The sequence below is a fragment of the Kibdelosporangium banguiense genome, assembly GCF_017876405.1.
GTDB classification, from domain to species: Bacteria; Actinomycetota; Actinomycetes; order Mycobacteriales; family Pseudonocardiaceae; genus Kibdelosporangium; species Kibdelosporangium banguiense.
In genome coordinates this window covers 8551407-8608075 of record NZ_JAGINW010000001.1, presented here as the reverse complement: position 1 = coordinate 8608075, position 56669 = coordinate 8551407, and the positions used below count along the sequence as shown (strand labels likewise).

Genomic DNA, 56669 nt, shown 5'->3' with positions numbered 1-56669 from the left:
CGGGGAGTCTTTACGAGGCTTGCGGGCAACGAAAAACGCCTCCTGAGCATCAAGCAGCAGCACAGTGATCTTGATACCGGCAACCACCGACAATCCAGCATTCAACACAAGTTGAATTTACCGCACGATCACTCCTGATCGGAAATCCGCGGGGAGACCGGACGCTCGAAAAAAGTCTCCAGCACCACCGTGGCCTGCGTGCCGCTGACCCCGTCGATCGCATAGATCCGCCGCAGGACGTCCTGTAGCTGTTCGGTAGTCGCGGTCCTGACCTTCACCAGCACCGATGCACTGCCGGCGATGACATGCGCCTCCAGGATCTCGGGGAGTGCGGCGAAGTTCTCCGCCGAATCACCCATCCAGGAGGTCGAACTGACCATCACGTAGGCCAGGACCACGTTGCCCACCGCTGCCGGATCCACCTCGACGGTCGTCCGCCGGATCACGCCGCGTTCCCGCAACTTCCGCACGCGTTCATGGGCCGCTCCGGCGGAGAGACCCACAGCCTGACCCAGCGCGGCGTAGGACTGGGTGGCGTCCTGCTGCAGCTGCGCCAGCAGGGCACGATCGACGTGATCCACAACTCTCCCTTCAGATCGAGGTTGCATTGACAGTATGCCATCCTGCACCCTGCCCTGTAGACCGAAGGTGATTCGGCAATAGGAAGGAATCTCATGACCAACGAACGGCCGCTGTACGAGATGCTCGACGACCGATTCCGTACCGGCCGGTGCATGAACGGTGACGACGGCCTCGAGGTCCTCCACACCGGCTGCCGCTGGGTCGAAGGACCGATCTACCTGCCCGCCTGGCGGCAGGTGATCTGGAGCGACATCCCCAACGACCGGATGCTGCGCTGGGACGAGGAAACCGGCACAGTCAGCCTCTTTCGCCGCTCCGCCGGGCACACCAACGGCAACACCCTCGACCGTGAGGGCCGGCTGATCACCTGCGAGCAGGGCAACCGCCGAGTGACCCGGACCGAGCACAACGGCACAATCACCGTGCTGGCCGATCGCTGGCAGGGCAAGCGCCTCAACAGCCCGAACGACGCGGCCGTGAAGTCCGACGGCTCCATCTGGTTCTCCGACCCGGACTTCGGCATCACCAGCGACTACGAAGGCTACCGCGCGCAGAGCGAGATCGGCTCCAACAACGTCTACCGCATCGCCCCGGACACCGGCGAAGTGCGGCTGGTCGCCGACTGCTTCGGCGCCCCGAACGGCCTGGTCTTCTCGGCCGACGAGCGGCAACTCTTCGTCTCCGACACCCGGGCAGGCTTCATCCGGGTCTTCGACGTACGCGACGACGGCACACTGTCAGACGGCGAGATCTTCGCCGAAGCCAGGCACCGTGAGACAGCCCGCTTCGACAACCTCCGCTTCGACGACGCGGGCCGGCTTTGGGCGGCCGCGATGGACGACGGAGTGCACTGCTACGACCCCGACGGCACTCTGATCGGGCGGCTCAACATCCCCGAGACGGTCGCCAACATTGCCTGGGGCGGCGCCAAGCGCAACCGTCTCTTCATCACCGCGCAGACCAGCCTCTACTCAGTGGTCATGGGCGTCACGGGCACGCACCCGACCGGACCGGGGCACAGGCCATGGCTACGAACTCCGTGACGACAACCTTCATTTCTCGACGAGCCTGGCGAGCTGCTCCTGGTTGAGCTCACAGGTACGCACCCGGCCGGACTTCGTGGTGCGGATCAGGCCATTCGACTCAAGCACCCGCACGTGCTTCATGAATGACGGCAACGTCATGGGGGCCTCGCTGGCGAGATCGCCCACGCTCGCCGGTCCACGACCAAGCCGCCGAATCACCGCACGCCTCGTCGGGTCAGCAAGCGCGACGAACACCCCATCCAGCACAGCCGAATACTGAGCCATGCGGCTAAGTATTACCCGAAACAATACTTAGCGCAAGAGCTAAGTATTGAGGTCAGGGGGACACGACGGTGGGGTAGTGGTGGCCGATCATCGCGACAAAGACCGACATCGATGGTTCCCCTGTCAAGCCAAGGTAGTGACGGGGTCTGACGGTCGGGACGGGACAGCGGGGTGGGGCTTCATGATCATCGGAGGCTTGACAGGGCGGCCGGGTGGTGAGCGATCAGAAGGAATTTCCGCATGCGTTGAATTGATGCATAATGACCGTTATGCATCAAACGGGGTGAAACCTCGTCTGGGGAAGGTCCGGGGACATCGAGGTCTAACGTCACGGTGACGATTCATTCTGCAGTGTTTCCGAGACCGGCGCCCCAGGGCGGGCTGGCCCCGCGGTCGCTCATCGCTAAGGCTGGCTCGACGCGTGCTGAGCGACGAAACGGCGCGCACGCGTATGCGTGCACCGACAACCAGCCTGCAGCGCCTGAGTCCTCTCAGGGATGATCTCCCAGGTCGGCAATAATTCGATAATCTACATTATGTCAAGTAATGGACATCTGGGCCTTCCCCTGGCGTAGGGACAACCCCCCGAGTGCGCCGGGTGTTCGCCGGATGGTTCCCGCCAGGCGGTTCGGAAAGGCTGATGAGGCAACAGCATCAGCAAATGGACCCTGGTGGGAGCAACCATGACTGTCTTGTCGAGACCGTTCAGTGCCATGCATGGCTGGCATCGCCCACTGCTGGCGAACGTGACGCTCATGTTCGCTCTGGTGTTGGCATGCGTCGTTGGTGTGGTTGTCGACGATCGCCTGTTACTGGGCGAATCGATCTGGCTGAAGCCCATGAAATTCGGCTTCGGCATGGGCGTGTACGGCCTCACGCTCGCATGGCTGCTCAGCAAGCTGCACAAGGGTAGACGCCTAGGCTGGTGGCTGGGCACTGTGTTCGCGGTTGCCGGGCTGCTGGACGTTGGCGTTGTCGTCTACGCCGCCGCGCACGGTACCGTCAGCCACTTCAACGGCAACACCGATGCCGTCGCCCAGACCGTGCGGACGGTGTTCAGCTTCGGCGTCCTGCCGCTGCTGCTGACCACCCTGGTCATCGCGATCCTGGTGCTGATCCAGCGCACCGGCGACCCAGCCATGGCCCGTGCCCTGCGCGCCGGGCTCGGGCTGGCCATCGCCAGCATGGTCGTGGCCCTGTGGCTCAGCGGCTCCTCAGGTGCCACACCTCGTACGGTGACCGACGCCAACGGCAACACGGTGTCCATGAAAGGCGGCCACGGCATCGGCGACCCCGACGGCACCGGGATGCCCATCACCAACTGGAGCACGACCGGCGGCGACCTGCGGCCACCGCATTTCGTTGGTATGCATGGCATCCAGGTCCTGCTGCTGGTGACCGCGATCTTGGGATTGCTCGCGACCCGCTACGGCTGGCTGCGCGACGAACGGGTCCGAGCCCGGCTGGTCGGCATCGCCGCCCTGGGCTACACCGGTGTGTTCGCCGTGCTCACCTGGCAGGCAAAGCGCGGCCAGTCGGTGGTTCACCCCGATTGGCAGACCCTGACCGCGTTCACTGCAGTGGCGGTGTTCACCCTGGCAACGACCGCCGCAGTGATCATCACCGCGCGGCGGCGACCTGCGCTACCCACCGAGGAAACGCAGCACGATGACCTGCCGAGCCTGATGGCCACGACGATGAGAAGAGTCGGGTAAGTGTGGCGGCCTTGGTTTCTCAGTCGCTGTCAACAGGAAGGTTTTCCGGCAAAGTGCTCATCAACTGCACACTTTGTTTGTCAGACTCCCCCTATGCGTGCTGATCGGCTTGTTGCCGCGTTGCTTCTGATGCAGTCCCGGGGCCGGGTCACCGCTGCCGAACTGGCCGACGAGCTGGAGATCTCGGTGGCCACGGCCCGGCGGGATCTTGAGGCGTTGTCGGCCGCCGGGATTCCGGTTTATCCGCAGCCTGGCCGTGGCGGCGGGTGGGAGTTGCTGGGTGGTGCGCGTACTGACCTCAGTGGACTGACCGCTACCGAGGCGCAGGCGCTCTTCCTGCTGGTCGGTCCGGCTGCTTCCGTTGCGCCAGAAGCGAAAGCGGCGCTTCGCAAGCTTGTGCGGGCGCTTCCCGGCACCTTCCGGGCTGACGCCGAAGCCGCGGCGAGTGCTGTGGTGATCGACTCCAGCAGGTGGGGTGAGCCTGACCGGGGGCGCAACAGTCTCGTCGATACGCTCCAGACTGCGGTTGTCCGCCGGTTGAAGGTGCGGTTCACCTACACCAATCGGGCACGTCAGCAGGCCGAGCGGCTGGTCGCTCCCCTGGGCCTGGTGGACAAGGACGATATTTGGTACCTGATCGCCGGTACCGAGAACGGTCAGCGGACATTCCGGGTTGATCGCATGGTGGATCCGCAGGTGACCGATCTGCCCGCGGAGCGGCCGGACGACTTCGATTTGTCGGCGGCGTGGAGTCAGGTGGTCGACGAGGTTGAGCAGCGTCGTGGTCTTGTTTCGGCGATCGTGCTGGCGCAGGAGCGGCATGTGCGGATCTTGCAGGGTCAGTTCGGACGGCATTGTGAGGTGCTCGGTGATGCGGATGACGGCCGGGTCCGGGTCAGGCTGGCCGCTCCCGCGCCGATCATGATCGCTCAGGTGCTGGCCGGGTGGGGTGCGCTGGTGGATGTCGAGGAGTCTGATCCGGTGCGGGCGGAGCTGGCCCGGCTCGGGTCGGAACTTGTTGCGCGCTATGGGACTTGACCCGTCAGGACGGTTACGCGGACATGCTCGATGAACGGTCCGTCGTGTTCGAGCGCGCGTTGGATCTGCCCGGCCAGGACCGGTCGTTGTTCCGGGGTGGGCAGTTTGCTGGGAGGCAGGGCCGAGTACATGCCGCCGACGATCTCGTCGATGGTCAGTTCGTCTTCGTATTCGACGGTGTCGGTGTCCACGGTGAATCCGTTGGCGCGCAGGCTCTCGGCGTAGCGTTGCTGGGCTTCGGCGTCGGAGCCGCAAGTGAGTGTCGTTTTGTGGCCGAGCCAGTGTTCGACGCTGGCGCGTAGCGATTTCGACCATGGGTTGTCGTGCAGCCAGAGTGGGGTTCCGTTGGTCACGACCGCTACCCCACCGCCGGGTCGTATCAGGGGGAACAGTGCGTGCAAGAGTGTGTCGTGGTCCATCCAGTGCAGGGCTTGCCCGATGGTGACCGCGCCGATGGACCTCTCCCCCAGCACTGCGGTGAGTTTTGGGATATCGGTATCCGCTCCGAGCATCCAGGTGATGTTCGTGCCGCCTTCCTGGCGGGCGCGGGCGAGCATGTCGGGTTCGGGGTCCATGCCGATGACGGCGCGGACTGTCTCGGCGAGTGGCCGGGTGAGCAGGCCGGTGCCGCAGCCCAGGTCGAGTGCGATGTCGTTGTGGGTCAACGAGAATTTGCCGGTGATCGTGGTGATGGCCTCGGCTGGATAGCCGCGGCGGTATTTCTGGTAGAAGTCGACGACGTCGCCGTTGAATCCAAGGCTCATGGTTTCAGCCTGCCCGGGGTACTCCCCCGGCGGCAGGCTGTTGCGCTCTGGGCGATTCCGCTTATGGCGTGATCCAGGCGCTGACGCCGAGTTTGCCGGTGTTGCCCAGGTCAAGGCCGCCGTCGGGCTGGAGGGTCTGCCAGGGTTGTCCGTCCGCGGGGGCGATGTTGAGGTACGTGCCTTTGGTCGCGTTGACGGTTGAGTCGGTGACTGTGTTGCGCCAGAGCAGGCTGGCGGTTGCCTTCTGGCCGGGTTCGAGGGTGACGGGGCGTGGTGGTGTGTCGAAGCCGCTGGTGATGCCGGCGGCGCCGGGGACGATCTCGATCTGCAGGAGGCCGCGGTCGGAGTCGAGGACCTGGAGTGCGGGGTATCCGTTGAGCGGGTGCGGTCTGGTGTCCTTGTTGGTCATGGTGACGGTCATCGCGCGCAGGCCGGATGCGGCTTCGACTTCTCCGGCGGTGATCATCAGGCCGGACTGTTGCTGTGGGGTGGTTGTGGGGGTAGGTGGCCGGATCGGGTCCGGTGCCGGGGCGGGCGCCGGCGTGCAGGCGGTCAGCAGGAGCACGGTGAGGATGATCAGTGGTCGCACATGATCATCCTTTCAGGTGATACGTTCCGTTTACATGTGAACACCCTTCGTAGGTTCTAATCACATGCGTGCCACCTCATACTCGCGTTCGGCGCGGCGGTCGCCCTGTTCCCTGCCCCTGGCTGCCGGCCTCTGTGGAGGTGTGTCCATGAAGCTGCGGATCGGTGTGCTCGCGGCGGCTTTGGTGTTGCCGTTCGCGGTCGCGAGTACCACGTCGGTTGCCCAGGCTCGGCCTGATTCGACGCCGTACTACTGGCAGGTGCCGGGTGGTGACGAGCATGTGCTGTCGGAGGCCGGTTTCGATGTCGAGCACGGTGCTGGTGGCCCGGTTCAGGTGGTGGGTGATCAGGGTGTGGCCAACCGGTTGATGGGTCTGGGTTATCGGCCGGTGAAGTACGACACCGTCTACAAGCAAGTGGTGGCGTCGCGGGCCGAGGTTGCTGCGGATACGTATTACGGCGGCTATCACACGGTGACGGCTCATGAGAACCATCTGACTTCTGTCGCGGCGGCGTATCCGGCGTTGACGCAGGTGTTCGATATCGGTGACAGCTGGCGTAAGACTCGTGGCCAGGGTGGGCACGATATCTGGGCGATCTGTATCACCAAGAAGAAGGCCGGGGACTGTGCGCTGAACCCCAACTCCGCCAAGCCCCGGTTCGCATTGATCGCGCAGATCCATGCGCGTGAGCTGGCCACGGGCGAGCTGGCGTGGAAGTGGATCGACCATGTCACGAAGGGCTATGGCACGGACGCCGAGGTCACGTCCATTCTGGACACCACGGAGTTGTGGGTGGTGCCGATCGTCAACCCGGACGGTGTGGACATCGCGGCCTCTGGCGGCAACCAGCCGTTGATGCAGCGCAAGAACGCCAACAACACGGGTGCGAGTTGTTCGACGCCGAGTTATGGGATCGACTTGAACCGGAACTCGAGCTTCAAGTGGGGTGGGGCGGGCACGAGCCGGTGTGGTGAGACGTATCAGGGCACGGGTGCGGCGTCGGAGCCGGAGACCAAGGCGCTGGAGACGTGGTTCAAGCAGTTGTTCCCGGATCAGCGGGGTCCTGGTGACAACGATGTGGCGCCGGTGACGACCAAGGGCGTGATGATCACGGCGCACAGCTACGGCAACTTGATCATGCCGCCGTGGGGCTGGACGTGGAACGCGAACCCGAACGCGGCGGGGCTGGCCGCGCTGGGCAACAAGATGAAGGCGTTCAACGGTTACACCGTGGTGGCCGAGGGTGACACGACGGGGACGACCGACGATTTCACGTATGGCAACCTGGGTATCGCGAGTTACACGTTCGAGCTGGGTTCGGGCAGTGGCTCGTGTGGCGGGTTCTTCCCGCAGTACTCGTGTATGGACAGTTTGTTCTGGCCTAAGAACAAGGGTGCGTTGTTGACGGCGGCGAAAGCGGCGAAGGCGCCGTACGCGAGTTGACCTCAGGCATGGTTGAGGTTGCAGGCTGGGCGCATGACAAGTCATGCGATTCGGCAGTACGAGTTCGGTTCGGCTGAGGTTCTGAAGTTCGAGGAGACACCTGCCCCGGTCCCTGGGCCGGGGCAGGTCCGGATCGCTGTGGCCGCGTCCGGTGTGCATTTGCTGGACACGAAGATCCGGGCGGGCGAGGCGGGCGGGCCGTTCCCGGTGCCTGCTCTGCCGATGACGCCCGGGCGTGAGGTCGCGGGTGTGGTGGACGTGCTGGGTGCGGATGTGGATCAGGCGTGGCTCGGCAGGCGGGTGGTGGCGCATCTGGGCGCGGCCAGTGGCGGGTATGCCGAGCGGGCGGTGGCGAATGTCTCGTCGTTGCACGAGATTCCTGAGGGTGCTGGGTTCGAGGCCGCGGTGGCGATGATCGGGACCGGGCGGACGACGTTGGCGGTGCTTGAGGTCGCCGCGTTGCGGGCGGATGACGTGGTGCTGGTTTCGGCGGCGGCCGGTGGTATGGGTGCGTTGCTGGTGCAGGCCGCGCGCAATGTGGGCGCGTTTGTGGTGGCGTTGGCGGGTGGTCCGGAGAAGGTCGAGGCCGTGCGTGGGCTGGGTGCGGACGTGGTGGTGGATTATCGGGTGGATGGCTGGTCTGAGCAGGTGCGGCAGGGGTTGGGTGATCGTGAGCTGACGGTGTACTTCGACAGTGTCGGGGGCAAGCCGGGGCGTGAGGCGTTCGATCTGCTGGGCGTCGGTGGCCGGGTGGTGATGTTCGGGTATTCGTCGGGTGAGTCGTTGGCGCTGTCGGCCGAGGACCTGTGGGCGCGGAGCCTGACCGCGACGGTGGCGATCGGCCCGCGCGTGCTCAGGCAGCCGGGCGGGTTGCGGCGGCTGGAGACCGAGTCACTGGCGGCGTTGGCAAAGGGCCAGCTAGTGCCGTTGACGCAGGCTTTCCCGCTGGCGGAGGCAGCGCGGGCGCATAACGCGTTGGAGACACGTGGGACAGTCGGCAAGGTGGTCCTGGTGTCCTGATGCAATGATGTCGCGCATGTCATCCGCTGAGTTTCAGCCGTTGTCGATCGAGGTCGAGCAGGGCCCTGCTGGTCCGGTGCTGTCGGCCAAGGGTGAGATCGACACCGTCACGGCCCCCGACTTGCAGCTCACCGTCGAGCGGACAATGCCCGCGGCCGGCGCAGTGCTGGCCGTGGATCTGTCCGGGGTGACATTCCTGAGTTCCGCGGGCCTGTCAGTACTGGTCCAGGCCCATCAGAAGGCCGAGCAGGTGGGCTGTGAGGTGCGGATCGTGACCAACTCGAGCACAGCCCGCGTATTCCAGCTGACCGGCCTGGACTCGACTTTGAAGCTGTTCGGCTCGCTGGCTGAGGCGCACGCCTGACACCGCGGTTCAGCGCGAGGTCTCCGGAGCATGCGGGCCCGCAGCAATGATCTTGCTACGGGCCCGCATGTTTACTGGCTCAGTACCAGCGGTACAGGAACCACTTCAGCCTGCCGTCGCTGCCCCTCTTGTACTCGCACTTGTAGGTGCCGCCGAGAGCGTTGCCCTCAGCGGCGCACGCCCCGAGGGTCCAGTAGGCGCGGTAGAAGTGCCAGCTGGCCAGGATCTGGGCGGTCGTCTCGCTGGCGGAGACCTTCGATGAAGGTGCTGCCTCGGCCGCGTGGGCCGTCATCCCCATGCCCCCAACGGCGAGCGCGCCCCCCAGGACGGCTGTAACCAGTGCGCGTCGCATGCGCATAATGTGTTCCCTTCCTTGACTCGGTTTGGCATCGACCGGAATCCGGAACCAGTAAGGAAGGTAGAAGCGGGCCGGAGCGGTGTCGTCCTGCACGGGTTTGATTGCCGCCGAAACCCTCACGGTATGTCCGTGGTTCGCTGCAACTTTCACGGTACGGCTATCTGGTGGCGACGGTGCTGCCGTTGAGTTGGACGAGCCATGTGCCGCAGACGCATCGGCGGTAGTCGACGATTCCTTCTGAGGTGCGGTGGGCCGAGGTGGGCAGGTCGTCGGTGGGCCAGCCGCAGCTGGGGCATGTTGTCGTCACGCCGCCAGCCTGCTGTAATGCTCTAATGCATTTCAACCCTTACGGCGGGCCGGCGGCTGAGCTGGCCGCGGCCTTGGTCAATGTGGACGGTGCGGTGGCGCGGGGTGGGGCGGCCGCGCCGGTGGTCGGTGAGATTTTTCAGGCGCACAACCGGACGACGCGCTCGGTCACCGAGCCGGAGGCGGTGCGGATTCTCGAGTGGGCCGCCGATCGCCTGTCCCCTGTGTTCGGGGAGGCTGATGTGGATCGGCTGGTGGGGCTTGTCAATGGGCTGCTGCGGGATTCGGCGAGTCGTCCGTACATCTCGCAGCATGATGGCCGGGCGCCGCATATCCACTACGCCCGCGAGGATGATGACCCGGTCATGCGGACGATGGCTTTCACCGCTGCGGGTGTGGCGCACGTGTTGTGTCTGGATCCTGCGCGGCTGGGGCGTTGTGACAACGACGGGTGCGAGACGGTCTATGTGGACACGTCTCGCAATGGCCGTCGTCGGTTCTGTTCAACGCGGTGCGCGACCCGGGTGCATGTGGCTGATCACCGGAGCCGGGCACCGAAGTCAGGGGTTATTGGGGTCGTCTGACAGTTCGGGTGAGTCGGCGAGGGGGACGCCGGGGCCGGGAGGCGCGGACGGGTCGTCGCCGAGGGACAGGGGCTGGCGGGCGCCGGGGCTGACTGGGCCTGGGCGTACCGACAGCGGGCTGGGGACTTCTTTGCGGGCCACGGCTTCCGCGGCGCGGACGGCTTCGGCGACGTGGGGGTCCGGTGCTGTGTCGAACCAGGCTTTGATCTCGTCGTCGTCTTCTTCCGGCTTGGACGCGGGGACGTCCTCTTTGGGCGGTTCGTAGCGGAACACGCCGTCGTCGCCGGGTGCGCCGAGCATCTTGGCGAAGCCTTCGAGGGCTTTGCCGTAGTCGCTGGGCACGAGCCAGACTTTGTTCGCGTCGCCCTGGGCCATCTGCGGCAGGGTCTGCAGGTACTGGTAGGCCAGCACTTCCGGCGTGGGTTTGCCCGCCTTGATCGCGGTGAAGACCTTCTCGATGGCTTTGGCCTGGCCCTGGGCCTGCAGGTAGCGGGCGGCCCGCTCGCCCTGGGCGCGCAGGATGCGGGACTGGCGCTCGGCCTCGGCGGCGAGGATCGCGGCCTGTTTGGCGCCTTCGGCCGAGAGGATCTGGGACTGTTTCTGGCCTTCGGCGGTCTTGATGGCGGCTTCCCGCTGGCCTTCGGCGGTCAGGATCATCGCGCGCTTCTCGCGGTCGGCGCGCATCTGCTTTTCCATCGAGTCCTGGATGGACGGCGGTGGGTCGATCGCCTTGAGTTCCACGCGGGCCACGCGGATGCCCCACCGGCCGGTGGCCTCGTCCAGGACGCCGCGCAGCTGCCCGTTGATCTCGTCGCGGGAGGTGAGTGTCTCCTCGAGGCTCATTCCGCCGACGAGGTTGCGCAGGGTCGTGGTGGCCAGCTGTTCGACGCCGACGATGTAGTTGGAGATCTCGTACACCGCGGCGCGGGAGTCGGTGACCTGGAAGTAGACGACGGTGTCGATGGACACGGTCAGGTTGTCCTGGGTGATCACCGGCTGGGGTGGGAAGGACACGACTTGCTCGCGCAGGTCGATGCGGGCGCGTACCCGGTCGACGAACGGGGCGAGGAAGTTCAGGCCGGGCTCGGCGACCTTCGTGAACCTGCCGAGCCGTTCGATCACCGCCGCCTGTGCCTGGGGAATGACCAGGATGGACTTGACCACAATGGTCAGCACCAGGATGACGATGACCGCGACGACGATGATCGCGACGGGTTCCAAGTCAGTTACCTCCACCTTCAGCGCGGGGTACAGCTCATCAGTTGTACTCGCTGCCGTGCGGCCGTGCCCGCTTCGCGGGTGTGTGTCTCGGTCACGGTTCGGGAGCGACGATCGCGGTGGCCCCGGAGATCTCCATGACGATCACGGGGGTGCCCGTTTCGGCGAGGCGGTCGTCGGGGCTGTGGGCGCGGGCGGACCAGATCTCCCCGCCGATCTTGACCCGCCCTTGGTGTTCGTCGACCGGTGCCACGACTGTCGCCTTGGCGCCGATGAGGGCCTGGGTGTTGGTCTTGTGGCCGGTTGTGGCCAGCAGGCGTCGTTTGAGCAACGGGCGCAGGCCGCCGACCAGGGCGATGGACGCCACGGCGAACACGATGGTGCTGACCACCAGGTCATCGGTCACGCCCGCGGCCGCGGCGCCGCCGAACGCGCCCAGGCCGATCATGAGCAGCCAGAGGTCGCCGGACAGCACTTCGGCGGAGATCAGGATCAGTCCCGCGATCAACCACAGCAACCAGGCCGCCATGGCGCTCATCCTCGCAGAGATCAGGGCCGGGCCGCTGCCGAATCACCCGAAGTGACCCACGAAGTCGATCAGGCGTTCGACGGAACCGATCAGTGGGGTCTCCAGATCGCGGAAGCCCTGCACGGCGGCGAGCACCCGGCGCCATCCGTCGGCTGGTTCGCCCCAGCCGAGCTGTGCGCAGATGCCTTCTTTCCAGGATGTGCCGCGGGGCACGGTGGGCCACTGCGCGATGCCCAGCGAGGACGGTTTGACCGCCTGCCAGATGTCGACGTACGGGTGGCCGGTGACCATGACGTTCGGGTCGGTGACGGCCGCGACGATGCGGGACTCCTTGCTGCCGGCGACGAGGTGGTCCACCAGGACGCCGAGCCTGCGCTGCGGGCCGGGCCGGAATTCGGCGACCCGCTGGGCCAGTTCGTCGATGCCGTCCAGGGGTTCGACGACGATGCCTTCCACGCGCAGGTCGTGTCCCCAGACGCGTTCGACCAGCTCGGCGTCGTGGATGCCTTCCACCCAGATCCGGCTGGCCTGCGCGGTGCGGGCCTTGAGGCCTTCGACCTTCACCGATCCGGACGCGGACATCTTCGGTTCGGGCGGTGCGGCCTTCGGGCGTACGAGGGTCACGGGTTTGCCGTCGACCAGGAACCCCGCGGGTATCAGCGGGAACAGCCGGTGCCGGCCGTTGCGGTCCTCCAGTACGACGTTGCCCTGGTCGAACCGCACGACCGCGCCGCAGAACCCGCTGGCCGGGTCCTCGACGACCAGGCCTGGTTCGGCGGCGAGTTCGGGGATCTGGCGTTTCGGCTTGCCGGCAAGGATGTCGCGGCCATAGTTCTGGGAGCGCACGCCCGGCACGCTATCGGCTCCGGTGGTGAGTTCCTGGGATTAACGCGGCCTGCCGGCGTCGGGCCGGGTGTAGTCGCAGACTCCGGTCGGGAAGATCTGCTTGAGACGGTCCACCTCGGCGCTTGTGGGGCGCCACGATCCGTACAGGCCGCGTGCGAGCGCCCATTGCACGGGTTGCAGCGCGCACTTGTAGTGCTGCTCGTCGAACGGTCCGCCCGCGACTGTGCGGGATGTGCCGTGGATCGGGAACTGGGCGGTGCACGGTCCGGTTTTGCCGGACAGGATGCCGTTCCAGGCGTCCGCGCCCTTGTAGATGAGAGATCCGTTGGTGGCGAAGCAGCTGTCGACGGCCTCCTGTGGCTTCGAGCCGGCCACACCGAGCCAGGGGCGGGCGCGCAGGTTGCCCAGCCACTGGTCCATCACGGCCAGCGCCATCGGGGTCTGGTCGAACGCGCGTGCCGGGCGGGCGTCGGTGAACCACACGATCTGGTTGGCGGCGTTGCCCTTGCGGTCGAGGATGCGCTGGCGGGCGGCGAAGGACTGGCGGGCGTTGTGCATGTCCAGCTCGCCGTCGAGGTAGTGGCGCCAGTCGATGGCCGGGATGTCGATCTTGCCGTCGAACACCAGCCCTTCCCGGTACGCCGCCTGCATCGCCTCGACGCTGCCTGCGGTTCTGGGTGCCACGCCGTCGGCGCCGGGCATGGTCGCGTTGCGTGCGCTCCACACATCGATGTCGGCCGGGCACGCGGTGGGAATGAACGGGCAGCCTTCCTGCACGTTCTCGTGCGGAGGTTTCCACGCGCCCACGGTCGCGTTCAGGTCGAGGAACTCGGCGGGCGTGATCTGCTTGTCCACCAACGCTTTGAGCCCGTACTGGACGCCGACGTTGTCCCAGGTGGAACGGGCGAACCCGGTGGCCGGGTCGCGGCCGTAGACGTTGACGGCGTCATTCCAGTGGGTCCACTCGACCTGGGCCTGTTGCTGCGGGGTGATGCCGGGCGCGGTGCCGAACTTCGGGTTGAGCACCAGCGGGGACAGGCCGCGCCAGCCGTTGATGCATTCCGACGATCCGGGCGTCTTCAGCCACGGTGTGAGCGCTTGATACGGGTTGGCCACGGTGTCCGAGGCGGCCAGGCCTTCCAGCAAGGTGCGGTTGGTCCAGGTCGCCCACTTGGAGGCGGGATCGGCGCGGACCTTCAGGTCCATCCAGCGTTCGAGCAGTTCACAGTCGCCGACGTGGATGGCCTGGGTGACCATGTCGGGGTAGGAGTACTGCGGGATGGCGCCGTCGAGCAGCCCCGGATGGTTCTGGGCGTAGACGTATTGCTGGATCCCGCCGCCGGACCCACCGAGCCCGACGGTGTACTGCGGGTTGCCGTACTCGGTGACGAACCGCGACTTGACCATCATGGCGGTCTCGCCACCGAGGACGAGGTTGTAGTGCGTGTTGGTCTTCGTGCCGGTCGACCACGCGATGGCGTAGCCCTGCCCGAGGCCGTAGGTGTAGCGGGACTCGTTGCGGTTGTTGGAGCCCTGGTAGTGGCCGATGGCGACGCCGCCGCCGAAGTAGTAGATGAGTTTGCGGTTCCAGGCGGAAGTGCCCGTGCCGGCGGGGTCGAGCACGGCGATCGTGTAGATGAAGCGGTTGATCGTGCCGCGTTCCCAGCGGATGACGAAGTCCACGCCGGTGGGTGTTCGTGTCATGTCGGCGGGCCGCGGAGCGTTGCGGTCGTAGGGTTTCCAGTCGCCGTTGGTGGCGAGGTAGTAGTGGCCGACCTGGGTGGCCAGCGAGCAGTTGCTGTCCAGGAACGGCGGCGCCAGGTCGAACCCGGCCAGGTGAGCGGGCGTGGAACAGAAGAAGTCGGGTTGCTGCGGGCCGGAGAACATCGGGCCAGTGATCGGGTGGTTGACCAGTTTCAGCTCGGCTCTCCCCCGGGCTGTCCTCGCCTCGACGCGGCTCGTGCCCAGCGGCAGGTCCCTCACGACGCCTTCCAGCGCATGACCGTTCGGTGTGAACGCCGCGCTGACGTCGGTCCCGTTGACGGCGATCTTCGCTGTCGTGTTCCTGGGGGTGACCACACGCAGACGGGCGGCGCCTCCGCTGACGTACTGCGCCGGCCCGGACAGCACCTCCAGCCTGGGCTCGCCGTACCGCTCCTCCACCGCACTGGCAGTGCCGCCGAACAAACCGGCAGCCGCCACCGCGACAATGAAGGTGACTCCGCGACGACCCATCGCGTCCTCCCAGACCTCGCCTGCCCCATTGCAAGACCGACCACAATAGCCGGTTTTTCTTGCCATGTAAGGAAAACAGCGTTTCATCCGGCTATTAGGCGCGGCCTGGACGTCAGAAAGCCGGCCAGGGAATGGGGCGGCCGTCCGGGTTGGGCTCCGGGTACACCGGGTTCTGCAGCAAGGCGTCGGTGCGGTGGCGCAGAGCGCGGACCTCATGGCGGGTGAGGTGCTCGCTGAGCTGCTCCCCCAACGAGTCGTCCAGGGCCGAACGCACCCGGGCAAGCCCGACGATCGCCTCCTCCGGCAAAGGCTCACCGAGGAAGCCCCACAGCACGGTACGGAGCTTGTTCTCGGTGTGCAGGCAGATGCCGTGGTCGACGCCGTAGACGTTGCCGTCGGTGCCGTGCAGGACGTGGCCGCCTTTGCGGTCGGCGTTGTTGATGACTATGTCCAGGGCCGCGAGGAGTTTTACGCTGGGGTGGTCGGCGTGGGTCAGGACTGCCGGGTCGCCGAAGCGGTCGTGGGCGCGCAGGACCATGCGCCAGCCGTCGGGGACTTCGTCGGGCGGCAGGACGTCGACCAGGTCGTCGCCTTCCTTGGTGTCTATCCAGAGCTGGACCATGCCGGGGCCGAAGGGGCCCGGGCGCAGCACCGTGGGCGGGACCAGGCCGAGGCCTGAGGCGTCGGAGACCAGGTAGGCGGCTACTTCGCGGCCGGCGAGGGTTCCGTCGGGGAAGTCCCACAGCGCGCGTTCGCCGTTGATCGGCTTGTACACACAGTGCGCCGAGACGCCGTTGTGGTTGATGGCGCAGTAGAGCGTGGCGTTCGAGGCGTCGACCAGACGGCCTTCCACGTCGATCTTGCCCCGGGTGATCAGCTCGAGGGCTGCCGGGCCGCCGGTGGCCTGCACTCAGCCTTCTTCGCTTCGGCGGTAGCCGTTCTGGCGTGGACAGACGTGGCCGTCGGCGTCGAGCGGCTCGCCGCACAGCGGGCACGGTTTGCGGCCGGCGCGCACCACTCGGTCTGCTCTGTCGGCGAAGGCCTTGGCGTGCGCGGGGGTCAGGAACACGCGCACCGCGTCGGGGCCTTCTTCGGTGTCGTCCAGAACGACCGCTTCGTCCACTTCGGCCTCGCTGACCGCGAGCAGTTCGATCACCACCGCGCGGGAGTCGGCGTCCCAGCCCAGCCCCATCGTGCCGACCTTGAACTCCTCCTCCAGCGGCACCTGCAACGGTTCGGAGTCCAGCAGGTCGTCCGGGGTGTCGCCGGGGACCTCGGCGCCGAAGCGGCGGCCGACTTCGTCAAGCAGTGATCCGATCCGCTCGGCGAGCACCGCGACCTGCTGTTTCTCCAGTGCGACGCTGATCGTGCGGGCATCCTGGGAGGCCTGCAGGAAAAAAGTGCGATCACCTGGTTGCCCGACTGTCCCGGCGATGAACCGGTCGGGCTGACGGAAGACATGTATGACACGAGCCATGGCACCCTCGACCCTAGGGCACGCGCCGGTGCGCCAGCAGCCCGGCCACCGAACTTGACACCAGACTCACAGCCGGTGACCCAGAGGTGAACCGACCAGTACTGTCGCCGCTGTGGTGGAGATCGCTTCTTACGGAACCTGGAAGTCACCAGTGACCGCCGCCGAGACGGCCGCGGCCGGCGGTGGCCCGGAATGGGTGGATCTGTACGGCGACGACCTGTGGTGGGCCGAACGCCGGCCCCACGAGAACGGGCGCGTCGCACTGGTCCGCAAATCCCCCGGCCAGCCCCCTGCCGACGTGCTGGGTCCGCAGTGGAACGCCCGCAACCGCCTGCACGAGTACGGAGGGCGGCCGTGGACGGTCCTGCACGACCGGGTCGTGTTCACCAACTGGGCCGACCAGCGCGTCTACCAGGCGAGCCTCGACGGCGGCGAACCCGAGCCGATCACACCCGAGCACGAGCAACCCCACGGATACCGGTTCGGCGACCTGATCGCGGGCCCTGACGGCCAGGTGTGGTGCGTACGGGAGACCGTGACCGGCGACGCGCCCACCGACATCCGCCGTGAGCTCGTCGCCCTGGCCGACGGCCAGGTCCGGATCCTGGGCGCCAGCCACCACTTCATGTCCGCGCCCAAGATCAGCCCCGACGGGCGGCACGCGGCGTGGATCGGCTGGAACCACCCGGCGATGCCGTGGGACGGCAATGAACTGTGTGTCGCGCCGATCAGCCCCGACGGCACGTTCGGGCCGCACAAGGTCGTGGCCGGCGGTCACAGGGAGGCCGTCTGCCAGGTCGAATGGGAGGACGCGCAGAACCTGCTGGTGCTGTCGGACCCGGAGGGCTGGTGGAACCTCTTCCGGATCGGCATCACCGGGTCGGTCAAGAACCTCGCGCCCTGCCAGGAGGAGATCGGCGGCGCGATGTGGCGGATGGGCTGGCGCTGGTTCACGCCCCTGGGCTCGGGCCGGTACGCGGTGCTGCGGTCCACCGCCCTGGCCATTGTGGACGAACGCAGCGGCACCGTCACCGACGTCGACACCGAGCTCACCGCGTGGAAACCGGACCTGGTCGCGGCCGACGGCGTCGTGTACTCCGCGGCGGGCAGCCCGGTGCTGGAACTGGCTGTGGTCGGCCTGGACCTCTCCCGGGGCGAGGTCACCGCGTACACGCCGCAGAACCCGCCGGTCGACCCCGACTACCTGCCGCAGCCACGCGAAGAATGGTTCGGCGAGATCCCGGCATACGTGTACGCGCCGCACAGCCCGGACTACACCGGCCCCAGCGACGAGAAACCCCCGTACATCGTCCACGTGCACGGCGGCCCGACCGGGAAGTTCACGCCGCTGCTGAACCTGGAGATCGCGTACTTCACCAGCCGCGGCATCGGCGTGGTCGCGGTCAACTACGGCGGCTCCACCGGATACGGCCGCCAGTTCCGGGAGGCGCTCAACGAGCAGTGGGGCGTGGTCGACGTCAACGACTGCGCGACCGTCGCACGCGCGCTGTCCGAGCAGGGCACCGCGGACGGCGACCGGCTGGTGATCAGCGGTGGCAGCGCGGGCGGCTGGACCGCGGCCGCGTCGATGACCAGCACCCGCGTCTACCGGTGCGCCACGATCCAGTACCCGATCCTGGACCTGGCCGGGTGGACGTCCAGCGGCGGCGAGACCCACGACTTCGAGTCGCGTTACGTCGAAGGCCTCGTCGGCACCCTGCCCGAGCACCTGGACCGCTACGCCGAGCGCTCGCCGATCAACCACGTCGACAAGCTCGCCGGGCCGGTGCTGCTGCTGCAGGGCCTGGAAGACCAGATCTGCCCGCCCGAGCAGGCCGACCGGTTCGTGGCCACCCTGCGAGGCAGCGGCATCCCGCACGCATACCTGACCTTCGAGGGCGAGCAGCACGGATTCCGCAAAGCCGACACAGTGGTCGCCGTGCTGCACGCCCAGTTGTCGTTCTACGGTCAGGTTTTCGGGTTCACGCCACCCGGCGTGCCGGCGTTGGAGCTGCGGTCATGAACACTCGTCCGGCCCGGCTGCGCCCGGGTTCCCGCGTGGCGATCGTCGCGCCGTCCGGGCCCGTCCCGCCGGCGTTGCTGCGTGACGGCGTCGCGCACCTGGAGTCGTGGGGGCTGCGCGTCGAGATCGGCAAACACGTCTTCGACAAGCACCCGACGCTGCCGTACCTGGCCGGCCTGGACGCCGACCGCGCGGCCGATTTGCAGGCCGCGTGGTGTGATCCCGAGGTCGAGGCCGTGTTCTGCGCGCGTGGCGGGTACGGCACGCTGCGGATGGTCGACCTGCTGGACTGGAACGCGATGAAAGCCGCGGGCCCCAAGCTGTTCGTGGGCTCCAGCGACATCACCGTGCTGCACGCGGCGTTCGCCGAACACCTGGGCGTGGCGACGTTGTTCGCGCCGATGACCGCCACCCTCGCGTTCGTCTCCGACGCCGCGGCCCGGGATCACCTGCGGCGCACGTTGTTCGAACCGGAGTCCGTGCAGGTGCTCACCGGTCCCGCCAGCGCGACGATGGTGCACGGCCAGGCGCGGGGTGTCCTGGTGGGCGGCACCGCGAGCCTGCTCGGCGGGCCGCCGCCGGAGAACGCGATCCTGGTGCTGGAGGACATCACCGAGGACACCTACCGGCTGGACCGGATCTTCACGGCGTTGCTGCGCGACGGCTGGTTCACCGGCGTGAACGGTGTCGCTCTCGGGTCGTGGACCGACTGCGGCGACGCGGCCGTGGTCGAGGCCGTGCTGGCCGACCTGATCGGCTCGCTGGGGATGCCGACGATCTGGGAGCTGGGTTTCGGGCACTGCAAGGCACAGCTGACCGTGCCGCTGGGCGTCGAGGCGGAACTGGACGCCGACAACGGCACGCTCACGGTGCTGGAACCCGCGTTGGGTCAGCCCAGCTCGTAGTCCAGGGTCAGCTCGCCGTGCTGGACGCGGCAGGTGCCCTTGATCGCGGTGAGCTCACCAGTGCCGGAACCGGGCACGATGAACCCGTACTGCTCGGTTCCGTCCGGTCCTCCGCACGCGCCGTGCTGGAGCACGAACGTGCCCACGCGGCCGTTGAGCGTGCCCACCACGCGCTCCTGCGCCATGTACCCGGCGCCGTCGGTGGGCTGGTCACCGGTCTGGCAGGCGAGCATCTGCGCGGTGCTGATCGCTTGCAGGTCCCCGGTGTAGCTCTTGGCGATGGTGGCCTTGCCCAGCGGCGGGCCGTCGTCGTGCTCGTCGTAGGTGGCCTGGTCCCAGCCGGTGATCTCGAACTTCGCGATGAGCTTCATGTCCTGATCGTCCCAACGGAGCCTGACAGCCGCTGTCAGGCTTGATCGAGTAATCATTCGCCTACGGTCAGCGACAGGTTCTGACACTATGTGCTGTGCGCGCATGCGCGTACGAGGAGGGGACAACAGCACATGGTCACACCGGACAGCGGGCCGCAGCCCGACTACGCAGTCGATCCGAGCGGTATGGAGCAGGCGATCAGGTGGTTTCTCGAACCTGTGCTCAACCAGCTTGAAAAGATCAATGGCAACTATTCCGCGGCGCATGGCGAGATCAAGGCGGCACACGACAACCAGACGCCAGGCTGGTTCGGCGGGGTGGGGAACAACGAGATCCCCATGATCAGCAGTTCGTTTCTCAACGCCGCGGAGTGGCAAGTGCGGCAGCTGACAGCCGACCATGCCGAACAGTTGCGTTCACTCCAGGACTACCGGGCCATGCTCAAAGGCCATATCGCAGCCATTCGCGACACAGAACAGCAAATCGCCACGAGATTCCGGGCGATCGACGCCGAGCTGGAAGGGCAGGGCCACTGACGATGCCGTTGCCTCCCGGCCGCAGCCCGCTGCCCGTCGCGGGCATCAACGCGCAGACTGATCCGGAACTGGCTGAGGCCGCCGCCGAGCTCAACGCCTGGATCGACTACCTGACACGCCCCGAGTCCCACGACGGTCCGCGCATCTACCGCGAACGCGGACCGGCCGGCCAGCCGCCGATCGACTCCGAAGTGCCCCGGCGCTTGCCGCACCTGGACGAACAGACCGGACAGTACGAGGTCGTCCCCATCCTGGACGGTTTCCAGGCGGATCCCGGGCAGTTCTTCCGGCCCGCGCAGGCCGTCAGCGGTATCAGCGAGTCACTGCTCGGCTCGACCTTCATGAAGCTCACCGAAGGCTGTCTCACCTGGACGAACGCCGAGCGCCAGCTTGACGACAGCCGCGGCCGGGAAATCGGGCTGGAGAACGCGCCACGCTATCCGGAGGTACATCCAGCGCGGGCGGACTGGATGCAGATGCGCAAGGACTTCCACGGCGCGCTCGACAACGCTGCACACGAGTACGAGGGCGACTTCATCACCTACCAGGTGCACACCGAGAACGGCTTCTACGCCGTAGCCGAGCACATCGCGAAGTACCAGGCCATCTTCGCCCAGGCGGGCAAAGACATCACCAGCCTGATGAAGGCACTGACCGAGACGTTCGCCAAACACAACTGGTACGGCGGCACCGGATTCACCATCGACGTCAAGTCGGTCATCATCACCGGCCTGGTCGCTGCGGTGACCACCGTCATTTCGGGCGGTATCACCGTGGCGAAGGCGTTGGCCAGTGTCGTCACCGAACTGACCGGTGAGGCAGGCAAGACAGCGCAGTCGAAACCCATCCAGGACCATTACCGGCTCCGCGAACCTGCCAAGCAGTACCTGGACGCGGTCACCAAGATCGAACGCGACACCGCCGAGGCGGTCAAACAGCTCTACGAGAGCCTGCGCGTGCAGATCGACCGGATCCGCGAGATGCGGCAATACGAGGCCAAACCACGGACAGGCACGAAGACTCAGCTCGCACCGCACTACCGCGACTACCTCTGAAAGGGATGGCTACTGGTTCGCCCTGATCGTCGCCACGACCGCTGTCGCCACTGCCTTCGCTGTCGAACACCGGCCAGCACCGGCGTTGTCGGGGGCGGTCACCCAGAAGAACAGAGAATCGGTCAGGCCTACGGCGAAACTGCAGAACTGCAGGTCAATGCCTGGGTCGTAGCCTGCCGCGGGATACCCGTCGACCGTGGCGGGCTCCCAGTACTTGTATGCGCCGCGGGCGTGTTCGATGTAGCGGATGGTGAGGCCGTTGGTCGACTTCGACGCGTACGTCACCGACACCGCCTGCGGCATCGGGCCGGGATACCGGTAGAAACAGCTTTTGCCTTCCACGGCAGCGTCCTTGACTGTGCCGCTGTCCAGGCCGAACTGTTGCTGCTGGGCGCCGGTGAGGCTGCGGCACGGTTCGGTCTCGAACACCGTGGCGTTGAGCGGGCTGGGTACGGGAGGCGCGCTGGGCAACGTCGGACCGCTGGGCACCGACGGCGCCGAGGTGACAGGGACAGTGGGCGGAGGCTGTGGTGGTGGGTCGCCGGTGCAGCCGGTCAGCACCATGAGCATGATCGCCGCACCGAGCCACTGTCCGCGCATGCCGGCCTCCCCGTCCCGAGCCGTTGCCGAGCGTAGCGGACCGGACACGCGGCGACGACCGGCCCCGGCGACCGTGTTCGCCCGATTTGGCCGGCGAGGCTGGGGCAGGACGTGGGCCGCGTCACGTTGTGGCTGGTCACGGAACCGGAAAGATCGACACGCCGTCGACTATGGTGTTCGCCGCTGGGGGCGACCGGGTTCGACTGCCTTGGGGCGTCGTGACCACTGGTGCGGACAGCACAGGGGGACAGAACCATCCGAGTGAGGTAGGACCGTGCGAGAACAACCACAGCAGGACCCGGACTACGCCCTGGACCCGGACGGCATGAAGCAGTCGATCGAGTGGTACCTCGACCCGGTGATCAAGCGGGTCCGGGAGATCGACGGCGGCTTCAAGACCGCGCACGACGATGTCGCCAAGGCCTACGAAAACGAAGGCGGCGGCTGGTTCGGCGGTGAGGGCAACGGTGTCGTGCGCACGGCCAGCAGCTCGTTCTTCAACGAGACGGAATGGCAGCTGCGGCAGGTGCTCATGGAGCACACCGAGCTCGCCGAATCGCTGGAGGAGTACAAGGCCGCGCTGCAGACCCACATCCAGGGCGCCAAGAACCGGGAGACCGTCATCGCCAACCGGTTCCTGGCCGTGGACAGCCACTTGCAGGGACTGGGGTACTGACATGTCACTTCCCCCAGGCGCCGGCCCCGTCCCGGTCTCCGGGATCAGCTCGGACATCGACCCGGAGCTGGCGAAGGCCGCGAGCGAGCTCAACGCGTGGATCAAGTACCTGATGGACCCCAACTCCAACGACGGGCCCCGGATCTACGCCGACCGCTCACCCAGCGCGACCGGCGAGACGGACTCGGAGTTCTCCAAGCGCGTCGAGCCACTCGACTCCGACGCCCAGTACCAGGCGGAATCGGTGCTGCGCGACCTCGCAGGCGACCTCGGCCAGTTCTTCCGCTCCGCACAGGCGGTGGCGGGCGTGAAGGAATCAGCGCTCGAGGCGACGTACCTGAAGCTCACCGAGGGCTGCTTCACCTACACCGACAAGAACCGTAAGGCCGACACCGACGGCGCGGGCAACGGCGAACCGGTCACCGACGTGAAGTACCCGGAACTGCACCCGGCCAGGATGAACTGGATGCAGATGCGCAAGTCCTGGTACGGCAAGGAGGACACCGGCGCGCACGAGTACGAGAACGACTACATCGCCTACTCGGTCTACACCGAGAACCTGCTGTACATCGTGGCCCTGAACCTCGCGCGCTACCGCGCGATCTTCAAGAAGGCCGGCGAGGACATCGCCAAACTGATGAACGCGCTGATGGAACGCTTCGGCCGCAAGGACGTGTTCGACGACGGCAGCAGCCCGGCGACCTTCGACTGGAAGTCCATCGCGGTCACCGGAATCGTCGCGGCAGTCGGCACGGTCATCACCGGCGGCGCGGCCGCCCCGGTGATGATGGGCCTGGTGGCGACCGAGGTCATCGGCGAGGCCGTGAAGACCACCCAGGACGGCCGGCAGAAACACCTCGAGCTGGGCAACGCCGACGCACTGGCCGACATCGCCCGCAAGTACGTCAGCGAGGCCCGCAAGATCGAGGACGAGGTCGCCCAGGCCATCACCGAGCTCTACAGCCAAATGCGCAACGAGCTCGACGACATGCGAGAGAAGCGCAAATACCAGGCCAAGCCGACCGACAGCGCGACCACCATGTGGGTCCCGCACTACAAGGACTACATCGAGGCCTGAGCCTCACAGTCCAAGCGGACGCCGCCGGGCCAGTATGGTCCGGCGGCTGATCCGCCAGCCCTCGGCCACGCGGACGACCGTGTCCTCGTAGGTCACGCTCGCGCACGAACCGTCCGCACGGATGCCGATGCCTTTCGACCGGGCGTGCACATGGCCGTCGGCCTGCTCGGTGAGCACTATGTTCGTGACGTGATGCCCGACCGGGTTCGCCTCACCCAGCGCACGTCCCGCCGCCGCACACGCGGCCACTCCATGAAGCGGTTCCTGCCCGAAGTCGGTGATGTCATAGGTGACGTCGTCGGTGAACACCTCGTTGAACCGGTCGAGCTCGCCGCTGTCACACAGATGACCGTGCATGGCGAGAAGATCATGGATGGCTGTCCGGTCGTCTGACGTGAGCATGCCGGCCTTCCCGTAAACGGAGACACTCCCCGCTTGACTTTATCCGGCCAGTTCCGCAGCGGGCAAGGGAATACCAAGCTGCTTGTGCAGGGCTGTCTCGCCTGTGGCGGTGACGCGGACCGCTCGGCTGGAACCGGTGCGCGTGATCCATCCGGCGTCGAAGAACGCCTGGCACACAGCGGCTCCGACCCCACCGGCCACATGCGACAACCGTTCGGTCCAATCCAGACATTCCCGGATGAACGGCCGACGCGCCCGCCGCAACCCGTCGAGATCCACACCGAGATCCGTCAGCCACCGCGTCCCCATCGCAGTGACGACCAAACCGTTGTCGGTACTCAGCAGTCCCCGCTCAACCATCGCGGCAGTGACCTGCACGCCCAGCCGCCCCGCCAGGTGGTCGTAGCACGTGCGGCCACTGGCCAACGCTGAGGCGATCGTCGCCGACCGCAGCGACGTCGGCCTCGGCGCGGAAGGCGCGTGCGCGGCGAGAGTCTCGATGAGTTCAGCGGTCCGCGCGTCCGCCAGCTGCACATACCGGTGGCGGCCCTGCCGCCGTTCGGCCAGCACCCCACCGGCGATGAGCTGGTTGATGTGCTCGGTCGCCGTCGACGGCGCCACGCCCGCGCTGCGCGCCAACTCCCCTGCCGTCCACGCCCGGCCGTCCAGCAGGCTTACGCAGAAACTCGCACGAGTGCCGTCAGCCAGCAACGCGGCGAACTTCGCAAGATCAGGGGCAATCACGGGATCTATCATGCGCCACCTGCGTTTCGGCCGCGGCCGAACGGTTCGTGGCCAGATCGAAGAGTGTCGTCAGTTCGCGGGCGCAGTCGTCGAGGCCGAGACCGGGGTTGGCGACGAAACGGCGGGCGACCTCGTCGAGGGCGGCACGGATGCTCCAGGCCATGACACGCGGGGAGAAAGCGCGGAACTCGCCGTCGCGCTGACCTTCGCGCAGGCGTTCCTCCAGGGGCGTGGCCTGGCCGTCGTCGAACTGGGTGCGGTTGTGCAGCAGGATTTCCGAGACGGCGGCCACGTGCCGAGGGTGCGTGCGCATGAAGTCCATGTGGGACTGGATGTAGGCGCGCAGCATGCCCGCGGAGGTCTCCTCGGCCTGCACGCGCGGCCACATCAGGGCCGCTCCCGCTGCGCTGACGTCCTCGAGGACCTGGTCGATCAGCTCGTCCTTGCCGGCGAAATGGTAGGAGATCACGCTTTTGGAGATCCCGGCCCGCTCGGCGATCTGGTTGAGCGACGCCTGGGCGTAGCCGAGGGACGCGATGGTCTCGATGGCGCACTCCACGATCTGCGCGCGACGGGCCACCTCGATGAACGACGGCCCGTCGCGGCCGATCATGCGGGTCTTGGACTGCATCGGCGCAACCTAACATCCAAGATCTTTAACCCTGTGTGCGGGCCTGGTCACCACCCGTCAGTGAACACGTACCGACCGCCTGGCCGGATTTCAGGCCAGCAGGTCGATCCGCAGGCCGGCGCCGGTGTCGAGGGCGCGCTGGTAGAGGGACCACGACAGGGCCAGGTCCTGCCACGGCAGACCGATCGGGGCGTACACACTGACCCCACCGTCGATGTGCGCGGGGATACTGCCACGCAGCACGTCACTGAGGGTGCCCGCGGCCGCGGTGGCGTCGAGGCCGACATTGCCCAGGGCTCCGGCGGCGGCCACCAGGACGGGGTCGTCGACGATGACGCGGCTGGTTTCCAGCAGGCGCCGCGACAGTTCGATCTTGCCGGGTTCGTCGGCGCCAAGGGTCGTGAAGTGCTGGCCGGGCCGGCCGGTGTCGATGATCGGCTCGCGTGACCAGGTCGCGAGCACGACGACGTCCGCGGTGTCGGCGACCGCGGCGGCGGTGGGCAGCGGGTCGCCGATCGATCGTGCGGGGTCGGTGTCGGTGGACACGACGGTGGTCCACGGTCGCAGGTGGCTCAACGCGGTCCACGTCATCTGGGCCTGGGCGCCCGCGCCGACGAACCCGATCGAGGACGCGTCAGGCCGCGCCAGGGTGTGGGTGGCCACTGCTGCCGCCAGGCCGGTTCGCCACGCGGTGACGCTGGCGGAGTCCAGCAGTGCGAGCAACTCCCCTGTCTGCAGGCTGTGCAGGCAGATCACACCACGCAACGCCGGTGTGGCGTGCGGGAACTTCGCGTTGACCTTCGCCGTAAATGCCGGAATCCCCGGCAGCAGGCCGGGGATCAGCGCGGTCGCTGTGCCAGGCCCTGGCAGATCGGTGCGTACGCGTTGCCCGGGGACATCGGCGGCGGGACTGGTGAAGCCGGTGGTGATGAGCTCGAGTGCCCGGTCGAGGTCGAGCAGCGTGGTGACGTCCGACCGGGTCAGCAGGAGCGTCAATCCCCGACCAGGTCCCTCTTCGGCGCTTGCGCCGGGGCGGGCGCCGGGCCGACGTCGACCAGCGCGGGTTTCTTGTGCCCGAACATGTTCAGCGGGTCGATGATGGTCAGCGACTTCGCCGCGAGGATGGACACCAGTATCGCGGCGGCCATGAACGGGTAGTTGTACAGCTGGTCCTCACCGGCCGGCGAGTACGTCAGCACCAGGAACACCGCCACACCGACGAACAGCGGGAGCCGGTTGACCGACCACGGCAGTGCGGCGGCGATGACGAAGCCCCAGGTCAGGTACCACGGCAGGGTCGCCGGGGACAGCAGCGCGACCGCGAGCAGCACCAGCGCCATGCGTCTGACCGCGTCCGCCCCGCCTTCGCGGGCGGCCCACCACTGCTTGACGAAGATCCAGACCAGCAGGATCGCGCCCAGACCGCGGGTGGCCCAGATGAACGGGTCCTTGGAGACGTTGAACACCAGCGCGACCAGCCAGTGCACGAACTCTCCGACCGCGGTCGGCGGGGACATCCAGTTCACGATCATCGCCGGGGCACGCAGCGCGGGCAGCCAGCCGAGGTTGACCCCGGCGGCCAGGGTGACCGCGGTGAACGTAGCGGCGAAGATCCCGATCGACAGCGACGCCGCCCGGACGAAGTTGCGCCAGAACGTCGACGACAGGTGCTTGGCCCAGACCCAGACCAGGAACGGCAACGCGACAGCCGCGGAGGCCTTGACGGCCATCGCCAGGGTCACCAGCACGATCCCCAGGACGTGTTTGCGGTTGAGCACGCAGAGTGTGCCCGCGGCGAGCAGGCCGACCATCAGGATGTCGTTGTGCGGGCCGCCGAACAGGTGCACCACGGTCATCGGGCTGGCCACCGCCAGCCACAGCGCGACCGGGAGCTTGCCGCCCAGGTGCTTGACCAGGCCGGGCAGCGCCCAGATCAGCAGGCCGAGGCCGATCGCCAGGGCCAGGCGCATCAGGATCACGCCGAAGATCGCGTGCGATCCGGTGATCGACACGACGCCCTTGGCCAGCAGGATGAACATCGGCCCGTAGGGCGCGGGGGTGGTCTGCCAGAACGTGTGCACGTTCTGGGAGATCTCCGGCATGTTCTCCAGCTTCGCCGGGCCGAACACGTACGGGTCGATGTCCTGCAGGGGCAGCATGCCCTGGCCGAGGTAGGAGAACACGTCCCGGGTGAACACCGGCGGGCTGATCGCCAGCGGGGCCATCCAGCACAGGGCCGCGGTCAGCACCGCGCGGGCGTTGACCCGCCCGGCCAGCACGTGCCGCCCAAGCCGCACCCAGGCCCACACGACCAGCGCGAAGCCGATGTACAGGATCGCGGTCGCGAGCATCTTGCCGTGGCCGTAGCGGATCCACGACAGCGGGCCGTTGCCCAGGATCGGGTCACGCACCAGGATCCCGGCCGCGCCTACCGCGGTCAGCAGCATCAACAGGGTGCCGACCGTGCCGAGCACGATAGTTCGCACCGGCATACCCGTGGTCGCGGGTTTGCCAGACTCAGTGGTCTGGTCGTTCTCAGCGGAGTCAGCACCCAAGGTTTTATCCAGGTTCGGCGCCGGATCAGTGGTGGTGGCCATGGCGTCTAGCAGGTTACACACCGTCTCCGACCGTGCGGTCAGGGCCACCCGTGGCAATGGTCACCTCACCACGGGTGTGGTAATGGTTCCTCCCTGGCCTAATCCTGCCAGTCCGATCAGGGTAGCGCCGCTGCTTCCGGCAGGGCGGCCAGCAGTGACTTGGTGTAAGCGTGCCTGGGCTCCAGCAGGACGTGCTCGACCGGACCGGCCTCCACCAGCTCGCCCTGGTACATCACCGCGACCCGGTCGGCGATGTTCCACGCCAGGCCCAGATCGTGCGTGATCACCAGCGCGGCCAGGCCGAGCTGGGCCCGCAGGCGCAGCAACAACGCCAAGATCTCGCCACGAACCGACGCGTCCAGCGACGCCACGGGCTCGTCGGCGACCAGCAGCCGAGGCTGCAGGGCCAGCGCACCCGCGATCACCACGCGCTGCCGTTGCCCGCCGGACAGCTGGTGCGGCAGCACAGGCATGAACCGCTCCGCCGGACGCAACTCAGCGGCCTCCAGCGCGGCGGTCACCTGCTCATGCTCGTCACCCGGCAGCCGGTGGATACGCAGCCCTTCAGCGATCGCCTCGTACACGCTTTGGCGCGGGTTCAGCGCACTGGCCGGGTCCTGCAGCACCAGCTGCACCTGCCGTCGGTAGTCCCGCAACGCGCGGGAGCCACGCGGCACGAGCTTGCCCTCGAACAGCACCTTGCCGCTGGTCGGTTCCTGCAGGCCGAGCACGGTCCGCGCGAGGGTGGTCTTGCCCGAGCCGGACTGGCCGACCAGGGCGACGATCTCGCCGCGCCCGACCTCCAGGTTCACCTCCGACACCGCGTGTGTCCAGCCACCACCGCGTTTACGGAAATCCACCCGCAGCGATTCGGTGCGCAGCAACGGCTCCCCCGCGGATGGAGTCACCCTTTCCGGCAGTCCCGCGGGATTCGTGGTCGCCGGGACATAGCGCGAAAGCGGGTCACCCACGGTGGGGAACGCCGCCGCCAGGGCCTGGGTGTGCGCGTGTTGTGGTTCACGCACCACTGTCGCCGCGGTGCCCAGCTCGACGATCTCGCCCTCGTACATGACCGCGAGGCGTTCACAGACAGAGCCGAGCACCGACAGGTCGTGGCTGATCATGACCAGGCCGATGGCGTGGTCGGTCACCAGCCGGGTGAGGACCTGCAGCACCTGGGCCTGCACGATCACGTCCAGCGCGGTCGTCGGCTCGTCGGCGATGATCAGCCGCGGCTCACACGCCAGCGCCATCGCGATCATCACGCGTTGTTTCTGCCCGCCGGACAGCTCATGCGGGTACGCGTCGGCCTTGTCGGCCGGCAGTTCCACCTGCGCCAGCAGTTCGGCCACCCGGGCGGGCACCTTCTCGGCTGGGATCGTGGAGTGCAGCAGGATCGGCTCGGCGATCTGCCGGCCGATGCGCCGCACCGGGTTCAGGGCGTGCATGGCGCCCTGGAACACGATCGACGCCCCGGCCCAGCGCACCGCCCGCAGCCGGCCCCAGGTCATGGCCTGGGTGTCCTCGCCGTCCAGCAGGATCTCGCCGGTGATGACGGCGTCCTTGGGCAGCAGCCGCAGCACCGACATCGCCACCGTCGACTTGCCGCAGCCGGATTCGCCTGCCAGGCCCAGGGTCTGCCCCGGCTGCAGGATCAGGTCCACGCCACGGACCGCTTCATGGCCGCCCGCGTAGGTCACTCGCAGGTCGCGCAATTCCAGCACTGGTGTCATCGGCGCTCCCGGAGTTTGGGGTTGAGCACAGTCTCCAACGCGCGCCCGACCAACGTGAAGGACAGCACGACCAGGGCGATGGCGATGCCTGGCGGCAGCAGGTACCACCAGGCGCCGTAGGTGATCGCGCCGGAGTTGCTGGCCGAGCGCAGGATCGTGCCCCAGGTGACCTCGTTGGGGTCGCCCAGGCCCAGGAACCGCAGGGTCGACTCGGCCACGATCGCGCTGCCCACCGCCAGAGTCGTGTTGACGAACACCAGCGGCAGCACCGAGGGCAGCACGTGTTTGAAGATCACGTGCGAGTGCCCGCCGCCGAGAGCCTTGGCGCGTTCGATGTACGGCCGGGCCTCCACCGACAGTGTCTGGGCCCGCACCAGCCGGGCGCTGGTCGGCCACGACACCACGCCGATGGCCAGGATGATCGTGCCCGCGCCGCCCTCCAGCACCGCCGAGAGCGCGATGGCCAGCACCAGCGACGGCATGATCAGGAAGAAGTCGGTGAACCGCAACAGGATCGCCGACAGCCAGCCGCCGAAGTGTGCGGCCAGGATGCCGACCGTGGTGCCGATCAGCACCGACAGCAGCGTCGCGGCCAGGCCGACGACCAGCGACATCCTGGTGCCCCACAACGTCAGCGCGAGGATCGAGGTGCCGTTCTCGTCCGTGCCGAGCAGGAAGTTCCCGCTGGGCGATTCAAGGCGTCCGCCGGTGGCCCGGGTGACATCCAGCGCGGAATCGCTGATCAGCAGCGGGACGAAGATCGCGGTCAGCACGAACAGGCCGAGCACCACCAGGCCGATCAGCCCGCCGCGGTTGCCTGCGAACTCGCGCCACGCTGTTCCGCCTCCCCGCATTTTTGTGTTTGGTCGCGTTCCAGCAGACCCACCGGTCGGTGCCGTACTTGTGGGTGAGTCGCGTCCCGTTCCCCTTAGGTGCGGTTGGGAGGCACTTGACTCATGCAGTCTCTTTGTCAGGCGACGTCTCAAGAGGCACGCACCCGGGGGTCCAGGACACGCAGCAGGAGGTCGGCGATCAGGTTCATGGTCACCACCGCGATCACGAGCACGATGAAGATCCCTTGCAGCAGTGGCAGGTCCTTCACTTTCAGCGCCTCGAAGGTCAGCTGGCCGAGGCCGGGCCAGGAGAACACCGCCTCCACGGTGATCGCGCCGGACACCACCATGCCCAGGTGCAGGAACACCAGCGTGGTGGTGGGCAGCAGCGCGTTGGGCAGCGCGTGCCGCCGGCGGACCAGGTCGTCACGCAGGCCTTTCGCGCGGGCCGTGGTCAGGTAGTCGGTGTTCATCTCCTCCAGCAGCGACGCGCGCATCACCAGCTGGTACTGGCCGTAGAGCGCGAGCACCAACGTCAGCACCGGCAGCACCATGTGGTGGGCGACGTCGAGGATGTGCGGGAAGAACGCGTCGGGGGTGTCGGGGCTCTGCATGCCGCCGCTGGGGAACGCCCCGCCGACGACCATCATCAGCACGATGCCCAGCCACCACGGCGGGATCGACCAGAACACCAGCGCCACACCGGTGCTGTTGCGGTCCAGCGGCCCGTTGCGGCGCCAGGCCGTCTTGGCGCCCAGCCACAGGCCGAACGCGGCGGCGATCAGAGTCGCGGTGCCCACCAGCAGCAGGGTAGGGCCGATGCGTTGGCCGATGATCTCGCCCGCCGGGCTGTTGTAGCCGTACGACCAGCCGAAGTCGCCGTGCAGGAGTTTGCCGATGTAGTCGACGAACTGTTCCCACAGCGGCCGGTCGTAGCCGTTCTCCGCGCGCAGTTTGTCCAGCATCTCGCCGGTGACCGGACGGCCGCGGGTCATCAGCGTGACCGGGTCGCCCGGCATCACGCGAAACAGCAGGAACCCGAGCACGACGACCATGGCGACACTCACCAGGGCGCCGCCGATTTTCGTGAGCAGATAGCGGAGGACTCCGCCGCCGGCTTTCGGCGACGGAGCCTCGGCGATCGTCTCCTCGACGGGTGCGAGGAAATCGGTCACAGCCTGTTACTCCCGTTCGTCGGCAGTGCCACGGCGGCGCAGCCGCGTGAACAGCAGTACGCCCGCGACGACCACGACCACGCTGCCGCCCACCACGCCGAGCACGAGCCCGGTGTTGCTGGCGCTGTCCTGCTGCTGCGGGGCACTTGTGTCCTCGGTGGACTTGCCCGGGGTGGCGCTGTAGTAGCCCCAGTAACCCTGCTGGTTCATGATCACGCCGCCGCCCGCGGGCTGCGTCTGGAACGGCGCCCACCGGTCGGCGCGGTAGGCCTCCAGCGGGTTGTCGTAGCCGATGATCACGTTCGCGGCACGGTCGGCCATCACCTGCTGCATCTTCTTGACGGTCTCGACCCGCTTGGCCCGGTCGACCTCGGCCAGCTGCTGGTTGTACAGCGCGTCGTACTCGGGGTCGCACAGGAACGAGTCCGGAGTGGCGCCCTTGCCGTCGGCGTTCGGCCGGGCGGCGCAGGTCTGCAGCGACAGCACGTAGTCCGGGTCCGGGTTGGCGCTCCAGCCGGAGAACGACAGGTCGAACGTGGCCGCGGTGGTGGCGTCGTTGACCTTCTGGTCGGACACCAGCTGCGGTTCGACCGCGATCCCGATGTCCTTGAGCCAGCTGGTGATGAACTTCGAACCCTGCTCGTCGAGGTTGGTGCCCGCATGCCCGAGCAGCCGCAGCTTGAGCGGCTTGCCCTGCTTGTCGTTGCGGATGCCGTCGGCGCCCTTGGTGTATCCGGCCTCGTCGAGCATCTTATTGGCCGTGGCCGGGTCGAACTTGCGCTTCTCGGGCAGGTGGAACTCCGAGAAGCCCGGCGGGATGTAGCCTGCGGCCTCCACGGCGTAGCCGCCCCACACCTTGTCCACCAGCGTCTTGGAGTCTATGGACAGCGCGATCGCCTGGCGCAGTGTCTTGTCCTTCAACGCCGGGTTGCCGTCGCCGATCGGCTTGTTGTCCGACGACGTCGCGCCCGGGTTGATCAGGATCTCGTTGAGCCTGCGTCCCGCGCCGGTGTTCAGCTTGATGTTCGGGTCGCTCTTGAGCGCGTCGTACTGGGCGGGCACGAGCCGGCTCATCAGATCGATCTCACCCTTTTTCAGGGCCTGGACCTCGGCGTCGACGTTCTTGTAGTACACGAAGTCCAGCGCGTCGATCTTCGCCGCGCCCCGCCAGTAGTCCTTGTTGGCCTTCAGCTTGATGAACTGGCTGGCCTTGTAGTCCTGCACGATGAACGGGCCGCTGCCCACCAGCGGCAACGGCGGCTCGGCCTTGAAGTCGGTGACCTTGGACCAGACGTGCTCGGGCACGATCGGGATGTCCAGCGCCAGCATGGTCGAGCGGGGCTCTTTGGTCTTGATCACCAGCGTGTGCTCGTCGGTGGCGGTGACCGACTCCCAGCCCTGCACGAAGTTGCCGTTCGCGGTGGCCGCGGTGTCGTTGGTCATCATCGTGTTCAGCGTGAACGCCGGGTCCTTGGCCGTGATCGGCTGCCCGTCGGACCACTTGGCGCCCGAGCGGATCTTGAAGGTCCAGGTGAGCTTGTCCGCGGAGGTCTCCCAGGACTCGGCCAGGCCCGGCACAGGGTGGTAGTCCTTGGGGTCGTACGTGGTCAGGTACTCGTAGTTCAACCGGGTGAGATCCGTACCTACCCGGGTGATGGTGATGAACGGGTTGAGCGAATCCAGGTCCTGGGTCACCCCGGCCCGCAGGGTTTTCCGATCTTGGGCCCCCGCTGTCCCACCCACCGCCAAGGGCATCGCGACCAGCACGGATATCGCGAATAACGCGCCAACCCGGCGACGTCTGACCAGCACGACTAACCACCTCTCTCCACGATTGGGAAGAAGTAACCATCCGTCGGCCGTGGAAGTCAACGAGTACCGCTCAGCTCGTGCCAAGACGTGACTTAAGGCCTTACGGTGGTCCCCGTGCGGATCATGATCTCAGCCGATATGGAGGGCGCCACCGGCGTCACCTACACCCAGGACGTCGTGCCGGGCACCGAGCAGTGGCAGCGGATGCGGCAGCTGTTCACCGCCGATGTCAATGCCGCGGTCGCCGGTCTGTGCGAGGGCGGCGCGAAAACGGTGTTGGTGAACGAGGCCCACTCGTCACAGCGCAACCTGCTGCTGGAGAAGCTGGATCGGCGCGCGGCGATGCTCACCGGCCGGCACAAGCCCCTGTCGATGATGCAGGGCATCGACTCCGGCGTGGACGGTGTGGTGTTCCTGGGCTACCACACCGGCGCGGGCACAGAGGGCGTGCTCGCGCACACCTACATGGAGAACTCGATCACCGGCGTGTGGCTGGACGGGGTGCTCGCCAGCGAAGGCCGTCTTAACGCCGTTATGGCCGCTGAGCACGGTGTTCCCGTGCTGTTGGTCACTGGGGACGACAAAACATGTGAGGACGCTAACGAGTACGTGCCCGCTGCGCGGGTAGTAGCAGTAAAGGAGTGCGTGAGCCGGTACGCGGCGATCTGCTTACCGCCCGCGCGGACCGCGGAGCTGATCCGTGAGCAGTCTGCCGCTGCCATGTCCCTGGCCGGCCGGACCGCAGGAGTGCAAGCGCCGCACCGCATCGAGGTGGAGTTCGACGCCACGCACCTGGCGCACGCCGCGGCGGTCATCCCGACGGTCGAGCTGATCGGCGTACGACGGGTGGGGTTCGACGCGCCGACGATGACCGAGGCCATGAAAGCGTTCAAGGTGGTGACCGCCATCGCGGCGGGCGCCGTGGAGGGTATCTATGGATGACGTTGAAGAGTTGTGCTCGCGACTGATCCGCCTGGACACCACCAACTACGGTGGTGGCGAGTCAGCTGGCGAGCGCGAAGCGGGCGAACTGGTGGCGACCGTGCTGTCGGCGGCCGGGATCGAGTCGAAAGTCCTCGAGCGCACCACGCGGCGCAGCAACGTGATCGCGCGTGTGCCCGGTACTGATTCGTCACTGCCGCCTCTGCTTGTCCAGGGACACCTCGACGTCGTACCCGCCGACCCGGCGCAGTGGTCGCGTGACCCGTTCTCCGGTGAGATCGCCGACGGCTACGTCTGGGGCCGTGGCGCCACCGACATGAAGGACTTCATCGCGATGGTCCTGACCGTCGTGCACACCTGGGCGCAGGAGGACCGCGCCCCGCGCCGCGACATCGTGCTGGCGTTCGTGGCCGACGAGGAGGACACCGGCGCCGACGGCGCGGAATGGCTCGTCGACGAACACCCGTCGCTGTTCGAGGGCTGCGGCGCGACCATCAGCGAGTCCGGCGGCTACTCCTACCACGTCACCCACGCCTCGGGCGCGCCCATGCGTCTCTACCCCATCGGCACCGCTGAACGCGGCACAAGCCACCTGCGCCTCACCGCGACAGGACGCGCCGGCCACGGCTCCCGCCGCAACGACGACAACGCCGTCGTGAAACTGATCGCCGCGCTCGACCGGATCGCACAGCACCCATGGCCGATCCGTCTCACACCCACCGTGACAGCGTTCCTGGAACGCACCGGCAAGGCACTTGGCGTTGAAGTCGACCTGTCCGACGTGGACGGCACACTGGCTCGCCTGGGCAAGGCCGCACCCCTGGTGGAGAACACCGTCCGCATCTCGACCCGGCCAACGGTCTTGAAGGCCGGCTACAAAGTCAACGTCATCCCTTCGACCGCCGTGGCCGAGGTCGACACCCGCACCCTGCCCGGCACCGAACTCGAACTACTGTCCACAATAGACACACTGCTCGGCGACGGCGTCACCCGCGAGTTCGTCACCCGCATGCCCGCCCTCCAGGCCCCCATCGACTCACCCTGGTTCGACGCCATGGCCGCCGCGATCCGCTCCCAGGATCCCGACGCCGTGGTCGTCCCGTACTGCATGGGCGGCGGCACCGACGCGAAAGCCTTCGCCCGCCTCGGCATCCCCGGCTACGGCTTCGCCCCCCTCTGGCTGCCCGAGGGATTCGACTACCGCGCCATGGCCCACGGCGTGGACGAACGCGTCCCCGTCCAGGGCCTGCATTTCGGGGTCCGCGTGCTCGACGCTTTCCTCTCGGAGGTCTGAAATCAGTTTGAGTCTCCAGTCGCTGGAAGGTTGAGGCTGATCGCTGTGACCGAACTGTTCAGCATCGGGCAGCTCGCCCGGACCACCGGGCTACCGGTGCGCACCGTGCGTTTCTGGTCCGACCTGGGGCTCGTGCCCCCGGCGGGCCGGACCACCGGCAACTACCGGATATTCGACGCCGAGGCCGCAGCCCGGCTCGACCTGGTGCGCACCCTGCGTGAGCTGGGCATCGACCTCGACACAGTCGAGCGGGTGCTGCGCGAGCAGATCACGGTCGCGGACGTCGCCAAAGCGCACGTCCGCGCCCTGGACGCGGAGATCCGCACGCTCCGGCTGCGCCGCGCGGTGCTGAGTTCGGTCGCCCAACGTGGCAGCACGACCGAGGAGATGAAACTGATGCACGAACTGGCCAAGCTGTCCGCGCAGGAGCGGCAGCGAATCATCGACGAGTTCGTCGATGAGGCATTCGCGGGCGTCGAGGCGAGGCCAGAAGGCGCACACATCGCCGACGGCATGCGCACAATGCCCGCCGAACTACCCGAGGACCCAACCCCCGAACAGGTCGACGCCTGGATCGAACTGGCAGAACTGGTACAGGACCCGACCTTCAAGGCCCGCGTCCGCGAAATGGCCGTCGCCGGCTCGCAGGCCGCCGAGCCGGCCCAGCCCTTCGACCCGGGCCCGGTCCTGGAACACGCCGGCGGCGCACTCGCCGCCGGCACCGCCCCGGACTCGCCCGAAGGCAAGCAGATCCTGGACCGAATCGTCCCAGCGGAGACAACCCGCGAGGAGCGCCTCAAACTCGCCGACACACTGTCGACATTCAGTGACCGGCGGGTGGAGCGGTACTGGGCCCTGCTGGGCACCATCAACGGCTGGCCCGAGCGGCCAGCGTCAGTGCCCGCCTTCGAATGGCTGATCGACGCCTTGCGCTCTTGATTGCTGTTGCTCTGTAGGAGTGCGACGCTTTCCGAAGAGGGGGTTGCCCTCACCAGGCGGGCAACCCCCTGGACCCGGGCTGATGTTGCGGACGAACTGAGGTGTGGCACCCACCACCCAGGACGTGGCCCGCTGGCCGGCGCCACCCTGGTGCAGCGGGCCACGTGATTTCTGGCGGCTTTGCGTGATCAATTTCTGTGTGGTCGTGTGGCTCGGTGGTTGTTCGTGGTGGAGCAGCACCAGAGCGGCAGGCCGAGAGTGTCGGTGAAGCTGGATTCACGCCAGCGCCTCGACTACCGGCGCGGTTGTTTAATGCGCCTGCCTGCTACTAAACAACGCCGTGGCCTGCTGCCATGAGGGCAGCTCAACCGTCGATACATCGCTGATCTCAGGCGCGGCAACCGAATCTCGGCCGCGTCGTTCCGTAGTGCCGTTGGGCAGGTAGAGGCACCAGCATCGAATTCAATCATGGGGAGAGCAATGTCCGTTCGAAGACATTCGCACGTATTCGCCCGGCTCGGGTCGGGGCGGAGGGGAAAAGTCACGAAAGGAATCGCGGCCGCCAGCGCCGCCGTTCTGTTACTTACCTTGACAAATCAGGTCGTGCTACCTGCCGAGGCGGCGGCCAAGCCCGCCTGTCCGGCGCAGCAGCCGGACCCGCTGTCCGCCGTGATGGCGGCGCGGGCGTGCGGCGGCCGGGTGGAGGTGCTCTCCCAGCGGACGGAGACGACCCTGGTGTGGGCCCGACCGGAGGGTGGCTTCAGTACCGAGATCTACGCCGGCCCGGTCCGCTTCAAGAAGAACGGCCCCTGGCGGGCGGTGGACCTGACGCTGCAGCGGACCGCTGACGGCGCGGTGGAGCCGGCCGGGCACCCACGCGGCCTGCGCTTCTCCGGCGCCACGACCGGCTCTGGCGAGCAGATGCTCGCGCGGGTGGAGACCGGTGACGACTCGGTCAGCATGCTGTGGACCGGCCCTCTGCCCGCCCCGGTGCTCGCCGCGAACACGGCTACCTACCGGGAGGTCCGGCCGGGCGTCGACCTGCTGCTGACGGCGACCCGGCTCGGGTTCGAGCAGTCGCTCGTGGTCAAGAACCGGGCGGCTGCCGCCCAGGTGGCGACCATGACCGTGCCGCTGCGCAGCGACGACCTGCGGTTCGTCGCCGACGGCCCGGCCTCGTTCGCGATCCGCGATGCCGCCGGGACCACCGTCGGCCGGGTACCGACGCCGATGATGTGGGACTCCTCGGTCGGCGCAAGCGGCGAGCGCACTCGGGAGAAGAGCCTCGCCGTTCAGCTCAGGCCACGCGGATCGGCGGATTCAGCGGTGGCACTGGCCATGGGTACCGACGCGGCGGGCGGCACAGGCGCGGTCGACCTGCAGCTCACCGCCGACCAGGCCTGGCTGCAGGACCCGAAGACCACGTACCCGGTCACGCTGGACCCGCAGATCGAGCTGGACCCGACCTCCGACACCATCGTCCGCAACGACGAACTCTCCACCAGCGGCAAACCCGACCACTCCGGCGCCGACTACCTCGCCTACGGCAAGGCCACCAGCTACCTCGCGCGATCCTTCATGCAGTGGCCCGCGGCGCAGTTCGCCGGCGCCCGGATCACCAGCGCCACGCTGAACCTGTGGAACTGGTACTCCGGCAGTTGCGCGCAGACCGGCTGGCTGGTCTGGGACACCGCCCCCTACACCAACCCCATCTGGTGGGACACCGCCCCCGCGCTGCTGACCAACGACGGCTACTCCACCCAGACGGCCGGCTTCAACTCCTCCTGCAACGATGCCTGGGTGAACGCGGGTGTCGCGCCGCTCTTCCAGCGCGCGGCCGACGCCGGCAAGCCGACCGTCTACATGGGACTCACCTCCTACAACGAGACCAATCCGAGCCTGAGCTGGAAGCAGGTCCGGTCGCGGCAGGCTCCGAACACGGCGCAGATCCCGGTCGTGCGGATCGACTACGAATACCCGCCGCAGGCCGGCCTCTACCGCTACGGCGTGAACTACCCGTACGGCCTGGCCGCCGTCGACTATGCCTACTCGGACCAGGGCATGTGGAAGAACCTGAACGGCCTCCGATACCTGCTCAACCGGTACAAGGAGTTCTGGAGCCCGACCAAGTACACCGAGGAGTACCCACCCCCGCACGAATGGAACGAGGCCGGGCTCATCGATCAGGTGGCGCCGCTGGACGTCCGGCAGACGGCCCTGGACGTCAACCACCACCTGCTGTTCGACTACGACTACAACGACGACGTCGATCCGGTCCCGGCCGGTTTCGCGTTCCACGAGCACTTCGGCAAGGGCGTGGGCGGGGCCGATCAGGGACGGCCGTACCACCTGTTCTGGTTCGACGACAACTGGCTGGCGCGCCACATGGCGCAGGCCTACAGCCGGCCGCAGCCCAACGGCCTGAGCGACAACGGCAGTCAGATCCGGTGGCAGATCATCTCCGGCGATCAGACCTGGACGCCGTACGATCAGCTCCCGATCAAGGAGGACGAGAAGAACCAACTCGACCGGCTCGTGCTGGACGGCCTCTACTACCTGTCCGCCGGATCGCAGCAGAAGACCCTGGACAAGTGGAACTTGGTTCTGGGCAAGGCCAGGCCTGCCATGAACCCCGTCTGGAACATCTACGACTACCCGGGCCTGTTCGAGAACTACCACATCGGGCTGACGAAACTGTTCGCCGACCTGCTTCTCGTCCACCACACCGGCTTGACCGCCCTCCAGCGGCGTGACCTGGAAATGCACTCGGCGTCCCTGCGCAGCCAAATCGTCTTCAGGCAGCAGCGGTTGGGCGGCACCGGGACGCTGCTCGGGTGGACGACGGACACGGACCTGGAGGCGAAACCCAAGTCGCTGATGAACATCGAGACCCTCGCGGTGAACGCGCTGGCGCTCGGCGCGGGTGCCAAGCTGACCTACAGCCCGGGCCAAGCGCCGCTGCAGACGCCTGCGGCGGGCAACTACCGCCGGACCGCCACCGGTCTGCTCCAGGCCGTCCCGGGCACCAGCACCCCGGGCCACCTGACCTTCGGGCCGAACCACACCCTCGCCCCGGGGTCGTACAACGTGGAGTTCGTGATGCGCTCGGTCACCCCGGCCGCCGGCACCGAGGTGGCCAATATCGAGGTCTACGACGCACGGACCAACAGTTCGGTCAAGCCGCCGGAGATCCTGAGGGCCGAGCGCTTCGCCACCGACGGTACCTACGACAGGTTCCTCCGCTTCACCCTGCCGTTCACGGTCTCGTCGGCCGACAACAGCCTGGAATTCCGGGTCTGGTGGTACGGCGGGAACCCGCTCGACATCGCCGAGATCCGGGTCCGCTGACCGGGTGAACCCGGACCGCTGCCGGCCTCGATCCGTACGGACCGGGGCCGGCAGCGGTGTGACCAGGAATCGTGAGCTCAGCCGTTTGGGTAGATGTCGCAGGTACCCCGACCGGTACCCCCGTCGTGGTACCTGTCGCCCAGGTGTCCCCGGAGGCCGGGGTAGCCCAGGTGGTCCAAGCTGTCGGGGAAGTCGTTCCAGTCGGGTACCTCACCGGTCTTCACATAGTGGTCGCCGATGTAGGCCCAGTGGAATCCGGCGTTCTGCCAGGCGATGATCCATACGTACTCATTCTGGTAGACACCACACTGGCCGGACTTGTCCTTGGACCAGGACCAGAGAGCGACGCTGTTGCCGTTGCGGAGCGTGTAGATTTGGCCGGTGTTGTGGTCGAGTACTTGAACTCCTGCCGCCGGGGCCGAGGTGATCGTCGTGCAGGCGAATTGTTCATTGCCGCTGAACGGCCAGCATTCCCAGAGCACAGCGCCGGCCGCGCCCGCCGGGCCCGGAGTCAGCACCATCGCCAGCACAGTGGCCACTACGATGATCGGAAACTGGACGATTCTTCGCCATCGAGGTTTCACAGAATCCTCCCCTGTGGGTGTCCTAGCTGCAGAACCAATAGAACTTCAGAACGCTTCGCGTTTGCCGGCCGTAGCCACCGTCGGCCTTGATGCCGTGGGCCTTCTGGACGTTCACCAGCGCGTTGAACGTGTTGCCGCCGAAATCGCTGTCCGGGCCGTTCGGGCCGACGTACTGGCCGTAGCAGTTGACCAGGGCCATCTGCAAAGCCCAGACGCCCCAGCTGTAGTTGCCCCGGAGCATCCAGCAGTTCGTCTCCCCGGAGCTGGTCGAGGGCACATACCCTTCGCCGGAAATGGCGGTCCAAGATGCATTTCTTCTTCCCTCTTTCTCGACCGTTTTTCCGTGCGATCCGAGCAGGGCGCCCCGGGATCAGCTTGAGGCTGTCTGGAGGTAACCGCTCGAGGCGGAGTAGTTGACCGGACACGTCGCGTACGACACCGGGTAGGGAATGGAGCTGATCCAGGGGCCGTAGGCGGTCCGTCTGCTCCCGTTTTCCCGCACGCAGTAGGCGACGGCGCGGTACCTGTCCCGGCCGGGGTAGGTGATCTCGTCGCACTTGCCCTGCCAGCCGTCGTTGCCGTTCCACGACCGGCTCCAGCAACTCCTGGGTTCGGCTTGGGCGACGGCCGCGGGCAGCGCCAGCGTTGCCGAGACCCCCAGTGCCGCGGTGACCAGCACGCGTACCGCGGTCGAACGCATCAGCATCTTCATGTTCTCCTTCGACGTCCAGGTGGTCGGCAGCCCGGAGACTGCCGCGGACCTTGCTGCGCCAGCAGAGCAGAACGCCGGGTTGTCCAGTAGGGGGTCCGACGCTAAACAACCCCGGCGAAAGCCGAGGTCAGGACGCTTCGCCCAGGTACGTCTCGCGTTCTTCCGCGGTCAGGGAGCGGGTGACGCGGGAGTCAGCCATGGTGCGGACCTCGTCGATGGGTCCGCAGACTTCGCAGCGGACGAAGCGCGCCGTGCCGTCCCCGTGTGCGGTGAATAGGCCGGCGCTGTCGGGTTGGAACGCGACCTGCTCGACGGACGCGCCGTGGCCTCGCAGCGCTACCAGTTCCTTCCCGTCGGGCAGGGTCCAGATGCGCAGGGTGCCGTCGTTGCCGGCGGTGGCCATCCGCCGTCCGTCGGGACTGATGGCCATGGCCCACACCGGGCCGCGGTGACCGCGCAGGATACGGGGCTGCCCTTGGCCGTCGCCGCGCCAGATCCGGATCGAACCGTCGTCGCCGCACGTGAGCAGATGCTGCCCGTCCGGGGTGAAGGCGACGCACCACACGAGGCCGGGACCGCCGTGGATGACCCGTGGCGTGCCGGAGCCGTCGATGCGCTGGAACCGCACGGTGCTGTCCTGGCCGGTGCTCGCCACGCTCTGCCCATCCAGGCTGAACGCGACGGACCAGACTTCGGAATGATCGTGGCCCTGCAGTTTGCTCGGGGCCCCGCGGCCGTCGGCCGGCCAGATCGTCACCGCGCCGTCACTGCCACCGCTGGCCACACGCCGCCCGTCGGGGCTGAACGCGACGGATCTGACCGGTTGATCGTGATCCAGAACTGCGACGGCTTTGCCTTCGACGGCATCCCAAATCCTTACCGTGCGGTCCTTCCCCGCGCTCGCCACCCATCGGCCGTCGGCGCTCACGGCGACCAGGCGGACAGAGCCGTCGTGACCAGGCAGCACTAGCGGGTCACGACGGTGCGGAGCGCGCCAGAGGCGGACCGTGCCGTCCAGACCGCTGCTCGCGATCGTCCGCCCGTCGCGGCTGACGGCTACCGAATACGCCGGGCCGTCGTGGCCGTACATCACCTGGGGAGTACCCGGGTAGGCGGGATCCCAGAGCCGTATCGTGCCGTCGCCGCTGCCGCTGGCCACGCGCTGCCCGTCGGGGCTGAACGCGACGCTCCACACCGGGCCGTCGTGGCCGTGGAATTCCAGGGGGTTCGGGAGTTCGCCGGCGGTCGTGTTCCACACACGGACGGTGTCGCTGCCGCTGTGCCCGCTGGCGATCCGCCGTCCGTCCGGGCTGAACGCCACGGTCTCGACCGTGCCGTCGTCTGCGCGCAGCACGAGCGGTTCACCCTCACCGGATGTGTTCCAGATCCGCATGGTGGTGTCGTGGCTGCCGCTGGCGAGCCGCTTCCCGTCGGGGCTGAAGGTGATCTGCTCGATCTCGCCCTCGTGCCCCCGCAGCACCACGGGCGTGCCCGCGCCATCGCCGCGCCACACCCGCACCTCGCGGCTGGCGCCACCGGCGGCCAGATGTGTTCCGTCGGCGCTGAAGGCCACGGCGAGCGCGGCTCCACCGCCGAGCGGCAGGGACACCGGTCGTTGTGGGTCAACGCGATCCCAGAGGTGGATGAGTCCGTCATCGCCTGCCGCGGCCACCCGTTCGCCAGACGGGCTGACCGCGACGCCCGATACGCCGCCGCCGTGCCCCCGTAACACGATCGGTGCGCCACCACCCACGAGGTCCCACACGGTCACCGCATCATCGTTTCCGCCGGCCGCCAACCAGCGGCCATCACGGCTGAACACCGGGCTCCACACAATCCCGGTGTGCCCCCGCAGCACCTGCGGCTCCTCGCCGAACCTGTCCGGCCCCTCCAAACGCCACACCCGGATCGTGCCGTCGGCGCCGCTGCTGGCCAGCTGTCGCCCGTCCGGGCTGTAGGCCACCCCGAAAACCTGGGCCTGGCCCGAGGAGTGCACGGCCCGGACCCGCGAGTCGGCCACCGCCTGCCTCAACACCGCTGCGGTCTCGTCAGTCGGCTTGGTGTCGTAGGCCTCCCGCGCCAGCAACACCGCCAACTCTTGGTCGATCTGCAGCTGGTCGCGAGCGTTGGCCACCAACTGACGCGCGAGCGCACCGTCGCGCTCGTCACGGGCCCGATTCGCCTGTGCCACTGCGACCAACGCCAACACGGTCGTCACCACCAGGCCCGTGGCCAGGGCAGTCACCGCCAGCCGCAGCCGTCGGCGACGCAGGCGCGCCTCCCGCGCGACGCGTTGCCGGCTCTCCGCCAGAAACGCCCGCTCCCGCTCATTCAGCCGTGCCATTCCACGGCCGTCCCAAGCAGCCAGCCGCACACCCCGGTACAGCAGATCCGGATCGCGATCGTGGGCACACCATGTCTCGCTGTCGTGCGTGAGTTGCCGGTGCAGCCGCAACGTCTCCCGATCCTGGTGCAGCCAGTCGCGCAGCCGCGGCCACGCGCCGATCAACGCCTCGTGCGCGATCTCGACCGTGTCCTGCCCCAACACGACCAGACGAGCTGCGGCCAGCTCGCGGAGCACGACGTCCACCCCCGGGAAATCCAGCTCATCTCGAGTGACCCGGCGACGGGTGTCCGACATCCCACCCTCGCCCAGAACGACCAGCCGCACAAGGACCTCACGGGCAGTGTCCGCGTGGTCCGCGGTGAACCGCTGGTACACAGCCTCAGCAGTCCGGGCAACGGCGGAGGCGACTCCGCCCGCAGCCTCATACCCGGCGACCGTGAGCATGTCGCTACGCCGTTGCCGCCACGTCTCCAGCAATGCGTGTGACACCAACGGCAACGCCCCCGGCTGCCCGGCCACCTCGGCGAGGACCTTGGTTACCAACGCCCGCTCCACCGTCACCCCGACCAGGTGCGCCGGCTTCGTGATCACCTCTCGCACGTCGTCCTCGGCCAACGGGTCAACCGGCACGCTCGCTTCGGCCAGCAGCGAAGCCAACCTCGGTAGCTGAATGCACCGGGCGTAAAAGTCCGCACGTACCCCAATCACAGTCGCGCTGCCCGGTCGTGCGACGCGGGCGGCAAGCGCGTCGACGAACTCGCTCTTCTCCAGTGCATCAGGGCACAGAGTGAACAACTCCTCGAACTGGTCGACAACCAGAACGTCATCGTCCGCCGGCACCTCGCGCAGCGCCGTCGCCGGGCGAGCCCCAGGAGTGATCACCACCGTGTGCCGGCCCCGCTCGCACAGCGCCGGTACCAGTCCGGCCCGCAACAGCGAGGACTTACCACTACCGGAAACGCCGAACACCGCCACGAACCGCCGCCAGTCCAGCAGGTTTACCAACCGCGCGGTCATGCGCCTGCGCCCGAAGAACCGTTCGGCGTCGTCGACGCCATACGGGGCCAACCCCAGATACGGCGTGACATGATCACCCTCGACGGGCGCAACTGGCGTTGCCGACGACTCGCCGGCAACGCGCCGCCAACGCCGCTCCCATTCCCCCGGATCTCCATCACACGCACGGACGAACGCCAACGTCACCACCAGGCTCGGCAGCCGCCGCCCACCAGCGGCATTCGACAACGTGGCAGCCGAATATCCCGCCCGCTCAGCCAGCTCGCGATAGCCGGGGCCACCGGCCCGAGCACGCAACTCCCGCAGCTCCGCAGCGAACGCCGCGACCGGTCCGGCGGCAGGGTCCAAGGGACGCTCAGGACGTGGCACTCGCATCACTCCCGGAACTCGAAGCAGGGATCGTTGCCGATCACAGATGCGTTACCCGGACTCCGATGCCGCCGTACAGGAGCGGCCGTTGTTCATCAGGAAGCCGCCAGAGCGCCGGCGTTCTTTCCCAGCATCGCGGCAGCGACCAGTTACCCGAACACCCTGGGCTGCCGAGGAATGCCCCGGCACTGAGACTGATCTTGAGTGCGACGAAATCCAGGCGGGGCGCCCATGGCCACCCGAACCAGAACAGTCTCCTGTAGACAGTTATCGACCTGCCCGGTAACGGATTTCGGTGAAAGCGCTTACAAAAAGCGGCAATTGTTGACACAAGGGCCACGTCTGCCTACCGTCAACTCCGGAAAGCGCTTTCCGTTATACCTGCTCCGTTCCCTGCACCCAGGGGCAGGCAGTGGTGCCTGCCCCGACGGGAGGATCACCCTATGTCAACGAGGACATTGCGTGCGGGCACAGTTGTGGCGGTGTTCGCGGTCTGTGCCGCGGTTGTGTCGCCGGCTGCGGACGCGGCGCCGTTCGATCTGGCGGGCTGGGCCACTCAGGGTGGCGGGACCACTGGTGGTGGTTCGGCCGCGCCTGTCACTGTCACCAGTTCTTCCGCCCTGACTTCGGCCATCCGGTCGGCGAATCCCGCGGTCATCCGGGTTTCCGGGTCGATCGCCATCTCGGGTATGCAGAAGGTCACGTCCAACAAGACGATTGTCGGCGTCGGGTCCGGTGCGGCGATCACCGGCGGCGGCCTGACTGTCAGCGGCGCCAGCAACGTCATTATCCGGAATGTGAACTTCCGCAACTGGTCGGACGACGCCATCAACGTCGAGCGCTCGACCCGGGTGTGGATCGACCACAACTCCTTCTCCAACGGCTACGACGGGGCCGTGGATGTCAAACGCGCGTCGGACTATGTCACGGTGTCGTGGAACAAGTTCAGTTCTCACGACAAGACGATGCTGCTTGGGCACAGTGACGACAACGGCGGTGAGGACCGCGGCAAGCTGCGCGTGACCTATCACCACAACTGGTTCGCCGGCACCAACCAGCGTCACCCGCGGGTCCGGTTCGGCAATCCTGTGCATGTCTACAACAACTACTACGCGAGCGTCGGCAGCTACGGCGTCGCGTCCACAATGGAGGCTGGTGTTCTCGTCGAGGGCAACTACTTCGAGAACACCAAGGACCCGTATCACCGTGGCGAGGGCAGCTCGCCTGCCGCGAACCTGGTGGCACGCAACAACCACTTCGTCAATTCGGGTAGCGGCGACGCCGGTGGCAGCGTCAAGGGCATTCCTTATTCCTACACGCTGGACTCCGCCAGTTCGGTGAAGTCCTCTGTGACCGGTGGCGCAGGCACCGGCCGGATCTGAACAAACGCTTACCGGGTCGTGGGTTGGCACCCACGACCCGGTTTAGCGCGAACCGGAACAGCTCGGGCTAGTGTCAGCCGACCTGGCAGGTGGCGAACCGCTCAAGACCTTCGGGCTTGGCGGCGAACCGGCCGATGGCCGTCTCGATCCGGTTGAGGGCCGCGGTCCGCTTGTCGGCCAACGGTCCCAGGATCGCGTTCTGCACGAAGTTCGGGCCACCCTGGCCAACCGTGCTGACGAGGCGGTTGTTGGCCTCGTTGATCTGGTTCTGCAGACCCTGCAGCTCACGGGTGACCTCGGCCTGCGCCTGTGCGGGCACCGCGGGAATCGCACCGGTCGGGTCCGGGCAGGAGATCCGGCCGACGGCCTGGCCGCCACCGTTGTTACCGCTGTTGTTCCCACCGCTGTTGCCGTTGTTGCCTGAGCCCATGCCACCACCGGCAGCGGGCGGGTTCGTCACAGCCGGGGCCTGCCCCAGAGCGCAAGGCGCGAACCGCTCGAGACCCTCGGGTTTGGCTGCCGCACGGCCGATCGCGGTCTCGATCCGGTTCAGAGCGGCAACTCGCTTGTCGGCCAACGGTCCCAGGATCGCGTTCTGGACAAAGTTCGGGCCACCCTGACCTGCCGTGTCGACCAGACGCTTGTTGGCCTCGTTGATCTGCTTCTGCAGGTTCTGCAGCTCACGGGTGACCTCGGCCTGCGCCTGTGCGGGCACCGCGGGAATCGCACCGGTCGGGTCCGGGCAGACGATCTTGCCGGAAGCCTGGCCGCCCCCACTGTTACCGCCGCTTCCGTTGCCGTTGGACGACGACGTGGCGGGCGGGTTCGAGACTGCCGGTGCCTGCCCCAGGGCACACGGCGCGAACCGCTCGAGACCCTCGGGTTTGGCTGCCGCACGGCCGATCGCGGTCTCGATCCGGTTCAGAGCCGCGACTCGCTTGTCCTCCAACGGCCCGAGAATCGCGTTCTGCACGAAGTTGGGTCCACCTTGGCCGACCGTGTCGACCAGACGCTTGTTGGCCTCGTTGATCTGGTTCTGCAGGTTCTGCAGCTCGCGCGTGACCTCGGCCTGCGCCTGTGCGGGCACCGCGGGAATCGCACCGGTCGGATCGGGGCAGGCGATGGACTGGGCTGCCCCGGTGCCGCTGTTCCCGCTGTTGCCGGCGGCCAGCGCGGCGACAGCACCCGCGGTCAGAGCGCCAGCGCTGATCAGCCCGATCCAGAACATCCGCTTTTTGGCGTTCTGCGGACGGGCATGTGCTTGTGACATGTCTACCTCACTGCTGTCGTAGAAGCGGCAGCGTCAGGTACGGCACGCCGGTTTCCCGGCGCCACGGTTGGCCGCCTGACCGAGACCTGCCCAGCACCTTGTTGGGGAAGGTCTCAACTCCAGTACGGACAGGTCACGGCAGGTGGTTCACCACCGAAGGCACCAAATCGGAATTTTTGTTAGCGCTCCCATTCGGGGCGCGGGCTCAGCCGGTGAAGTTGACGTCGCTGCAGAAGTAGTACGACTGATCCAGGTGGCTGGCCTGCCAGATCGTGTAGACGACATGCCGTCCGGTCCGGCCGGGTGCGTTGACCTGGACCTGGTAGGTGCCGTTGGGCGCGATCTTGCCGGTCTGCGCGACCCGTTCGAGGTTGCCCCAGCCCAGCGGCTGGGTCGCGGGATTGAAGCCCTGCCTGGTGACGTAGACATAGATGTAGTCCGCGCCGTGCCGGGCCTGGTCGGTGATCGTCAGGGTGAACCGGTTGCTCTTGCTGGCCATCTGCCACGCCCCGACAGTGTCCATCGAGTTGTAGCGGCCGTCTTGGGTGCGCCCGGCGCTGCACAGCTGTCCGTTGGGGATGCTGCCCTGGTGGTTGCCCTTCACGTTCTCCCGGTAGAGGCCGTTCCAGTTCCACATGGCGTTCGAGTCGGCCTGCCAGGCCTGCCAGCACATGGGGTCCCGGGTGGCCATCGTCGGGTTCTGGAAATCGCTTCCCCACCGTGCCCAGCAGCCGTAGTTGCGTGAAGGCGGGTCCGTGGTCGAGCCGTGGGCATCGGCGATGCCGGTGAGCAGCCCAGCCATCAGGATTCCGGCCGCGGTCAGCACGACGAGCGCACGGGAAAGCACAGTTCTGCCTAAGCGGTTTTGCACGTGTCCTCCTCCTTGAGGATGCAACGGCAGACGAAAACTGGGAGCGCTCCCAGTTCGTACTGTAGCGACCATGACACTGACTGTGAACCCCGTCGCGTCAAGAAAAGAGGTGCCCCCAAAGTGGCGTTGGGAGCATCCAGTGCTCCCAACGCCACTTTGGGGGCAAAACCGCTGCCGAGTTGGGGTCAGCTGCCGGCGGGCAGGCCCGTACGTGCCTCCTGTGTGGTCAGTGGGCGAAGGGACAATGTGTACTCGTAGGTGGTGTCGGGCTGGACCTGGTTGCGTTCACGCACGGGGTTCGGGGTGTCGCCGACCCCGGTGGCGGCGTGGTCGGCGTGCAGGGTGAACCAGCCTTTGTTGCGTTGCAACTGGAACGGGTACGCCGCGCGGTCGAGGTCGTCGAACGGGGTGACGCTGACGTCCTTGGCGCCGCCGACCAGCAGGCCACCTGTGCGGCCGTCGGTGAGCAGGGCCCAGCGGGAATCGGTGTGGTTGCCGTGGTCCTGCGGACGGTGGTACTCGACATACTGTTCGTCCACGGTGCTGGAGTGCACGCCGATCGGCGTGCCGTCCTTGCGGTCCACGTAGCTCTCGGCTTTGCGGCCGTACCAGGCGAACCGGTTGAAGGTGTCCGGAACACCCAGGGACACGCCGATTCTGGGTAGGTAGGACAGCGTCCGCAACGAACCCTGCGGCGTCACGCGGTGCCCCAGTTTCAGCACGCCCGTGGCGTCGACCGTGTAGGTCATCGTCTGGTCGAACCACGCACCTGTGACGTCCGGAGCGGCTACCCGGCTGTCGACGATCACGCGCACGGACGACCCGCCGGGTTCGACGCGGACACCGGTGACCTTGGCCTGCAGCCGATCGAGCCCCACCTTGCGCCAGTCCTCGCCTTCGGCACGGCCCCAGGTGTAGGTCTCGTTGCTGATCGGGGCGCGCCAGGCGTCCAGCTTCGGACCGCTGCTGAGCAGCTCACGGCCGAGGTAGCGGATCGACGACAGCGCACCGCTCTTCTTGTCCACTGTGTAGGTCACGCCGCCGCCCATCACAGTGACGGCTTCGGCGCCGTCGACGGAGGCGGCCTGCCGTGGGGTCAGCGGCACCTGGTCCAGGCCCGGTACTTTGCTTCCGCCCAGGGAGAACTGGTCGTGGGCAAGGATGTGCCCGGTCGCGGTGACCGCTTCGACGGTGAGGAACCGTTCACGGTCGGCCGAGGCCGCCGCGAGCGGGATCCGTGCCGTAGAGGCCGCGGGTACGCGCAGAGGCTGCCCGCCCTGGGAGATCACGCGCGAGCCCTCGGTCACGCGCCATCGCAGGTCGAGCTCGTTGGTGCCGGTGAACTGTCGTTCGTTGGTCACCGACAGCGTGCCGCCGGTGTAGGCGAACCGCAATGGTTGATGCGCCCAGGCCATTTGCAGTGCTTCGGGCTGCACGGACCGGTCGGAGCCGATCAGGCCGTCCACTCCGGACAGGCTCGATCCGTAGCTCAGGTGCGTGCCGCGCTCGACGACGTTGTCGAAGTCCAGCGCCAGGACCGAACCACCGGCCGGTGTGGCCGCCGACAGCTCCTGCGCGGACAGGGGCCGGTCGTAGATGCGGACGTCGTCGATCAGGCCGCGTCCCATCCAGCCGATGTTGGACGGGTCGGTCCACGAGGTCTCGAAGTCGCGCCCGACGTTGACCTCGGCCGAGGAGGAGTCGATCGAACCGGTGAACGGCGTGCTGGCGACCTGTTTGCCGTCGATGTAAAGCCGTAGCGCGGTTCCGTCGTAGGTTCCGCTGACCCGGTGCCAGTTGCCGTAGAAGTCCGCAGGCACCGGCGCCTGCACGGCCCGCCAGGTTCCACTGTGGATGAAGAACTCCAGGGTCGTCTCGGTCTTCATCTTCAGCGCGTACTGGTGGTCGCCCTTGCCCACGATCCGGAAGTCGCCGGTCCACTTGCCGGGTTTGACCCACGCGTCCAGGGTCACCGCCTTGCCGGTGATCTCCAGCCGCCGGTCGCGGTAGACCTCGACGAAGTCGTCCAGCCCGGACAGCTCCAGCGCCTTGCCGCGGTGGCCGTCGGCCAGTCCGGGTTTGCCGATCATGTGCGCGGAGATGTCGTTGCCGGAGGTGTCGGGCAGCATCCGGATCGGCTGGCGGATGTTCTGCTCGGCCCAGTCCCAGATGAACCCGCCCTGGGTCTGCGGGTTGGCCCGGATGATGTCCCAGAACTCCCGGAAGTTGCCGAGGCTGTTGCCCATGGCGTGCGCGTACTCACCGAAGATCAGGGGTTTGGTGGTGGTCCTGGCCTGCTCGGCGAACCGCTCCGGCGAGGGGTAGCGCGGGCCCCACACGTCGGCGAACGGTGCGTCGCCGTCAGGGTTGTTGGACTGGTGGTAGATCGGCCTGGTGGGCTCGTTGGCGTCCAGCCATTCGGCGAGCGCGTAGTGGTGGGCGCCGAGGCCGGCCTCGTTGCCGGTGTCCCACAGGAAGATGCTCGGGTGGTTCTTGTCGCGTTCGACCATGCCGATCATGCGGTCGAAGAACGCGTCCCGCCAGGCCGGATCGTTGGCCTGGCACCAGGAGTTGCAGTTCTCGTGGTTGTGGGTCTCGATGTCGATCTCGTCGTCGATCCACAGGCCCTGCTTGTCGGCCAGCTCGTAGAAGTACGGGTCCGACGGGTAGTGCGAGGTGCGCACGGCGTTGACGTTGAGCTGTTTCATCAGCGCGACATCGCGTTCCTGCGCCGCGCGAGGCACATGCCGGCCGTGCTCAGGGTCGGTCTCCGCACGGTTGACGCCTTTGAACAGCACCCGCTTGCCGTTGACCAGCAACTGTTTGTCGCGGATCTCGATCTCGCGGAAGCCGGTGGTCTCGCTGGTGATGTGGGTGACCGTGCCGTCGGGGGCGGTGAGCGTGAACACCACGGTGTAGAGGTTCGGGGTCTCGTCGGTCCACTTCGCGGGGTTGCGCACCGGCAGTGTGAGGGTGGTGGTGCCGTTGTGGTCGGCTTCTCCGGTCGCGGTGGCGACCTGCTGGCCGGCGGCGTCGCGCAGGCTTGCCTCCACGCGGTGTTTTCCGGTGGTGCCGCCGGGTTTGTGGCCGAGTTCCACCGCGGCGGTGAGGGTCGCGTCGGTATAGGTGGCGTCCAGATCGGTCCGCAGCGTCACGTCCCGGATGAACGTGGCGGGTGACGAGTGCAGCGTGACCGACCGGAAGATGCCGGAGTACCGCCACTGGTCGAAGTCTTCGAGGTAGGCGCCCGCGCTCCACCGGTGTACCTGCACGGCGATGCGGTTGCGTCCGGGCCGCAGGGCGGGGGCGATGTCGAACTCCGCCGGGGTGTAGCCACCCTGGTCGTAGCCGATGTACTTGCCGTTGACCCACACGAAGTAGCCGGAGGTCACGCCTTCGAAGCGCAGGAACGTCTCGCGTTGCGTCCATCCGGCCGGCAGGTCGAAGTCGCGTGCGTAGGCCGCGGTCGGGTTGACGTCCTGCGGCACCTTCGGCGGGTTGTCGGGCTGGATCTCGGTGGCGATGTTGCGGAAGATCGGGTGATCCAGGCCGTCGGTCTGCAGGGTGTGCGGCACTGACACTTCACGCCAGGCGGAGGTGTCGTAGCCGTCGCCGTAGAACCCGGCGGGCACTTGTTTGGGGTTGTCGGCCATGGCGATACGCCATTTGCCGTCCAGCGACATGGTGTACGGGCTGCGTTCGTCGCGGCGCACAGCCGAGGCTATGTCGGGATAGGGACGCAGGAACGCGTGCGGCGGCTCCTGGCCTTCCGCGACTTTCCGGGGGTCGTCGAGGTAGCTCTGGACATCCGGCGGCGGGTCGGCCGCCGCGCTGACCGGACCGGCTGCCGCCAGCGATCCAACACACATCGATAGGACTAAAACAAGAACGCGCGTTCGCAGCACCGCGTAAACCTCCACGTTCCGACAGCATCCAACAAGATGGAACGGCACGTGACCGCCCGCGTCAAGACCAGGAAGGATGCCTTTTCGTCCATAGTGGACAGATTTCACGGTCAACTGGAAAGCGGTTTCCACTTGAGCGGAGACTTGACGGGCAGCGGTAGTGTCGAGCAAGGAAAGGAAATGTGATCGATCTCACGCTACGAACGTGTTGAGGAGACACAATCGATGACGTCAGTTCCGGCCGACGCCTGCCTTGGCGCGGACGTGGCGAGCGACGGTGCCGGACGGGTCGAGGCAGGTGACGAGGGTGGGTGTCCACCCCACGTCGGTTCCCAGGTCGGGGTCGAAGGCTGCATTGTGGGCGGCGACCACGTCGACGGGACGGTTGTTGACGAGGGTTCCGGTGGCGTGCAGGACTGTGCCGTTCCACCATTTCGCGAATGTGCTGGGCTGCACGCCGCGGCCGGTCTGGAAGACGTTGTTCTCCGCGTAGATCTTCGATTCGAAGCCGACGCCCCACGAGTACTCGTACGAAGCCGCCTCGGGGACGACGTAGAGGTTGTTGTAGATGTGGACCTGTCCGTAGCGGACGCGGGGTGCGCGGGAACCGAGGTTGTCGAACATGTTGTGGTGCAGGGTGACGCGGAGTTTGCCGACGTCGTAGGTCGGCCGGTCGGTGCTGCCGATCAGCAGTGACTTGTCGTGGTCGTGGAAGTGGTTGTAGGACAGGGTGATCAGGTCCGCGCCGTTGACCACGTCGAGCAGGCCGTCGTGGACCTCGTACTTGCGGCCGAAGTAGGTCGGCTGGGAGGTGTTGCCGCCGTCGCTGAACTCGCTGCGGTCGACCCAGACGTGGGTGGAGCCGGTGAGCACCAGGTTGTCGTATTCGGAGTTCCAGTTGCCGGTGGGGCCGTCGGTCGGGTCCCACTGCGGGAAGCAGTCGTAGGCGTCCTCGAACCGGAGGTTGCGGATGATGATGTTGTCCGCGCCGGAGGCCCGCAGGGTCAGGCCGAGCAGGGTGGCGTCGTCGCCGAGGCCGATGATCGTGGTGTTGGACCGCACCGGGACGACCACCCGTGCTGCCTGGTTCTTCTGTGACCGGACCCGGGCTTCCTCGAGCGGGCCGGACGGCTCCGCCGTGCCCCACGTGGCGGGGTCGTATTGAGTGAGATACGCGGGCAACGAATAGCCAGGGTCGGCGTAGTCGGCGCAGCCGAGAGGACGGTTGTTGTCGTCGGCATTGCCTTCGATGGTCCCACGGATGTAGATGATCTTCGGGGTGGTGCCGGCGAGGGCGGCGACGAGTTCGGAGCGGGTGCCGACGAAGTGGACGTTCTCGCGGGTGGCGGTGGATCCGCCGGTGGTGCCGGTGGTCGCGGCCGCCCAGCCGTCGCGGGGGCCGAGGATCTGGCGGCCGAGGTTTTCGAAGTCGGCGTTGGCGGGCACCGCGGACAACAGCCCTACCGCGGCCACGATCGGCAGGATCTTCGCGAAACTCATGGTTTCTCCTTGTCCCAGCGAGCAGCGATGCGAAGAGCGATGTATCTCTCGATCCGTTCGGGCTCCCACTGGCCGTCGGCGATGATCGCGTGGTGCGTCAGGCTGAGCCGCTCGCCTGGTTCGAGCAGCAACGGCTGGTGGAAGGTGACCGCGAAACTGACCACCGGGAACGGCGCGGTACGCACGTACCAGGGGGTCGGGTAGCGGACGTTGGCCGGGCAGTCGACGAAGACCACGGTGGAGTGCCGCAGGCTGACGTCGTGCTGGCCGGTGTAGGACAGCCACGGCGCGCGGCAGCCCATGGCGTCGTCGCCTTCGACGCCGGTAGAGGTGCGTGCGGTGCCGCCGATGAACGAGCGCGGGCCGCGCCAGAACAGCCCGCCGTAGCCCGCGGTGGGGCGGCCCTCGGTCACCGGGCTGCCCCACCGCAGTTGCCGTCCGCTGGTGTTGTGCAGGTGCGTTTTCCAGGTCAGCAGCCAGGATCCGTCCAGAACGTCGACTTCGCCCACGTCGATGGACCGGTCTTCCAACAGCCAGCACTCCCCTGCCTGGGTCTGCCATTCCAACTGGTGGCGCAGTTCGGCGCGGCCGTTCTCGCAGCGGGCGTGCTGCCAGTTGACGTGCCGCATCGAGCCGTTGTTGTCCAGCGGGGTGTAGCCCTGGCCGCGGACAAAGGTCCGGCCGCCCCAGAAGTTCTCGCCGGAGAGGTTGGCCGCGGTGAACTGCAGGCCGTTGTGCCAGGTGTGGTCGTGTGGCCGGATCGCGCTGACCACGTCGCCGGCGATGGTGCGCAGGGGGTGCAGGTACGGTTTCGGGGAGTCCGACTGGGGAACCCCTGGGTCGGTGACGTATTCGGCCAGGTCGACCTCGCCTGCCGAAACGCGCACGAACCCGTTGCTGGTCACCAGTTTCAACTGGTCGGACACGCTGTTCAGATCGCCCATGGCACGCCCAGCTCGGAGAACAGCGACATGGTCTCGGCGGCGGATTCGACGAACTTGTCGATACCGTGCACGGTGTGGCGGCGTTGCGGTCCTTCGTCCATTGTGTCCACCCAGCCGGGCGGGATGGGTTGCGGCCCTGGGTGATCACGGACCGCTTGGACGAACGCGGTGAACGCGCGGGTCTGGCTGAGCGGGGCCACCAGCGGTGTCTTGTCGCGGACGTGACGGGCGAGGTTGCGCAGCAGGTCGATGGGCTGGCCGACCGGTACGCGTTCGCCGTTGACCTCCAGGACGTCCGAGCGGTACCACCAGCGGGCTTTGCCGCGGGTGCCGTGCAGCACGACGTACGGGTCGACCTGCTGTTCGGCGCAGAGTGTCGCCGCGGCGACGATCTTGATCCCGTTGGCGAACACGATCCGGGCGCAGGCGGTGTCGTCGGCCTCGATGGGCCGCACGTGGTACAGCTCGGTCTCGATCGTCGCGGGCAGTACCTCGGCTTTGCCCGCGACGAGGATCGCGGTGGCGATGGCGTGCGCGAACGGGTTGGTCAGCGAACCGTCCACAACGGACTTGCCGTCGAGGGTGCGCCGCCCGGCCCAGGGGTTGCGGGTGTAGTAGGCGTCCCGGCGGACCCACGCGCCTGCGGTGCCGACCCCGGTGAGCCGGCCTATGGCGCTGGTGGCGATCGCCGCGCGCAGGGCGTGCAGGGCGGCTGAGCCGAAGCTCTGGAAGCCGACCTGGCAGCGCACGCCGGCCCGCTGGGCTTTGGTGGCCAGCTGCTGGAAGGAGTCGAGATCCTGGACCGGGGGTTTTTCCAGCAGGACATGGCATCCGGCCGCGATGGCGGTCAGGGCGACCGGCAGGTGGGTGTGTGGTGGGGTGGCCACGACTGCGATGTCCGGCGCGGTGCGGTCGAACAGGTCCTGGGCGTTGTCGGTGAGCACCGCGTCGTCGGGCAGGACGGTTCTGGCGTCCGGTGCTGGTTCGCGCACGTCGCAGGCGCCCACGAAGCGGATCTCGGCGGTGTCGTGCATGGCGCGGGCGCGGCGCAGGTGCACACCGGCGTATCCGGACGTGCCGAACACCACCACTTTCGGCGGCGTCACCGGGTGGTCCCGACCGCCGCGAGGGCCAGTGGCCCGGCGACCAGCAGCAGCATCAGTGGTTGCATCCAGACCAGGACCCCGGCGGTGACGACCGCGCCGGCCAGCAGCGCGGACCCGCGGATGTCGGCGCTGAGGCGTACGGCGGTGCGCAGCGCGGGCATCCATCCGGTGTGTGCGGGCACGACCGAGCAGGTCCGCAGTGTCACGATGGCCAGGGCCGCCAACAGCACGGGCAGGGCGATGGCGAAGAACTGCTTGCCCGGCAGGCCGTTGCCGAGCAGCGCCAGGTCCACGCTCAGCATCAGGGTCAGCGCGGCCACGCTGATGGAGAAGGGGATGCCGCCGCGCAGCTGCCGGACGAACTCGGCCCGGAAGGTCTGCCACATGGGTGGTGAGTCGCCGTCTCGCCATCGGTGCACCACCCGGCAGCCCGCCGCGAACGCGGGCGCGGCGGTGACCACGGGCAGCGCAGCCACGCAGACCAGCACGCCGAGCTGCAGGCAGTCGGAGAACTCCGTGAGCCGGTCACGCCACAACGCCATCACCCCTTCAGTCCGCTGGTGCTCACGCCCTCGACCAGCAGGCGCT

The 56669-nt window shown here is 67.3% G+C and carries 54 protein-coding genes (2 of these 54 cut by a window edge); 18 read left to right on the top strand and 36 right to left on the bottom strand.

The genetic code is table 11. The annotated features are described in order from the left end of the window. Window positions 1-87, bottom strand: the 5' portion of a protein-coding gene (locus JOF56_RS39045; RefSeq protein ID WP_307855457.1) for a tyrosine-type recombinase/integrase. 906 nt of this gene lie to the left of the window's left edge; only the first 87 of its 993 coding nucleotides appear in the window; the start codon lies at window positions 85-87; its stop codon lies beyond the left edge, outside the window. Between the two features lie 41 nt (window positions 88-128). Further along, complete coding sequence (locus tag JOF56_RS39040; protein ID WP_307855456.1) at window positions 129-581, bottom strand: Lrp/AsnC family transcriptional regulator; 453 nt, start codon at window positions 579-581, stop codon at window positions 129-131. Window positions 582-674: 93 nt separating this feature from the next. On the opposite strand from JOF56_RS39040, the gene JOF56_RS39035 reads away from it, so the two are divergent. Then, on the top strand, window positions 675-1625 hold the full coding sequence (locus tag JOF56_RS39035) for an SMP-30/gluconolactonase/LRE family protein (RefSeq protein ID WP_209644435.1): 951 nt from the start codon (window positions 675-677) through the stop codon (window positions 1623-1625). Window positions 1626-1634: 9 nt separating this feature from the next. Here JOF56_RS39035 and JOF56_RS39030 read toward each other — a convergent pair whose 3' ends face one another. Beyond that, window positions 1635-1892 carry an ArsR/SmtB family transcription factor gene (locus JOF56_RS39030; RefSeq protein ID WP_209644434.1) on the bottom strand — a complete coding sequence of 86 codons (258 nt, stop codon included), beginning with the start codon at window positions 1890-1892 and terminating at the stop codon, window positions 1635-1637. 683 nt (window positions 1893-2575) lie between these two features. Between JOF56_RS39030 and JOF56_RS39025 the strand changes: the two genes are divergently transcribed. Next, complete coding sequence (locus JOF56_RS39025) at window positions 2576-3607, top strand: hypothetical protein (RefSeq protein WP_209644433.1); 1032 nt, start codon at window positions 2576-2578, stop codon at window positions 3605-3607. Between the two features lie 93 nt (window positions 3608-3700). Then, window positions 3701-4645, top strand: a complete 945-nt coding sequence (locus JOF56_RS39020) for a helix-turn-helix transcriptional regulator (protein ID WP_209644432.1) — start codon at window positions 3701-3703, stop codon at window positions 4643-4645. Here the strand turns inward: JOF56_RS39020 and JOF56_RS39015 are convergent. Together JOF56_RS39015 and JOF56_RS39010 are read right to left on the bottom strand one after the other, a co-directional pair. Continuing rightward, window positions 4633-5409: a class I SAM-dependent methyltransferase gene (locus tag JOF56_RS39015; protein ID WP_209644431.1), complete on the bottom strand. Its 777-nt coding sequence runs from the start codon at window positions 5407-5409 to the stop codon at window positions 4633-4635. The two genes, JOF56_RS39020 and JOF56_RS39015, sit on opposite strands and share 13 nt — an antisense overlap. A 61-nt stretch (window positions 5410-5470) precedes the next feature. Continuing rightward, window positions 5471-5998, bottom strand: a complete 528-nt coding sequence (locus JOF56_RS39010) for a DUF4232 domain-containing protein (RefSeq protein WP_209644430.1) — start codon at window positions 5996-5998, stop codon at window positions 5471-5473. A gap of 148 nt (window positions 5999-6146) precedes the next feature. Between JOF56_RS39010 and JOF56_RS39005 the strand changes: the two genes are divergently transcribed. From JOF56_RS39005 to JOF56_RS38995, 3 genes are read left to right on the top strand one after another with little or no spacing between them, the layout of a single operon-like run. Further along, window positions 6147-7442, top strand: a complete 1296-nt coding sequence (locus JOF56_RS39005; protein WP_209644429.1) for a M14 family zinc carboxypeptidase — start codon at window positions 6147-6149, stop codon at window positions 7440-7442. 33 nt (window positions 7443-7475) lie between these two features. After that, window positions 7476-8462, top strand: coding sequence for a zinc-binding dehydrogenase (locus JOF56_RS39000; protein WP_209644428.1), 987 nt, complete (start codon window positions 7476-7478; stop codon window positions 8460-8462). 16 nt (window positions 8463-8478) lie between these two features. Further along, on the top strand, window positions 8479-8826 hold the full coding sequence (locus tag JOF56_RS38995) for an STAS domain-containing protein (protein WP_209644427.1): 348 nt from the start codon (window positions 8479-8481) through the stop codon (window positions 8824-8826). Window positions 8827-8905: 79 nt separating this feature from the next. Here the strand turns inward: JOF56_RS38995 and JOF56_RS38990 are convergent, their stop codons facing one another. Further along, window positions 8906-9178, bottom strand: coding sequence for a hypothetical protein (locus JOF56_RS38990; RefSeq protein ID WP_209644426.1), 273 nt, complete (start codon window positions 9176-9178; stop codon window positions 8906-8908). A gap of 163 nt (window positions 9179-9341) precedes the next feature. Then, the gene (locus JOF56_RS38985) at window positions 9342-9491 is read right to left on the bottom strand and encodes a hypothetical protein (protein ID WP_209644425.1); all 150 of its coding nucleotides are present in this window, start codon (window positions 9489-9491) and stop codon (window positions 9342-9344) included. A gap of 25 nt (window positions 9492-9516) precedes the next feature. Between JOF56_RS38985 and JOF56_RS38980 the strand changes: the two genes are divergently transcribed. Beyond that, window positions 9517-10074 (top strand): CGNR zinc finger domain-containing protein, encoded by a 558-nt coding sequence (locus tag JOF56_RS38980; RefSeq protein WP_209644424.1) that lies wholly within the window; start codon window positions 9517-9519, stop codon window positions 10072-10074. Here JOF56_RS38980 and JOF56_RS38975 read toward each other — a convergent pair. The 6 genes from JOF56_RS38975 to JOF56_RS38950 all read right to left on the bottom strand — a co-directional run bounded on the left by JOF56_RS38975 (window position 10051) and on the right by JOF56_RS38950 (window position 16379). After that, window positions 10051-11295 (bottom strand): SPFH domain-containing protein, encoded by a 1245-nt coding sequence (locus tag JOF56_RS38975; RefSeq protein WP_209644423.1) that lies wholly within the window; start codon window positions 11293-11295, stop codon window positions 10051-10053. The genes JOF56_RS38980 and JOF56_RS38975 overlap by 24 nt on opposite strands. Before the next feature lie 91 nt (window positions 11296-11386). Continuing rightward, window positions 11387-11821 carry an NfeD family protein gene (locus JOF56_RS38970; protein ID WP_209644422.1) on the bottom strand — a complete coding sequence of 145 codons (435 nt, stop codon included), beginning with the start codon at window positions 11819-11821 and terminating at the stop codon, window positions 11387-11389. A 42-nt stretch (window positions 11822-11863) separates the two neighbouring features. Then, complete coding sequence (locus tag JOF56_RS38965) at window positions 11864-12667, bottom strand: DUF3097 domain-containing protein (protein WP_209644421.1); 804 nt, start codon at window positions 12665-12667, stop codon at window positions 11864-11866. Between the two features lie 39 nt (window positions 12668-12706). Then, a complete protein-coding gene (locus tag JOF56_RS38960; RefSeq protein WP_209644420.1) occupies window positions 12707-14902 on the bottom strand; it encodes a DUF6351 family protein in 2196 nt (731 codons plus the stop codon). A gap of 112 nt (window positions 14903-15014) precedes the next feature. Further along, a complete protein-coding gene (locus JOF56_RS38955; RefSeq protein ID WP_209644419.1) occupies window positions 15015-15812 on the bottom strand; it encodes an SCO1664 family protein in 798 nt (265 codons plus the stop codon). Continuing rightward, the gene (locus tag JOF56_RS38950) at window positions 15813-16379 is read right to left on the bottom strand and encodes a DUF3090 domain-containing protein (RefSeq protein WP_209644418.1); all 567 of its coding nucleotides are present in this window, start codon (window positions 16377-16379) and stop codon (window positions 15813-15815) included. Between the two features lie 112 nt (window positions 16380-16491). On the opposite strand from JOF56_RS38950, the gene JOF56_RS38945 reads away from it, so the two are divergent. Beyond that, on the top strand, window positions 16492-18402 hold the full coding sequence (locus JOF56_RS38945) for a prolyl oligopeptidase family serine peptidase (protein ID WP_209644417.1): 1911 nt from the start codon (window positions 16492-16494) through the stop codon (window positions 18400-18402). After that, window positions 18399-19307, top strand: coding sequence for a S66 peptidase family protein (locus tag JOF56_RS38940; RefSeq protein ID WP_209644416.1), 909 nt, complete (start codon window positions 18399-18401; stop codon window positions 19305-19307). Before JOF56_RS38945 ends, JOF56_RS38940 begins: the two co-directional genes overlap by 4 nt. Here JOF56_RS38940 and JOF56_RS38935 read toward each other — a convergent pair. Continuing rightward, window positions 19292-19678: a DUF3224 domain-containing protein gene (locus JOF56_RS38935; protein ID WP_209644415.1), complete on the bottom strand. Its 387-nt coding sequence runs from the start codon at window positions 19676-19678 to the stop codon at window positions 19292-19294. The two genes, JOF56_RS38940 and JOF56_RS38935, sit on opposite strands and share 16 nt — an antisense overlap. Before the next feature lie 186 nt (window positions 19679-19864). Here JOF56_RS38935 and JOF56_RS38930 point away from each other — a divergent pair, with 186 nt between their 5' ends. Beyond that, window positions 19865-20215, top strand: a complete 351-nt coding sequence (locus JOF56_RS38930) for a hypothetical protein (protein WP_209644414.1) — start codon at window positions 19865-19867, stop codon at window positions 20213-20215. A 2-nt stretch (window positions 20216-20217) separates the two neighbouring features. Continuing rightward, window positions 20218-21270: a hypothetical protein gene (locus JOF56_RS38925; protein ID WP_209644413.1), complete on the top strand. Its 1053-nt coding sequence runs from the start codon at window positions 20218-20220 to the stop codon at window positions 21268-21270. A gap of 9 nt (window positions 21271-21279) precedes the next feature. Here the strand turns inward: JOF56_RS38925 and JOF56_RS38920 are convergent, their stop codons facing one another. After that, window positions 21280-21870 carry a DUF3558 family protein gene (locus tag JOF56_RS38920; RefSeq protein ID WP_209644412.1) on the bottom strand — a complete coding sequence of 197 codons (591 nt, stop codon included), beginning with the start codon at window positions 21868-21870 and terminating at the stop codon, window positions 21280-21282. 274 nt (window positions 21871-22144) lie between these two features. Between JOF56_RS38920 and JOF56_RS38915 the strand changes: the two genes are divergently transcribed. Both JOF56_RS38915 and JOF56_RS38910 read left to right on the top strand, forming a co-directional pair. Beyond that, a complete protein-coding gene (locus tag JOF56_RS38915; RefSeq protein WP_209644411.1) occupies window positions 22145-22546 on the top strand; it encodes a hypothetical protein in 402 nt (133 codons plus the stop codon). 1 nt (window position 22547) lies between these two features. Continuing rightward, entirely contained in the window at window positions 22548-23624 is a 1077-nt protein-coding gene (locus JOF56_RS38910) for a hypothetical protein (protein ID WP_209644410.1), read from the top strand. A 3-nt stretch (window positions 23625-23627) separates the two neighbouring features. Here JOF56_RS38910 and JOF56_RS38905 read toward each other — a convergent pair whose 3' ends face one another. The 9 genes from JOF56_RS38905 to JOF56_RS38865 all read right to left on the bottom strand — a co-directional run bounded on the left by JOF56_RS38905 (window position 23628) and on the right by JOF56_RS38865 (window position 33551). Further along, window positions 23628-24026, bottom strand: coding sequence for a nuclear transport factor 2 family protein (locus JOF56_RS38905; RefSeq protein ID WP_209644409.1), 399 nt, complete (start codon window positions 24024-24026; stop codon window positions 23628-23630). A 39-nt stretch (window positions 24027-24065) separates the two neighbouring features. After that, window positions 24066-24770 carry an ArsR/SmtB family transcription factor gene (locus JOF56_RS38900; RefSeq protein ID WP_307855455.1) on the bottom strand — a complete coding sequence of 235 codons (705 nt, stop codon included), beginning with the start codon at window positions 24768-24770 and terminating at the stop codon, window positions 24066-24068. After that, window positions 24757-25401: a TetR/AcrR family transcriptional regulator gene (locus tag JOF56_RS38895; protein ID WP_209644407.1), complete on the bottom strand. Its 645-nt coding sequence runs from the start codon at window positions 25399-25401 to the stop codon at window positions 24757-24759. Before JOF56_RS38895 ends, JOF56_RS38900 begins: the two co-directional genes overlap by 14 nt. Window positions 25402-25491: 90 nt before the next feature. Further along, window positions 25492-26397, bottom strand: a complete 906-nt coding sequence (locus JOF56_RS38890; RefSeq protein ID WP_209644406.1) for an ornithine cyclodeaminase family protein — start codon at window positions 26395-26397, stop codon at window positions 25492-25494. Then, window positions 26394-27998, bottom strand: coding sequence for a polyprenol phosphomannose-dependent alpha 1,6 mannosyltransferase MptB (gene mptB / locus JOF56_RS38885; RefSeq protein ID WP_209644405.1), 1605 nt, complete (start codon window positions 27996-27998; stop codon window positions 26394-26396). The genes JOF56_RS38890 and mptB overlap by 4 nt, the downstream gene beginning before the upstream one ends. A gap of 116 nt (window positions 27999-28114) precedes the next feature. Then, complete coding sequence (locus JOF56_RS38880) at window positions 28115-29731, bottom strand: dipeptide ABC transporter ATP-binding protein (protein ID WP_209644404.1); 1617 nt, start codon at window positions 29729-29731, stop codon at window positions 28115-28117. After that, window positions 29728-30585 (bottom strand): ABC transporter permease, encoded by an 858-nt coding sequence (locus JOF56_RS38875; RefSeq protein WP_209644403.1) that lies wholly within the window; start codon window positions 30583-30585, stop codon window positions 29728-29730. Before JOF56_RS38875 ends, JOF56_RS38880 begins: the two co-directional genes overlap by 4 nt. A 128-nt stretch (window positions 30586-30713) precedes the next feature. Then, on the bottom strand, window positions 30714-31739 hold the full coding sequence (locus JOF56_RS38870; protein ID WP_307855454.1) for an ABC transporter permease: 1026 nt from the start codon (window positions 31737-31739) through the stop codon (window positions 30714-30716). A 6-nt stretch (window positions 31740-31745) separates the two neighbouring features. Beyond that, window positions 31746-33551 carry an ABC transporter substrate-binding protein gene (locus JOF56_RS38865; protein WP_307855453.1) on the bottom strand — a complete coding sequence of 602 codons (1806 nt, stop codon included), beginning with the start codon at window positions 33549-33551 and terminating at the stop codon, window positions 31746-31748. Between the two features lie 114 nt (window positions 33552-33665). Between JOF56_RS38865 and JOF56_RS38860 the strand changes: the two genes are divergently transcribed. The 4 genes from JOF56_RS38860 (at window position 33666) to JOF56_RS58545 (ending at window position 40074) form a co-directional block, all read left to right on the top strand. Continuing rightward, on the top strand, window positions 33666-34493 hold the full coding sequence (locus tag JOF56_RS38860) for a M55 family metallopeptidase (RefSeq protein WP_209644402.1): 828 nt from the start codon (window positions 33666-33668) through the stop codon (window positions 34491-34493). Next, window positions 34486-35787, top strand: coding sequence for a M20/M25/M40 family metallo-hydrolase (locus JOF56_RS38855; RefSeq protein WP_209644401.1), 1302 nt, complete (start codon window positions 34486-34488; stop codon window positions 35785-35787). Before JOF56_RS38860 ends, JOF56_RS38855 begins: the two co-directional genes overlap by 8 nt. A 45-nt stretch (window positions 35788-35832) precedes the next feature. After that, window positions 35833-36726: a helix-turn-helix domain-containing protein gene (locus JOF56_RS38850; RefSeq protein WP_307855452.1), complete on the top strand. Its 894-nt coding sequence runs from the start codon at window positions 35833-35835 to the stop codon at window positions 36724-36726. A 603-nt stretch (window positions 36727-37329) separates the two neighbouring features. After that, on the top strand, window positions 37330-40074 hold the full coding sequence (locus tag JOF56_RS58545; protein ID WP_209644400.1) for a DNRLRE domain-containing protein: 2745 nt from the start codon (window positions 37330-37332) through the stop codon (window positions 40072-40074). A gap of 77 nt (window positions 40075-40151) precedes the next feature. Here the strand turns inward: JOF56_RS58545 and JOF56_RS38840 are convergent, their stop codons facing one another. The 4 genes from JOF56_RS38840 to JOF56_RS38825 all read right to left on the bottom strand — a co-directional run bounded on the left by JOF56_RS38840 (window position 40152) and on the right by JOF56_RS38825 (window position 45109). Beyond that, complete coding sequence (locus tag JOF56_RS38840) at window positions 40152-40613, bottom strand: hypothetical protein (protein WP_209644399.1); 462 nt, start codon at window positions 40611-40613, stop codon at window positions 40152-40154. 67 nt (window positions 40614-40680) lie between these two features. Further along, complete coding sequence (locus tag JOF56_RS38835) at window positions 40681-40935, bottom strand: peptidoglycan-binding domain-containing protein (protein ID WP_209644398.1); 255 nt, start codon at window positions 40933-40935, stop codon at window positions 40681-40683. 93 nt (window positions 40936-41028) lie between these two features. Further along, window positions 41029-41364 (bottom strand): hypothetical protein, encoded by a 336-nt coding sequence (locus JOF56_RS38830; RefSeq protein WP_209644397.1) that lies wholly within the window; start codon window positions 41362-41364, stop codon window positions 41029-41031. A gap of 133 nt (window positions 41365-41497) precedes the next feature. Next, window positions 41498-45109: an nSTAND1 domain-containing NTPase gene (locus JOF56_RS38825; RefSeq protein WP_209644396.1), complete on the bottom strand. Its 3612-nt coding sequence runs from the start codon at window positions 45107-45109 to the stop codon at window positions 41498-41500. A 437-nt stretch (window positions 45110-45546) separates the two neighbouring features. Here JOF56_RS38825 and JOF56_RS38820 point away from each other — a divergent pair, with 437 nt between their 5' ends. Continuing rightward, window positions 45547-46485, top strand: coding sequence for a pectate lyase family protein (locus JOF56_RS38820; protein WP_209644395.1), 939 nt, complete (start codon window positions 45547-45549; stop codon window positions 46483-46485). Between the two features lie 73 nt (window positions 46486-46558). Here JOF56_RS38820 and JOF56_RS38815 read toward each other — a convergent pair whose 3' ends face one another. The 8 genes from JOF56_RS38815 to JOF56_RS38780 all read right to left on the bottom strand — a co-directional run. After that, window positions 46559-47755, bottom strand: coding sequence for a hypothetical protein (locus tag JOF56_RS38815; RefSeq protein WP_209644394.1), 1197 nt, complete (start codon window positions 47753-47755; stop codon window positions 46559-46561). A gap of 205 nt (window positions 47756-47960) precedes the next feature. Then, window positions 47961-48557, bottom strand: a complete 597-nt coding sequence (locus JOF56_RS38810) for a lytic polysaccharide monooxygenase auxiliary activity family 9 protein (RefSeq protein WP_245380569.1) — start codon at window positions 48555-48557, stop codon at window positions 47961-47963. Between the two features lie 254 nt (window positions 48558-48811). Next, entirely contained in the window at window positions 48812-52495 is a 3684-nt protein-coding gene (locus JOF56_RS38805) for a glycoside hydrolase family 2 TIM barrel-domain containing protein (RefSeq protein WP_245378556.1), read from the bottom strand. 267 nt (window positions 52496-52762) lie between these two features. Further along, window positions 52763-54031: a pectate lyase family protein gene (locus JOF56_RS38800; RefSeq protein ID WP_209644391.1), complete on the bottom strand. Its 1269-nt coding sequence runs from the start codon at window positions 54029-54031 to the stop codon at window positions 52763-52765. Then, window positions 54028-54975: a DUF6807 domain-containing protein gene (locus JOF56_RS38795; protein WP_209644390.1), complete on the bottom strand. Its 948-nt coding sequence runs from the start codon at window positions 54973-54975 to the stop codon at window positions 54028-54030. Before JOF56_RS38795 ends, JOF56_RS38800 begins: the two co-directional genes overlap by 4 nt. Next, window positions 54963-56081: a Gfo/Idh/MocA family protein gene (locus JOF56_RS38790; RefSeq protein ID WP_209644389.1), complete on the bottom strand. Its 1119-nt coding sequence runs from the start codon at window positions 56079-56081 to the stop codon at window positions 54963-54965. Before JOF56_RS38790 ends, JOF56_RS38795 begins: the two co-directional genes overlap by 13 nt. Next, window positions 56078-56623 carry a DUF624 domain-containing protein gene (locus JOF56_RS38785; protein ID WP_209644388.1) on the bottom strand — a complete coding sequence of 182 codons (546 nt, stop codon included), beginning with the start codon at window positions 56621-56623 and terminating at the stop codon, window positions 56078-56080. Before JOF56_RS38785 ends, JOF56_RS38790 begins: the two co-directional genes overlap by 4 nt. Further along, on the bottom strand, window positions 56623-56669 hold the end of the coding sequence (locus JOF56_RS38780; protein ID WP_209644387.1) for a carbohydrate ABC transporter permease. 790 nt of this gene lie beyond the right edge of the window; 47 of the gene's 837 nt are visible here — the last part of the coding sequence; the start codon falls outside the window, past its right edge; it ends in the stop codon at window positions 56623-56625. The genes JOF56_RS38785 and JOF56_RS38780 overlap by 1 nt, the downstream gene beginning before the upstream one ends.

What these genes read in the sequence shown, in the direction of transcription:
- JOF56_RS39015 (WP_209644431.1), bottom strand. Translation starts at nt 5,409, where the DNA reads ATGAGCCTTGGATTCAACGGCGACGTCGTCGACTTCTACCAGAAATAC.
- JOF56_RS38970 (WP_209644422.1), bottom strand. Translation starts at nt 11,821, where the DNA reads ATGGCGGCCTGGTTGCTGTGGTTGATCGCGGGACTGATCCTGATCTCC.
- mptB (WP_209644405.1), bottom strand. Translation starts at nt 27,998, where the DNA reads ATGGCCACCACCACTGATCCGGCGCCGAACCTGGATAAAACCTTGGGT.
- JOF56_RS38925 (WP_209644413.1), top strand. Translation starts at nt 20,218, where the DNA reads ATGCCGTTGCCTCCCGGCCGCAGCCCGCTGCCCGTCGCGGGCATCAAC.
- JOF56_RS38785 (WP_209644388.1), bottom strand. Translation starts at nt 56,623, where the DNA reads ATGGCGTTGTGGCGTGACCGGCTCACGGAGTTCTCCGACTGCCTGCAG.
- JOF56_RS38990 (WP_209644426.1), bottom strand. Translation starts at nt 9,178, where the DNA reads ATGCGACGCGCACTGGTTACAGCCGTCCTGGGGGGCGCGCTCGCCGTT.
- JOF56_RS38830 (WP_209644397.1), bottom strand. Translation starts at nt 41,364, where the DNA reads ATGCTGATGCGTTCGACCGCGGTACGCGTGCTGGTCACCGCGGCACTG.
- JOF56_RS38905 (WP_209644409.1), bottom strand. Translation starts at nt 24,026, where the DNA reads ATGCTCACGTCAGACGACCGGACAGCCATCCATGATCTTCTCGCCATG.
- JOF56_RS38825 (WP_209644396.1), bottom strand. Translation starts at nt 45,109, where the DNA reads ATGCGAGTGCCACGTCCTGAGCGTCCCTTGGACCCTGCCGCCGGACCG.
- JOF56_RS38880 (WP_209644404.1), bottom strand. Translation starts at nt 29,731, where the DNA reads ATGACACCAGTGCTGGAATTGCGCGACCTGCGAGTGACCTACGCGGGC.
- JOF56_RS38940 (WP_209644416.1), top strand. Translation starts at nt 18,399, where the DNA reads ATGAACACTCGTCCGGCCCGGCTGCGCCCGGGTTCCCGCGTGGCGATC.
- JOF56_RS38980 (WP_209644424.1), top strand. Translation starts at nt 9,517, where the DNA reads ATGCATTTCAACCCTTACGGCGGGCCGGCGGCTGAGCTGGCCGCGGCC.
- JOF56_RS38895 (WP_209644407.1), bottom strand. Translation starts at nt 25,401, where the DNA reads ATGCAGTCCAAGACCCGCATGATCGGCCGCGACGGGCCGTCGTTCATC.
- JOF56_RS39000 (WP_209644428.1), top strand. Translation starts at nt 7,476, where the DNA reads ATGACAAGTCATGCGATTCGGCAGTACGAGTTCGGTTCGGCTGAGGTT.
- JOF56_RS38820 (WP_209644395.1), top strand. Translation starts at nt 45,547, where the DNA reads ATGTCAACGAGGACATTGCGTGCGGGCACAGTTGTGGCGGTGTTCGCG.
- JOF56_RS38795 (WP_209644390.1), bottom strand. Translation starts at nt 54,975, where the DNA reads ATGGGCGATCTGAACAGCGTGTCCGACCAGTTGAAACTGGTGACCAGC.
- JOF56_RS39020 (WP_209644432.1), top strand. Translation starts at nt 3,701, where the DNA reads ATGCGTGCTGATCGGCTTGTTGCCGCGTTGCTTCTGATGCAGTCCCGG.
- JOF56_RS38815 (WP_209644394.1), bottom strand. Translation starts at nt 47,755, where the DNA reads ATGTCACAAGCACATGCCCGTCCGCAGAACGCCAAAAAGCGGATGTTC.
- JOF56_RS38800 (WP_209644391.1), bottom strand. Translation starts at nt 54,031, where the DNA reads ATGAGTTTCGCGAAGATCCTGCCGATCGTGGCCGCGGTAGGGCTGTTG.
- JOF56_RS38875 (WP_209644403.1), bottom strand. Translation starts at nt 30,585, where the DNA reads ATGCGGGGAGGCGGAACAGCGTGGCGCGAGTTCGCAGGCAACCGCGGC.
- JOF56_RS39030 (WP_209644434.1), bottom strand. Translation starts at nt 1,892, where the DNA reads ATGGCTCAGTATTCGGCTGTGCTGGATGGGGTGTTCGTCGCGCTTGCT.
- JOF56_RS38805 (WP_245378556.1), bottom strand. Translation starts at nt 52,495, where the DNA reads ATGTGTGTTGGATCGCTGGCGGCAGCCGGTCCGGTCAGCGCGGCGGCC.
- JOF56_RS39035 (WP_209644435.1), top strand. Translation starts at nt 675, where the DNA reads ATGACCAACGAACGGCCGCTGTACGAGATGCTCGACGACCGATTCCGT.
- JOF56_RS39005 (WP_209644429.1), top strand. Translation starts at nt 6,147, where the DNA reads ATGAAGCTGCGGATCGGTGTGCTCGCGGCGGCTTTGGTGTTGCCGTTC.
- JOF56_RS38810 (WP_245380569.1), bottom strand. Translation starts at nt 48,557, where the DNA reads ATGGCTGGGCTGCTCACCGGCATCGCCGATGCCCACGGCTCGACCACG.
- JOF56_RS38920 (WP_209644412.1), bottom strand. Translation starts at nt 21,870, where the DNA reads ATGCGCGGACAGTGGCTCGGTGCGGCGATCATGCTCATGGTGCTGACC.
- JOF56_RS38995 (WP_209644427.1), top strand. Translation starts at nt 8,479, where the DNA reads ATGTCATCCGCTGAGTTTCAGCCGTTGTCGATCGAGGTCGAGCAGGGC.
- JOF56_RS38910 (WP_209644410.1), top strand. Translation starts at nt 22,548, where the DNA reads ATGTCACTTCCCCCAGGCGCCGGCCCCGTCCCGGTCTCCGGGATCAGC.
- JOF56_RS38935 (WP_209644415.1), bottom strand. Translation starts at nt 19,678, where the DNA reads ATGAAGCTCATCGCGAAGTTCGAGATCACCGGCTGGGACCAGGCCACC.
- JOF56_RS38855 (WP_209644401.1), top strand. Translation starts at nt 34,486, where the DNA reads ATGGATGACGTTGAAGAGTTGTGCTCGCGACTGATCCGCCTGGACACC.
- JOF56_RS38930 (WP_209644414.1), top strand. Translation starts at nt 19,865, where the DNA reads ATGGAGCAGGCGATCAGGTGGTTTCTCGAACCTGTGCTCAACCAGCTT.
- JOF56_RS38950 (WP_209644418.1), bottom strand. Translation starts at nt 16,379, where the DNA reads ATGGCTCGTGTCATACATGTCTTCCGTCAGCCCGACCGGTTCATCGCC.
- JOF56_RS38960 (WP_209644420.1), bottom strand. Translation starts at nt 14,902, where the DNA reads ATGGGTCGTCGCGGAGTCACCTTCATTGTCGCGGTGGCGGCTGCCGGT.
- JOF56_RS39025 (WP_209644433.1), top strand. Translation starts at nt 2,576, where the DNA reads ATGACTGTCTTGTCGAGACCGTTCAGTGCCATGCATGGCTGGCATCGC.